General features: G+C 40.6%; 56 protein-coding genes and 1 riboswitch (2 of these 57 cut by a window edge). Of the genes, 33 read left to right on the top strand and 23 right to left on the bottom strand.

All coding sequences use genetic code 11. The annotated features are described in order from the left end of the window. Positions 1-534, bottom strand: partial view of a transglutaminase-like domain-containing protein gene (locus ACTG7L_RS03980; RefSeq protein WP_439327500.1) — the 5' end (the start) only. It extends 570 nt beyond the left edge of the window; only the first 534 of its 1,104 coding nucleotides appear in the window; it begins with the start codon at positions 532-534; the stop codon falls past the left edge of the window. A 192-nt stretch (positions 535-726) separates the two neighbouring features. Between ACTG7L_RS03980 and ACTG7L_RS03975 the strand changes: the two genes are divergently transcribed. After that, on the top strand, positions 727-1,023 hold the full coding sequence (locus ACTG7L_RS03975) for a type II toxin-antitoxin system MqsR family toxin (RefSeq protein WP_439327499.1): 297 nt from the start codon (positions 727-729) through the stop codon (positions 1,021-1,023). Between the two features lie 2 nt (positions 1,024-1,025). Further along, the gene (locus tag ACTG7L_RS03970; RefSeq protein WP_439327498.1) at positions 1,026-1,421 is read left to right on the top strand and encodes a type II TA system antitoxin MqsA family protein; all 396 of its coding nucleotides are present in this window, start codon (positions 1,026-1,028) and stop codon (positions 1,419-1,421) included. A 12-nt stretch (positions 1,422-1,433) separates the two neighbouring features. Here the strand turns inward: ACTG7L_RS03970 and ACTG7L_RS03965 are convergent, their stop codons facing one another. After that, on the bottom strand, positions 1,434-3,248 hold the full coding sequence (locus ACTG7L_RS03965; protein WP_439327497.1) for an AMP-dependent synthetase/ligase: 1,815 nt from the start codon (positions 3,246-3,248) through the stop codon (positions 1,434-1,436). 138 nt (positions 3,249-3,386) lie between these two features. Between ACTG7L_RS03965 and ung the strand changes: the two genes are divergently transcribed. From ung to pfkA, 4 genes are all read left to right on the top strand, one after another. Then, a complete protein-coding gene (ung, locus tag ACTG7L_RS03960; RefSeq protein WP_439241221.1) occupies positions 3,387-4,055 on the top strand; it encodes a uracil-DNA glycosylase in 669 nt (222 codons plus the stop codon). An 8-nt stretch (positions 4,056-4,063) separates the two neighbouring features. Then, positions 4,064-4,840 (top strand): peroxide stress protein YaaA, encoded by a 777-nt coding sequence (yaaA, locus tag ACTG7L_RS03955; protein WP_439327496.1) that lies wholly within the window; start codon positions 4,064-4,066, stop codon positions 4,838-4,840. Positions 4,841-4,844: 4 nt separating this feature from the next. Beyond that, complete coding sequence (locus ACTG7L_RS03950; protein WP_439327495.1) at positions 4,845-5,462, top strand: 6-phosphofructokinase; 618 nt, start codon at positions 4,845-4,847, stop codon at positions 5,460-5,462. Positions 5,463-5,590: 128 nt separating this feature from the next. Further along, positions 5,591-6,556, top strand: coding sequence for a 6-phosphofructokinase (gene pfkA, locus ACTG7L_RS03945; RefSeq protein ID WP_439327494.1), 966 nt, complete (start codon positions 5,591-5,593; stop codon positions 6,554-6,556). Positions 6,557-6,602: 46 nt separating this feature from the next. Here the strand turns inward: pfkA and ACTG7L_RS03940 are convergent, their stop codons facing one another. Genes ACTG7L_RS03940 through queC form a run of 3 tightly spaced genes read right to left on the bottom strand, consistent with a single transcriptional unit; the run spans position 6,603 to position 8,342 of the window. After that, on the bottom strand, positions 6,603-7,235 hold the full coding sequence (locus ACTG7L_RS03940) for a 7-carboxy-7-deazaguanine synthase QueE (RefSeq protein ID WP_439257712.1): 633 nt from the start codon (positions 7,233-7,235) through the stop codon (positions 6,603-6,605). A gap of 5 nt (positions 7,236-7,240) precedes the next feature. Continuing rightward, complete coding sequence (queD, locus tag ACTG7L_RS03935) at positions 7,241-7,660, bottom strand: 6-carboxytetrahydropterin synthase QueD (RefSeq protein WP_439257711.1); 420 nt, start codon at positions 7,658-7,660, stop codon at positions 7,241-7,243. Beyond that, positions 7,653-8,342, bottom strand: coding sequence for a 7-cyano-7-deazaguanine synthase QueC (gene queC / locus ACTG7L_RS03930; protein WP_439327493.1), 690 nt, complete (start codon positions 8,340-8,342; stop codon positions 7,653-7,655). Before queC ends, queD begins: the two co-directional genes overlap by 8 nt. Before the next feature lie 3 nt (positions 8,343-8,345). Next, positions 8,346-8,390, bottom strand: a riboswitch (PreQ1 riboswitch). Between the two features lie 150 nt (positions 8,391-8,540). Between queC and ACTG7L_RS03925 the strand changes: the two genes are divergently transcribed. After that, complete coding sequence (locus tag ACTG7L_RS03925; protein WP_439327492.1) at positions 8,541-9,332, top strand: tetratricopeptide repeat protein; 792 nt, start codon at positions 8,541-8,543, stop codon at positions 9,330-9,332. Positions 9,333-9,424: 92 nt separating this feature from the next. On the opposite strand, the gene gap is transcribed toward ACTG7L_RS03925, so the two are convergent. Beyond that, positions 9,425-10,444: a type I glyceraldehyde-3-phosphate dehydrogenase gene (gap, locus tag ACTG7L_RS03920; protein ID WP_439327491.1), complete on the bottom strand. Its 1,020-nt coding sequence runs from the start codon at positions 10,442-10,444 to the stop codon at positions 9,425-9,427. A 257-nt stretch (positions 10,445-10,701) separates the two neighbouring features. Between gap and gmk the strand changes: the two genes are divergently transcribed. From gmk to ACTG7L_RS03890, 6 genes are all read left to right on the top strand, one after another. Further along, positions 10,702-11,328, top strand: coding sequence for a guanylate kinase (gene gmk, locus ACTG7L_RS03915; protein WP_439327490.1), 627 nt, complete (start codon positions 10,702-10,704; stop codon positions 11,326-11,328). 63 nt (positions 11,329-11,391) lie between these two features. Beyond that, positions 11,392-11,658, top strand: coding sequence for a DNA-directed RNA polymerase subunit omega (gene rpoZ, locus ACTG7L_RS03910; protein ID WP_439241198.1), 267 nt, complete (start codon positions 11,392-11,394; stop codon positions 11,656-11,658). A gap of 68 nt (positions 11,659-11,726) precedes the next feature. Further along, positions 11,727-13,601 (top strand): RelA/SpoT family protein, encoded by a 1,875-nt coding sequence (locus ACTG7L_RS03905; RefSeq protein WP_439327489.1) that lies wholly within the window; start codon positions 11,727-11,729, stop codon positions 13,599-13,601. A gap of 2 nt (positions 13,602-13,603) precedes the next feature. Beyond that, positions 13,604-15,685: an ATP-dependent DNA helicase RecG gene (recG, locus tag ACTG7L_RS03900; RefSeq protein ID WP_439327488.1), complete on the top strand. Its 2,082-nt coding sequence runs from the start codon at positions 13,604-13,606 to the stop codon at positions 15,683-15,685. A 26-nt stretch (positions 15,686-15,711) separates the two neighbouring features. Continuing rightward, on the top strand, positions 15,712-16,491 hold the full coding sequence (gene murI, locus ACTG7L_RS03895; RefSeq protein ID WP_439327487.1) for a glutamate racemase: 780 nt from the start codon (positions 15,712-15,714) through the stop codon (positions 16,489-16,491). Positions 16,492-16,733: 242 nt separating this feature from the next. Continuing rightward, positions 16,734-17,600, top strand: coding sequence for an Rpn family recombination-promoting nuclease/putative transposase (locus ACTG7L_RS03890; RefSeq protein ID WP_439327486.1), 867 nt, complete (start codon positions 16,734-16,736; stop codon positions 17,598-17,600). Between the two features lie 76 nt (positions 17,601-17,676). Here the strand turns inward: ACTG7L_RS03890 and ACTG7L_RS03885 are convergent, their stop codons facing one another. Beyond that, positions 17,677-18,021: a DUF496 family protein gene (locus ACTG7L_RS03885; protein ID WP_439327485.1), complete on the bottom strand. Its 345-nt coding sequence runs from the start codon at positions 18,019-18,021 to the stop codon at positions 17,677-17,679. 200 nt (positions 18,022-18,221) lie between these two features. Between ACTG7L_RS03885 and serC the strand changes: the two genes are divergently transcribed. From serC to recR, 5 genes are all read left to right on the top strand, one after another. After that, the gene (serC, locus tag ACTG7L_RS03880; protein ID WP_439327484.1) at positions 18,222-19,304 is read left to right on the top strand and encodes a 3-phosphoserine/phosphohydroxythreonine transaminase; all 1,083 of its coding nucleotides are present in this window, start codon (positions 18,222-18,224) and stop codon (positions 19,302-19,304) included. A 60-nt stretch (positions 19,305-19,364) separates the two neighbouring features. Continuing rightward, positions 19,365-20,465, top strand: a complete 1,101-nt coding sequence (gene hisC, locus ACTG7L_RS03875) for a histidinol-phosphate transaminase (protein WP_439327483.1) — start codon at positions 19,365-19,367, stop codon at positions 20,463-20,465. A 125-nt stretch (positions 20,466-20,590) separates the two neighbouring features. Further along, positions 20,591-21,907 carry a 3-phosphoshikimate 1-carboxyvinyltransferase gene (gene aroA, locus ACTG7L_RS03870; RefSeq protein WP_439327482.1) on the top strand — a complete coding sequence of 439 codons (1,317 nt, stop codon included), beginning with the start codon at positions 20,591-20,593 and terminating at the stop codon, positions 21,905-21,907. A gap of 98 nt (positions 21,908-22,005) precedes the next feature. Then, positions 22,006-22,335: a YbaB/EbfC family nucleoid-associated protein gene (locus tag ACTG7L_RS03865; RefSeq protein WP_439242215.1), complete on the top strand. Its 330-nt coding sequence runs from the start codon at positions 22,006-22,008 to the stop codon at positions 22,333-22,335. Between the two features lie 80 nt (positions 22,336-22,415). Beyond that, complete coding sequence (gene recR, locus ACTG7L_RS03860; RefSeq protein WP_439327481.1) at positions 22,416-23,015, top strand: recombination mediator RecR; 600 nt, start codon at positions 22,416-22,418, stop codon at positions 23,013-23,015. A gap of 13 nt (positions 23,016-23,028) precedes the next feature. On the opposite strand, the gene ACTG7L_RS03855 is transcribed toward recR, so the two are convergent. The 5 genes from ACTG7L_RS03855 to clpB all read right to left on the bottom strand — a co-directional run bounded on the left by ACTG7L_RS03855 (position 23,029) and on the right by clpB (position 28,463). Continuing rightward, entirely contained in the window at positions 23,029-23,652 is a 624-nt protein-coding gene (locus ACTG7L_RS03855; protein ID WP_439327480.1) for a DUF1919 domain-containing protein, read from the bottom strand. Between the two features lie 109 nt (positions 23,653-23,761). Next, positions 23,762-24,550: a cell envelope integrity protein TolA gene (locus ACTG7L_RS03850; RefSeq protein ID WP_439327479.1), complete on the bottom strand. Its 789-nt coding sequence runs from the start codon at positions 24,548-24,550 to the stop codon at positions 23,762-23,764. A gap of 1 nt (position 24,551) precedes the next feature. Beyond that, complete coding sequence (gene exbD, locus ACTG7L_RS03845) at positions 24,552-24,938, bottom strand: TonB system transport protein ExbD (RefSeq protein WP_439242207.1); 387 nt, start codon at positions 24,936-24,938, stop codon at positions 24,552-24,554. An 18-nt stretch (positions 24,939-24,956) separates the two neighbouring features. Continuing rightward, positions 24,957-25,412, bottom strand: coding sequence for a TonB-system energizer ExbB (exbB, locus tag ACTG7L_RS03840; RefSeq protein WP_439327478.1), 456 nt, complete (start codon positions 25,410-25,412; stop codon positions 24,957-24,959). Positions 25,413-25,892: 480 nt separating this feature from the next. Next, positions 25,893-28,463, bottom strand: coding sequence for an ATP-dependent chaperone ClpB (gene clpB / locus ACTG7L_RS03835; RefSeq protein ID WP_439327477.1), 2,571 nt, complete (start codon positions 28,461-28,463; stop codon positions 25,893-25,895). A 193-nt stretch (positions 28,464-28,656) separates the two neighbouring features. Between clpB and dapF the strand changes: the two genes are divergently transcribed. After that, positions 28,657-29,481: a diaminopimelate epimerase gene (dapF, locus tag ACTG7L_RS03830; protein ID WP_439327476.1), complete on the top strand. Its 825-nt coding sequence runs from the start codon at positions 28,657-28,659 to the stop codon at positions 29,479-29,481. Between the two features lie 80 nt (positions 29,482-29,561). Here the strand turns inward: dapF and ACTG7L_RS03825 are convergent, their stop codons facing one another. The 3 genes from ACTG7L_RS03825 to ACTG7L_RS03815 form a co-directional block, all read right to left on the bottom strand. Then, complete coding sequence (locus ACTG7L_RS03825) at positions 29,562-30,338, bottom strand: ion transporter (RefSeq protein ID WP_439327475.1); 777 nt, start codon at positions 30,336-30,338, stop codon at positions 29,562-29,564. Beyond that, a complete protein-coding gene (locus ACTG7L_RS03820) occupies positions 30,331-31,032 on the bottom strand; it encodes a hypothetical protein (RefSeq protein ID WP_439327474.1) in 702 nt (233 codons plus the stop codon). The genes ACTG7L_RS03825 and ACTG7L_RS03820 overlap by 8 nt, the downstream gene beginning before the upstream one ends. Before the next feature lie 63 nt (positions 31,033-31,095). Then, complete coding sequence (locus ACTG7L_RS03815; RefSeq protein ID WP_439242195.1) at positions 31,096-31,392, bottom strand: 5-fold beta-flower protein; 297 nt, start codon at positions 31,390-31,392, stop codon at positions 31,096-31,098. Positions 31,393-31,602: 210 nt separating this feature from the next. On the opposite strand from ACTG7L_RS03815, the gene ACTG7L_RS03810 reads away from it, so the two are divergent. Genes ACTG7L_RS03810 through ACTG7L_RS03800 form a run of 3 tightly spaced genes read left to right on the top strand, consistent with a single transcriptional unit; the run spans position 31,603 to position 33,904 of the window. Next, a complete protein-coding gene (locus ACTG7L_RS03810; protein WP_439327473.1) occupies positions 31,603-32,295 on the top strand; it encodes a DUF484 family protein in 693 nt (230 codons plus the stop codon). A 1-nt stretch (position 32,296) separates the two neighbouring features. After that, the gene (xerC, locus tag ACTG7L_RS03805) at positions 32,297-33,181 is read left to right on the top strand and encodes a tyrosine recombinase XerC (RefSeq protein ID WP_439327472.1); all 885 of its coding nucleotides are present in this window, start codon (positions 32,297-32,299) and stop codon (positions 33,179-33,181) included. Positions 33,182-33,190: 9 nt separating this feature from the next. Next, positions 33,191-33,904: an HAD-IA family hydrolase gene (locus tag ACTG7L_RS03800; RefSeq protein ID WP_439327471.1), complete on the top strand. Its 714-nt coding sequence runs from the start codon at positions 33,191-33,193 to the stop codon at positions 33,902-33,904. Here ACTG7L_RS03800 and ACTG7L_RS03795 read toward each other — a convergent pair. From ACTG7L_RS03795 to lpcA, 6 genes are all read right to left on the bottom strand, one after another. Beyond that, entirely contained in the window at positions 33,893-34,318 is a 426-nt protein-coding gene (locus ACTG7L_RS03795; RefSeq protein ID WP_439242187.1) for an EamA family transporter, read from the bottom strand. The two genes, ACTG7L_RS03800 and ACTG7L_RS03795, sit on opposite strands and share 12 nt — an antisense overlap. A gap of 381 nt (positions 34,319-34,699) precedes the next feature. Further along, positions 34,700-35,383, bottom strand: coding sequence for an arginine ABC transporter permease ArtM (gene artM, locus ACTG7L_RS03790; protein WP_439327470.1), 684 nt, complete (start codon positions 35,381-35,383; stop codon positions 34,700-34,702). After that, positions 35,383-36,054 (bottom strand): arginine ABC transporter permease ArtQ, encoded by a 672-nt coding sequence (gene artQ, locus ACTG7L_RS03785; RefSeq protein WP_439327469.1) that lies wholly within the window; start codon positions 36,052-36,054, stop codon positions 35,383-35,385. The genes artM and artQ overlap by 1 nt, the downstream gene beginning before the upstream one ends. After that, positions 36,054-36,770 carry a transporter substrate-binding domain-containing protein gene (locus tag ACTG7L_RS03780; protein ID WP_439242182.1) on the bottom strand — a complete coding sequence of 239 codons (717 nt, stop codon included), beginning with the start codon at positions 36,768-36,770 and terminating at the stop codon, positions 36,054-36,056. Before ACTG7L_RS03780 ends, artQ begins: the two co-directional genes overlap by 1 nt. Positions 36,771-36,800: 30 nt before the next feature. Then, positions 36,801-37,529 (bottom strand): arginine ABC transporter ATP-binding protein ArtP, encoded by a 729-nt coding sequence (gene artP / locus ACTG7L_RS03775; RefSeq protein ID WP_439327468.1) that lies wholly within the window; start codon positions 37,527-37,529, stop codon positions 36,801-36,803. Between the two features lie 471 nt (positions 37,530-38,000). Next, complete coding sequence (lpcA, locus tag ACTG7L_RS03770; protein WP_439327467.1) at positions 38,001-38,585, bottom strand: D-sedoheptulose 7-phosphate isomerase; 585 nt, start codon at positions 38,583-38,585, stop codon at positions 38,001-38,003. A gap of 156 nt (positions 38,586-38,741) precedes the next feature. On the opposite strand from lpcA, the gene cdd reads away from it, so the two are divergent. Further along, a complete protein-coding gene (gene cdd / locus ACTG7L_RS03765) occupies positions 38,742-39,221 on the top strand; it encodes a cytidine deaminase (RefSeq protein ID WP_439327466.1) in 480 nt (159 codons plus the stop codon). Positions 39,222-39,268: 47 nt separating this feature from the next. On the opposite strand, the gene mfd is transcribed toward cdd, so the two are convergent. Beyond that, positions 39,269-42,715, bottom strand: a complete 3,447-nt coding sequence (gene mfd, locus ACTG7L_RS03760; protein ID WP_439327465.1) for a transcription-repair coupling factor — start codon at positions 42,713-42,715, stop codon at positions 39,269-39,271. A 194-nt stretch (positions 42,716-42,909) separates the two neighbouring features. Between mfd and ACTG7L_RS03755 the strand changes: the two genes are divergently transcribed. The 3 genes from ACTG7L_RS03755 (at position 42,910) to ACTG7L_RS03745 (ending at position 48,984) form a co-directional block, all read left to right on the top strand. Next, positions 42,910-43,800 (top strand): Rpn family recombination-promoting nuclease/putative transposase, encoded by an 891-nt coding sequence (locus ACTG7L_RS03755; protein WP_439327464.1) that lies wholly within the window; start codon positions 42,910-42,912, stop codon positions 43,798-43,800. A gap of 61 nt (positions 43,801-43,861) precedes the next feature. Next, the gene (locus ACTG7L_RS03750; RefSeq protein WP_439327463.1) at positions 43,862-44,179 is read left to right on the top strand and encodes a PD-(D/E)XK nuclease family transposase; all 318 of its coding nucleotides are present in this window, start codon (positions 43,862-43,864) and stop codon (positions 44,177-44,179) included. A 338-nt stretch (positions 44,180-44,517) separates the two neighbouring features. Next, positions 44,518-48,984 (top strand): exo-alpha-sialidase, encoded by a 4,467-nt coding sequence (locus ACTG7L_RS03745; RefSeq protein ID WP_439327462.1) that lies wholly within the window; start codon positions 44,518-44,520, stop codon positions 48,982-48,984. 59 nt (positions 48,985-49,043) lie between these two features. Here ACTG7L_RS03745 and ACTG7L_RS03740 read toward each other — a convergent pair whose 3' ends face one another. Further along, the gene (locus ACTG7L_RS03740) at positions 49,044-51,062 is read right to left on the bottom strand and encodes a BCCT family transporter (RefSeq protein ID WP_439327461.1); all 2,019 of its coding nucleotides are present in this window, start codon (positions 51,060-51,062) and stop codon (positions 49,044-49,046) included. A gap of 344 nt (positions 51,063-51,406) precedes the next feature. Between ACTG7L_RS03740 and ACTG7L_RS03735 the strand changes: the two genes are divergently transcribed. The 7 genes from ACTG7L_RS03735 to ACTG7L_RS03705 all read left to right on the top strand — a co-directional run. Continuing rightward, on the top strand, positions 51,407-51,565 hold the full coding sequence (locus tag ACTG7L_RS03735) for a DUF1328 domain-containing protein (RefSeq protein WP_439242163.1): 159 nt from the start codon (positions 51,407-51,409) through the stop codon (positions 51,563-51,565). A gap of 140 nt (positions 51,566-51,705) precedes the next feature. Further along, a complete protein-coding gene (gene typA, locus ACTG7L_RS03730; RefSeq protein WP_439257869.1) occupies positions 51,706-53,556 on the top strand; it encodes a translational GTPase TypA in 1,851 nt (616 codons plus the stop codon). A gap of 141 nt (positions 53,557-53,697) precedes the next feature. Next, the gene (locus ACTG7L_RS03725; protein WP_439327460.1) at positions 53,698-53,910 is read left to right on the top strand and encodes a plasmid stabilization protein; all 213 of its coding nucleotides are present in this window, start codon (positions 53,698-53,700) and stop codon (positions 53,908-53,910) included. Positions 53,911-54,074: 164 nt separating this feature from the next. Next, complete coding sequence (locus tag ACTG7L_RS03720) at positions 54,075-55,097, top strand: amino acid ABC transporter substrate-binding protein (RefSeq protein ID WP_439327459.1); 1,023 nt, start codon at positions 54,075-54,077, stop codon at positions 55,095-55,097. 38 nt (positions 55,098-55,135) lie between these two features. After that, positions 55,136-56,314, top strand: a complete 1,179-nt coding sequence (locus tag ACTG7L_RS03715) for an amino acid ABC transporter permease (RefSeq protein ID WP_439327458.1) — start codon at positions 55,136-55,138, stop codon at positions 56,312-56,314. A 7-nt stretch (positions 56,315-56,321) separates the two neighbouring features. Then, positions 56,322-57,449, top strand: coding sequence for an amino acid ABC transporter permease (locus tag ACTG7L_RS03710; RefSeq protein ID WP_439327457.1), 1,128 nt, complete (start codon positions 56,322-56,324; stop codon positions 57,447-57,449). 37 nt (positions 57,450-57,486) lie between these two features. Then, positions 57,487-57,671, top strand: the start of a protein-coding gene (locus tag ACTG7L_RS03705; RefSeq protein WP_439327513.1) for an amino acid ABC transporter ATP-binding protein. The gene runs 541 nt beyond the window's last position; only the first 185 of its 726 coding nucleotides appear in the window; it begins with the start codon at positions 57,487-57,489; its stop codon lies off the right edge, out of view.

Below are 57,671 nucleotides of genomic sequence, written 5' to 3'. Positions count from 1 at the left end.
GATCCAATCATGAATTAATTTTGCTTGTTTCAATGGATTGGTTTCTTTGCCCACAATTTTATCGGCAAATGCTTTCACCACACCATCAATTTTAATATGTTGCGTCGGTTTTAAATATTGTTGCACATCCACCGAATATTCAATTTTTTCAGGGGCTTGATAGTCTTTTAATAAGCCTTGAACCATGGGTTCACGATCTTGCGTCTGCACCAATAATTTAACGGTTAAATCTCGTTTTTCTGCCTTTTCGTCCCAATTCGCATACAGGGTTTTAGCTCCGTATTGGTTATTTTCGGTAATATAGGCTTGCTTGAAATTACCTTTAAACTCAACAGATTGTACGGTTTGATAATCGGAATTAAATGGCAACGGCACCCACAACTTGGTTTCGCCTTTAGAACCTTGCGGTACATTTACCTGATAGGTTTGGGTTATTTCATAGGTATGTGTGGTGGTGTTAGGATTTGGCACGCTTTGTGCTTGAGCAAAGAATGCACTGCTTAAAAGTGCGGTGGTTAAAAGTAATTTTTTCATAGATTTCCTGTTAGATAAACAAACAAAACTTGTCACGTTTAAGTTCAGGGCTGCAAGCAGAATGAACTGGCTGTAAGCATACCTTAAGTAAGGAGAAAACAAAATGGATATTTCATTGAATAAGGAAAATATTTTACTTGTGTAATTTAGCTAATAGATTAAAATATAGCAAATAGATAAATTGAGAATGATATGGAAAAGCGTACGCCACATTGTAAGTTGGATAAAGTGAAATCCTTGATTGCCGAGGGAAAATATACACAAACACAATCGGCTATCATGGGGGCTGCGAGTATGGGAATTGATTATCATACCATGATAGAGATTGTGAATAATTTAACTTCGGCCGATTTTTATAAGAGTATGACCACCTATTCGAATCACCAGATTTGGCAAGATGTTTATCGCCCACATACCGAATATGGTGATGTTTATCTGAAATTAACCGTGATTGATGAAGTACTGATTGTGTCATTTAAGGAGCTATGATAATGAAATGTATCGAATGTGAACATGGCGAATATAGCCAAGATACCCGAGATATGTCTTATGTTTACAAAGGGCAAACAACGGTCATTCCAGCGGTATCGGGCAGGTATTGTAGCCATTGTGATAGCGTATTGGTTGATAATAAAGATGCTCAACGTGTTTCTGAGGCAATGCTTGAATTTAACAAACAAATTAATGCAACATTGGCTGATCCCCTTTATATTCAACGTGTTCGTAAAAAATTAAAATTAGATCAACGGCAAGCGGGGACGATTTTCGGTGGTGGCGTTACAGCCTTTTCTCGCTATGAAACTGGCAAGGCGACCCCACCGGTCGCTTTGGTTAAATTATTTAAAATTTTGGATAAACATCCTGATTTATTGGCAGAAGTGGCATAGTAAAATAGCTCGCTATTCTTTATGTTCTTTCTCCGCTTTTCCCTTATACATGGACTCAATCTGTTCACGATAGCGTTGTAAAATAATTTTACGACGCAGTTTGAGCGTTGGGGTGATTTCTTCCATTTTGGTGGTAAATGCTTGCGGTAATAAGGTGAATTTTTTAATTTGCTCGAAGTGAGCCAGTTCTTTTTGTAGATCGTTAATGCGTTTTTCAAACATCTGAATAATTTCAGAATTTTTGACTAATTCTAAGCGATCTTGATATTTAATATTCAACTGTTTAGCGTAGTCTTCTAAACTTTCAAAGCATGGAACGATTAAGGCGGAAACGTATTTTTTAGCGTCCGCAATGATCGCAATTTGTTCCACAAATTTGTCTTTGCCGATTTTTCCTTCGATCATTTGAGGGGCAATATATTTGCCGTTGGAGGTTTTCATCAGTTCTTTAATACGGTCGGTAATGTATAAATTGCCGTCCGCATCAAATTCACCGGCGTCACCGGTTTTTAAGAAACCGTCTGCGGTAAAGGCTTGGGCGGTTTCTTCGGGCTTTTTGTAATAGCCACGCATGACCATGCCACCACGCACCAAAATTTCGTTATCTTCCCCGATTTTGACTTCCGCATCTGGCATTAAGGTGCCAATAGAATTGGGGTTGAATTTCACATCATCCCAACAGGAAACGGTGGCGGTGGTTTCAGTCATACCATAGCCGAGTTTGACGTTTAAGCCGATACTGTGGAAAAATAAACCAATACTCGGTTCCAATTTGGCACCACCACAAGGCATCATGCGAATGCGTCCGCCGAGAAGTTGGCGGAGTTTGCTGAACACGATTTTATCCGCTAACGCATATTGTTTTTGCAATAAAAAAGACGGTTTGTGGTCTGATCCTTTCGCATGAAAATAACGTTCTCCCACTTTCAAGGCCCAGTTAAATAAGGCTCGGCGATAAAAGGGGGCTTGCTGTACTTTGTCCCAAACTGCGGTGTAAATTTTCTCATAAAAACGTGGCACCGCACACATAATCGTTGGGCGAACTTCGCTTAAGGCTTGGCGAACTTGGTTGGTGTCTTCCAAATAAGCATTGACCGCACCACAATGGAGAATATAGGCGACCCAAGCACGCTCAAAAATATGCGAGAACGGCAAGAAAGACAGCGATACGTCTTGTTCGGTTACGTTGAGTAATTTGTCGTGAGCTTGTAATTGATGGGCTAAGTTCGCATAATCTAACATTACGCCTTTGGGTTCGCCGGTGGTACCAGAAGTGTAAATTAGGGTAAAGAGATCATCAAGAGATTTGTCGGCAAGGCGTTGATCCAATTCAGGTTGGTATTGTTCTGAACCCAGTTGCACAAAATCAGACCAATGATAGGCCTTTTCGCAGTAATGCAAGGCAATATCGGGTGTCATGGCCACAATTTTTTCTAATTGTGGGCATTGATCTAACACGTCAAGAATCTGGTCATATTGTTCTTGTCCACCGACAAACAGGATTTTCATGTCAGCGTTGTTGATAATAAACGCCGCTTGATTAGCGGTGTTGGTGGCATAAATCGGTACAGTAACCGCTCGAATTTGCAAGGACGCAATATCGGTGATGGTCCAGTTTGGCATATTGTGAGCGAAAATGCCGATCTTATCTTGCACCTGTACGCCATTGGCCAATAAAGCGAGACTTAGTTCATCAATGTAAGATTGGAAATCCGCCCAATTCATATCGACCCATTGGTCTTGTTGTTTATAACGCAATGCGGTTTGTTTGGCGAGCGTTTTTGCTTGGTGGCGAATACGGTTGATAAAGTGAAAATCCAAACTCATGATTAAAATCCTGTGATATCGTTTTGTTTAGCGTACAAGTGTTCGCTAATATAACGATTTGTGAGAATAAAATCTAGTGAAAATGTCAGAAAATCGCTATACTTGTGGCGAAATGAGAAGGATTATAGGAAGAAAATCATGAAAACATGGCATGATGTGATTGGTGAAGAGAAACAAGCCCCTTATTTTCAACATATTTTGCAACAAGTTCATCAGGCAAGACAGGCCGGTAAAATCATTTATCCGCCCCAAAGCGAGATTTTTAATGCCTTTAAATTGACTGAATTTGAACAAGTGAAAGTGGTGATTTTAGGGCAAGATCCTTATCATGGGCCGAATCAAGCCCATGGTTTAGCTTTTTCGGTGAAACCACCCGTTGCTCCACCGCCGTCTTTAGTCAATATTTACAAAGAATTGCAACAAGAATATCCCGATTTTCACATGCCAAATCATGGCTCATTGCTAGCATGGGCGACGCAAGGTGTGTTATTATTAAACACCGTGTTAACTGTTGAGCAAGGACTTCCGCATTCTCATGCGAATTTTGGTTGGGAAACCTTTACTGATCGGGTGATTTCTGCCTTAAATCAACATCGTGAGCATGTGGTTTTTCTGTTGTGGGGTAGCCATGCGAAGAAAAAAGGGCAGTTTATTGATCGTCACAAACATTGTGTGTTAACAGCTCCCCATCCGTCGCCGTTATCGGTGTATCGTGGCTTTTTCGGCTGTGGGCATTTTCGTCAAGCCAATGATTATTTACGCCAACATCAGATCGCTGAAATTGATTGGCGTTTAGACAATATTTAAGGAATAACATGCTAGCCATTATCTCGCCAGCGAAAACATTAGATTATGAAAGTGCGGTGGAAAAATTTGAATTTTCTCAACCGCAGTTAACCCAATATAGTGAACAATTAATTCAGCTTTGCCGTCAACTTACGCCTGCTCAAATCGGTTCGTTAATGTCAATTAGTGATAAATTGGCTGGATTAAATGCCGCACGTTTTGCCGAATGGCAAGTGGCACATAATGAACAAAATGCTCGAGCTGCTATTTATGCTTTTAAAGGGGATGTTTATACTGGCTTGGCAGTGGAAAGTTTGAATAAAGACGATATTCAATTTGCTCAACAACATTTACGTATGTTGTCAGGGCTTTATGGCTTGTTGCGGCCGTTAGATTTAATGCAGCCTTACCGCTTAGAAATGGGTACCAAGTTGCAAAATCCACAAGGCAAGGATTTGTATCAATTCTGGGGAAATGTGATTACCGAGGCATTGCAGCAATCTCTGGAGCAACAAGGCGGTAATGTGTTGATTAATTTGGCATCAGATGAATATTTTAAATCAGTGAAAACGGATTTACTTCAAGCAAACATCATTAAACCTGTCTTTTTAGATTTAAAAAATGGCAAATATAAAGTCATTAGTTTCTATGCGAAAAAAGCACGTGGCTTAATGTGTCGCTATATGATTCAAAATCGGTTAACCCAAGCCGAGCAATTAAAGAGCTTTGATTTAGGCGGTTATTGGTTTGATGAAACCACATCCAGTGAGCAAGAATGGGTGTTTAAACGAGATTTAAGTGAGTAAAATAATGAAAAAATTAACCGCACTTTTGGCTTTATTAGGGCTATCGGGTTGTGTAACACAAACACAGCCATTATCCACTGAACCAGAACCACAGATTCAATTAAACGCACCAACAACAATTAAACATAACAACAAAAGCTATGTACTAAAATCTACCCAAGATTTAGGAAATATGGCACATTATGTTTATTTTACCCAAAAAGAAAATGGCAAGAATTGGAAAACAGCCGTAGAATTATTGCACGATCGTAACGAGAAAAATATTTCTTTGCAAGAACGTATTCAGTTAAGAGAAAAAGTCTATAAAGCGAATGAAGTGAAGTATTTTAATCTCAATACGGAAGATGATACGTTATATGCTTTTGTGATCTATGAGCCGAATAGTAGCCAAAATAATTGGCAATTAGAAGTGGCTCGGGCAGCAGATGTACAAGGTTGTGGCTTTGTGCAATATCAATATTCCTTAAAAATTCCGCAATCTCGCAAATTGGCGAATATGGGGATTATAAAATTAGTGGGCTATTTGAAGAAATATGCCATTGATAAAGAAATTGCACGTTTGCATAAATTAGCTTGGGATTGGCGTTGTGAATTGCCAACCGCACAAGCCGTACAAAATTAAACAGAAATTTAACTAGATCAAATTTTATGTGAAAATTGCGAAATTTTACTAGAGCCGAATAGGGGAATAGTGTAATCTTAGCACGCAAAAATTTATCGGATTTTTATATTTAATAAAAGGTAACAGACATGATTAAAAAAATTGCAGTATTAACCAGTGGTGGTGATGCACCAGGTATGAATGCCGCCATTCGTGCGGTGGTGCGTTCAGCATTAGATAAAGGTTTAGAAGTTTACGGTATTTATGATGGGTACCGTGGTTTACATCAAAATAATATTAAACCCTTAACACGTTATAGCGTATCGAATATCATTAACCGAGGCGGTACATTTTTAGGTTCTGCACGTTTCCCAGAATTTAAAGATCCGGCCGTACGTGCCGAGTGTGCGGAAATTTTACGTTCACATGGTATTGACGCCTTAGTGGTCATTGGTGGGGACGGTTCTTATACAGGTGCGAAATTATTAACCGAAGAACATGGTTTCCCTTGTATCGGTTTACCAGGTACTATTGATAACGATATTCCGGGTACCGATTACACCATTGGTTATCAAACCGCATTAGAAACTGCCGTTGTGTGTATTGACCGTTTACGTGATACATCAAGCTCACATAAACGTATTTCGATTGTGGAAATCATGGGGCGTCATTGTAGCGATTTAACTCTTTCAGCCGCCATTGCCGGGGGATGCGAATATGCGATTCCTGCTGAAATCGGTTTTAATAAAGAAGATTTGATTCAAGAAATTGAAAGCAGTTTCGCCGAGGGTAAAAACCACGCATTAATTGTAATTACAGAGTTAGTCACCGATGTACATCAATTAGCTAAAGATATTGAAGCTCGTGTGGGTAATGAAACTCGTGCAACCGTATTGGGTCATATTCAACGTGGTGGCACACCCTCTGCCTTTGACCGTATTTTGGCCTCTCGTATGGGTGTTTATGCGGTAGAACTTTTACTTCAAGGTGAAAAAGGGCGTTGTATTGGTATCAAAAACGAAAAATTGGTTCACCATGATATTATTGATGCCATTGATAATATGCGTCGTCCGTTTAAAGCAGATTTGTTAGACGTAGCGAATAAATTAGTTTAATTTCTCACTAAAATGCCCTGCTATTGTGTGCAGGGCTTTTTTTCGTCTACTCAATCCCAATCAACTTATGTGTCTGAATACTCAACTGCCATTTCGGCTTATTCGGGCGTTGATTGAGTTTGCCTAAAAACGTAATGGTTTCGAGCAAATTCATTTTGCCGTCAATTTCGCAAGGGGATAAATAATAATTATCCGCTTGGATTTTGCTTTCAATTAGCTGACAGAAATCTTGTACATTATCGTCTTTTTCATCGACCACAATGCGTACTTCGTGAGCAAATTCAATGCAGCGGTTTTGGTATTTTTTAGCATACATTGCCTTTGGGCTGGTGGCAATATAGTCAATTTGAGACGGAATTTCTTTTAAGCCATTGGTTTCAATGGCAAGAAAATAGCCGTCTGCTTTGAGGCGGTCTAACAGTAGTGCGATCCCTGCCTGAATCGTGGGTTCGCCACCAGTAATGATAATATTCTTGGCAGAAAATGACCGCACTTTTTGCAAGATTTGGCTTAATGTCCACTGCTCAAATTCATTGTAATTGGTGTCGCACCAAGGGCAAGCCAGATTACATTTGCCAAAACGCACAAAAATACTCGGCATGCCTGTATTTGCCCCTTCCCCTTGTAGGCTTTCAAAAATTTCGACAATGGGAAATTTGGGTTCATTAATTAAATGCACTGCGATTATTCTCGATATTCACAAAAGGAAGTCGGGGTTTCCCATAAGCGAATAGCAGAGATTGGCAATTCTGTTTTCAAACGATTAAACATAAAACGTGCCATTTCTTCGGCGGTGGTGCGTACTGGAATACCGAATGTTTTTGAATTTAACTCATTGAGTAAGTTGGCAATTTTACATTCTCTTTGGCTAGTAGTGTCATAAATAAAGGCATGATCCATGGGATCTAAAATAGCACGTTTGACCACAGTTTTCACATCCGTAAAATCGATTACCATGCCTTTTTTCGCTCCGTCAGCGACTAAATCACCGCTCACTTCTACCTGTAATTTATAAGTATGTCCATGCAAATTTTGGCACTTACCGTCATGACCGTCCAAAATATGTGCCATATCAAAGCTGAATTCTTTTGAAACTTTAAACATTTTTCACCGCACTTTGTTGTTTTAACATTAAATATTCGTTTAGCCCTTTATTGCGTAACAAGCAACTTGGACATTCTCCGCAACCACCGTCAACACCTAAATAACATGTGTGGCTATGTTGTTGCACATAATCTAACGCCCCCAATTCATCGGCTAATTGCCAAGTTTGGGCTTTGGTTAAATACATCAACGGCGTGATGACACGGAAATTATAATCCATGGCTAGGTTCAACGTGACATTCATGGATTTAATAAACACATCACGACAATCAGGGTAGCCACTAAAATCGGTTTCACATACGCCAGTGATAATATCAGTAATTCCTTGCCCTTTGGCGTAAATTGCCGCATAGAGTAAAAATAACGCATTGCGACCGTCCACTAGGGTATTGGGTACGCCGTTCTCGCCGGTTTTGATTTCTGTATTGCTCATCATAGCATTAGCAGAGAAAATCTGCGTACTTTCCATATCAATTAGGGTTTGTTTTATGCCGAGATCTTGGCAAATCCATTGCGCTTTATCTAATTCAATAGCGTGACGTTGTCCATATTTAAACGTGATAGTTTCCACGTTATTTTTGCCATATTGTTGAATCGCTTGAAGTAAGCAGGTGGTGGAATCCTGTCCACCTGAAAAGATCACCACCGCCTTGCGGTCGTGATTCGGATTGAAAAGTTGCATTGTGTTTCCTTAGTTTTTTAGCGTGGGAGGGTTGCGAACCACGTTGTTTATCATATAAAAGTGCGGTGCATTTTAGCAGAGTTTTTGGTGGTTGTCCTGATTTTATTGTGGTTGAACAATAGCTCTTATAATAGGACGAATTGTGTAAAATAAAAATAATGGTAGAATGACGAAGATTTTTATTTATAGGGAGATTCAATGATGGTTAAAAAATTACTTTTAGCAACCTTAATAGGTTTGTCATTTTCTACGACTTATGCCAATGAAATTGATGATTTAACGGTAAAGGCAGAACAAGGCGATGAACGTTCGCAATTTGATTTGGCAATGAAATATTATGAAGGCAATGGTACAGCACAAGATTATCCGAAAGCCTTTGAATTATTTAAAAAATTGGCTGAGCGTGGTTATGCAAGTGTGCAATATAATTTGGCTTTAATGTATAGAAATGGACAAGGTACGAAACAAGATGACAAGCAGGCTTTGTATTGGTATCAAAAAGCTGCAGAGCAAGATCATGCGGGTGCGCAGCACAATCTTGCGTTAATGTATAAGAAGGGGCAAGGCACAAAACAAGATTATAAAAAAGCGTTATCTTGGTTTCAAAAAGCCGCTGAGAAAGGTGATCCTGATGCCCAAACTCAGATTGGGGGTTTATATTACAATGGGCAGGGTGTAAAACAAGATTATAAACAGGCATTCCATTGGTATCAAAAAGCAGCAGAGCAAGGATTGGCTTCTGGGCAGTTTAACCTTGCTTTAATGTATGAGAAAGGGCGAGGGGTGAAGCAGGATTATAAGAAAGCAGCCGATTGGTATCAAAAAGCGGCTACGCAAGGGGTGGCTGAGGCACAGTATAATTTGGGATTTTTATATTATAGTGGGCAAGGTGTAAAACAAGATAAACGACTAGCGAAAAAGTGGTTTGGTCAGTCTTGCGATAGCGGTTTACAAGATGGTTGTGATAGTTATCGTAAATTGACTGAGTAAGGGTATTAAATAGCCAGTTAGTTTTTCATTTAACTAGGCAAAAACCCAATCACTTCCGTGATTGGGTTTCTTTTTCAAATGCTAATTAAAAATTAACCTTTGTAATTATAAACGTGAGCTACTAAGTCTAATACTTTGTTTGAGTAGCCAGTTTCGTTGTCATACCAAGACACTAATTTCACGAAAGTATCCGTTAAAGCGATACCTGCGTCTGCATCGAATACTGAAGTTTCAACGGCACCGTTGAAGTCAGTAGAAACGACGGCATCTTCAGTGTAGCCTAACACGCCTTTTAATTCGCCGTTGAATGTTTTACCTTCCGCAGCATCTTTGATGGCTTTTTTGATTTCTTCGTAGCTTGCTGCTTTTTCAAGATTTACAGTTAAGTCAACCACAGAAACGTTAGTAGTAGGAACACGGAACGCCATACCTGTTAATTTGCCGTTTAATGCTGGTAATACTTTACCAACCGCTTTAGCAGCACCAGTTGAAGATGGGATGATGTTTTGAGATGCACCACGACCACCACGCCAGTCTTTAGCAGATGGACCATCAACGGTTTTTTGCGTTGCTGTAGTGGCGTGAACTGTGGTCATTAAACCGTCTTTGATACCGAAAGTTTCGTGGATAACACGGGCTAATGGTGCTAAGCAGTTTGTTGTACAAGATGCGTTAGACACAATTGGTTCGCCTTTATAAGAGTTGAAGTTTACACCTTTTACGAACATTGGAGTGGCGTCTTTAGATGGACCAGTTAAAACCACTTTTTTTGCACCAGCGGTGATGTGTTTCTCAGCGGTTTCTTTAGTTAAGAATAAACCTGTTGCTTCAACGGCGATATCCACACCGATTGCACCCCAGTTTAAGTTAGCTGGATCACGTTCAGCAGTCACACGGATTTCTTTACCGTTTACCACTAATTTGCCATCACGCACTTCAACAGTACCGTCAAAACGACCGTGAGTTGAATCGTATTTTAACATGTAAGCCATGTAATCAACGTCGATTAAGTCGTTGATACCTACCACTTCAATGTCTGAACGTTTTTGTGCAGCACGGAATACGATACGACCGATACGGCCAAAGCCGTTAATACCAATTTTAATTGCCATAAGATTTTCACCTATTATTTAAAGTTAAACAAAATTTGTACAGTTCATGACTTTGGTTAAGTCAACTACCTGACAGTCGGCGATTATAGCACGATTTTTTTAAATAACGAAATAATCGGCATGCCGTTGTGCGAAACTTTTGTGATCTCGATCAAATTTTTGAATTAAATTATTATTAAAATTTTCACCGCACTTTATAATGCTTTTTATCGGCCTTAAGGGCATAATAGGGAAAAATATCATCATAAGGGGGAAATATGGCACAAGGTAATTTATATATTTTATCGGCACCCAGTGGCGCAGGGAAATCATCATTGATTTCGGCTTTGTTAGACAAGGAACAAGGGAAAAACAGAATGGTGTCAGTGTCGCACACCACCCGTCAGCCACGCCCCGGGGAAGTGGACGGTGTCCATTATCATTTTGTTTCGGTGGCGGAATTTGAATCCCTGATTGAACAAGGGGCGTTTTTGGAATATGCCAAGGTGTTCGGTGGCAATTATTATGGCACGTCGTTACCGGCCATTGAAAAAAATCTGGCGCAAGGTATAGATGTCTTTTTGGATATTGATTGGCAAGGCGCCAGACAGATCCGAGAAAAAGTGCGGTCAGTAAAAAGTATTTTTATTTTGCCACCGTCATTGCCAGAATTAGAACGCCGTTTAATTGGGCGAGGACAGGACAGTGCTGAGGTGATTGCCGATCGGATGGCAAAGGCCAAAGCGGAAATTTCCCATTATGATGAATATGATTATGTGATTATCAATGACAATTTTGAGCAAGCATTAGTGGACTTGCAAAGCATTTTGCGAGCCGAAAAACTGACTTTAGGCTATCAAAAACAGGAAAATCAAGGCTTAATTCATGAATTACTAGCAAAATAGCCTGCAGTTTAGTATTATATTTCCCTTTATAGCAAAAAATGTGAATTATTATTGGAGTAAAATATGGCGCGTGTAACCGTACAAGACGCAGTGGAAAAAATTGGTAATCGTTTTGACTTGATTTTAACGGCCTCTCGTCGTGCAAGACAATTACAGTTAAATCAATCAGAACCTCTGGTGCCTGAGGAAAATGATAAACCGACGGTAATCGCTTTAAGAGAGATTGAAAAAGGGTTGATTAATGATGAAATTATGAATCAGCAAGAACGTCATGATGCCTTTGCTTATGCGGAAAAAGAAACCCAAGCAACGGCCTTTGTGACGGAATAAGTGCGGTTCATTTTCTGGCATTTTAGGTTCGCTGTTTGACATCTAAAGTAAGTATAAGGTAAGTAAATATGCTTTTTTTTGAACCGTTAGAAAAGATTATTCAGGAATATTTACCCGCTGAACAAATTGAGTTGATTAAACGTGCTTTCTTGATGGCTAAAGACGGTCATGAGGGGCAATTTCGTTCAAGTGGTGAGCCTTATATTACCCATCCCGTGGCGGTGGCCTGTATTATCGCAGACATGCACTTGGATCATGAGGCCGTGATGGCCGCCTTGTTGCATGATGTGATTGAAGATACGCCTTATACGGAAGAACAGTTGACCGCAGCCTTTGGTAAATCGGTGGCGGAAATTGTGGACGGCGTGTCGAAATTGGACAAACTGAAATTCCGTACTCGCCAAGAAGCCCATGCGGAAAGTTTCCGCAAGATGATTTTAGCCATGACGAAAGATATTCGTGTGGTGTTAATCAAGCTCGCTGACCGCACCCATAATATGCGTACCTTAGGGGCGTTACGTCCTGACAAGCGTCGCCGTATCGCGAAAGAAACCCTTGAAATTTACAGTCCTTTGGCTCATCGTTTAGGCATTGAACATGTTAAAAATGAACTAGAAGATCTGTGCTTTCAGGCCATGCACCCGCAACGTTATGCGGTGTTACAAAAAGTTATTCAGTTGGCCCGTAGTCGTCAGCAAGAATTGATTCAACCGATTTTAGATGGATTACAAACTCGTCTAAAAAATGTTCCGATTACCGCTCGAGTATTTGGGCGTGAAAAACCGCTGTTTTATATTTATCAAAATATGAAACAACGTGATCAAGAATTTCGTTCTATTTTAGATATTTATGATTTCCGCATTATCGTCAACAGCGTTGATGAATGTTACCGCACTTTAGGCGTGGTACATGCCTTGTATAAACCTCGTGCTGGCCAGTTTAAAGATTATATTGCGGTGCCAAAAGCCAATGGTTATCAGGCTTTGCATACCTCGACGATTGGACCGAAAGGTGTGTTGGTGGAAATTCAGATCCGCACCGAAGAAATGGATAATATGGCGGAAATGGGGATTACCGCTCATTGGGCTTATAAAGTAGACGGCAAGAACGACAGCACCACCGCACAAATTAAGGCGCAACGTTGGCTCCAAAGTTTGATTGAATTACAGCAAAGTGCGGGCAATTCGTTTGAATTTATTGAAAGCGTGAAGTCCGATTTATTCTCGCACGAAATTTATGTGTTCACGCCGAAAGGACGGATTATTGAATTGCCACAAGGGGCAACCGCCGTGGATTTTGCTTATGCGGTACATACAGATGTGGGCAATAAATGTATCGGTGCCCAAGTGGATCGGGAAGATTATCCGCTTTATCAACCGTTATCTTCTGGACAAACGGTGGATATTGTGACGGACGACAATGCTAGACCGCAAGAAAACTGGTTAAATTCCGTGGTAACGGGGAGAGCCAGAGCAAAAATTCGACAAGAATTAAAAAATTGGGCAGAAAATACCGCAGTTTCTGCACCGTCGGTCAAGGCCCGTATTTTGGCGAATTGTTGCCATCCAATTTGGGGCGATCCTATTTGTGCCTATGAAGATGAACACAATCGTTTGGTGGTTCATCATAAAAACTGCGCAACCTTAACTTGTCATCAAGGGCATTTTGCGTTGTTAGATTGGACAGATCATATTGCAGATCAACATTTTGAAGTGGAATTACGCATTGAGATGCGAGAACAACAGGCTTTGGGTTTAATCATGATGGCCTTATCTACCTTGCAAAGTCAGGTGCATAGTGTCTGGACAGAAGAAGATGGCGATAGCTCGTTTGCCGTTTTAGTGATTACGACACAAAATACCAAACATTTGGCCAAAATGGTGCGTAAAATTCAGCACCTTGCTGGCGTAGTGCGTGTTGAACGCAATATTAATGCTGTGTAATCATGAGCCTACAACTTCTTGATGCCGTTCCTTTAACCACTTTATCGGGTGTGGGTGCGGCAGTTTCCGCCAAGTTAAGCCGTTTAGGTATTAATAATTTACAAGACCTATTATTTCATTTACCCACTCGTTATGAAGATCGTACTTGCATTACACCGATTGCAGATCTTCGTCCTGAACAATACGCCACCATTGAGGCCGTAGTACAAACTTGCGACGTCCAATTCGGTCGTCGCCCGATCTTAACGGTGAGCCTGTCAGATGGTACGGCGAAAATCATGTTGCGTTTCTTTAACTTTAATGCGGGCATGAAAAACAGCTTTCAAATTGGCGTGCGAGTGAAAGCCTTTGGTGAAGTGAAACGAGGTCGGTTTATGGCGGAAATTCATCACCCTGAGTACCAAATCATTCGGGATAATCAGCCGTTGCAATTAGATGAAACGCTCACACCGATTTATGCTACCACGGAGGGGCTAAAACAAACGTCCTTGCGCAAGCTCACCGATCAAGCCCTTGAATTATTAGATAAGATCCAAATTGCGGAAATTTTACCCAATGAATTTAACCCAAATCCCTTTAGCCTAAAAGACGCCATTCGCTTTTTACACCGCCCACCGCCTGATATTTCCCTAGACATGCTCGAAAAAGGGCAACACCCCGCTCAAGTGCGGTTAATTTTTGAAGAATTATTGGCGCATAATTTAGCCATGCAAAAAGTCCGTTTGGGGACGCAGCAACATTATGCGTTGCCGTTGCACTATCAAACGGATTTAAAACAACGTTTTCTAGCAAAATTGCCGTTTCAACCCACCAATGCGCAACAGCGAGTCACGGCAGATATTGAACAAGATTTAGCCTTAGATCATCCAATGATGCGACTCGTGCAAGGCGATGTGGGATCGGGCAAAACCTTAGTGGCAGCCCTTGCTGCTTTGTTGGCGATTGATAATGACAAACAGGTCGCCTTAATGGCACCCACTGAAATTTTAGCCGAACAACACGCCCAAAATTTCCGCCGTTGGTTTGAGCCGTTGGGGATTGAAGTGGGTTGGTTGGCTGGCAAAGTGAAAGGCAAAGCTCGTACCGCCGAATTAGAAAAAATCCAAACAGGGGCGGTACAAATGGTCGTCGGTACGCACGCCTTATTTCAACAAGAAGTAGAATTTGCCAATTTAGCCTTGGTGATTATTGATGAACAACACCGTTTCGGCGTGCATCAACGTTTAATGTTGCGAGAAAAAGGCGAAAAAGCGGGCTTTTATCCGCACCAATTAATTATGACGGCGACCCCAATTCCGAGAACGCTGGCAATGACCGTGTATGCGGATTTGGATACGTCGATTATTGATGAACTTCCCCCAGGGCGAACGCCGATTACCACCGTAGTAATGTCCGAAGAACGCCGAGCTGAAATCGTGGCACGGGTGCATAATGCCTGTACGCAAGAAAAACGCCAAGCCTATTGGGTGTGTACACTGATCGATGAAAGCGAAGTATTGGAAGCCCAAGCCGCCGAAGCCATTGCAGAAGACTTGCGTAATGCCTTGCCACAGTTACGCATTGGCTTAGTTCACGGACGGCTAAAACCTGCCGAAAAACAACAGATTATGCAGTCATTTAAAGAGGCCAAACTGGATTTGTTGGTGGCAACCACAGTGATAGAAGTGGGGGTAGATGTGCCCAATGCGAGCCTAATGATTATTGAAAATGCCGAACGGTTGGGTTTATCGCAGTTACACCAATTACGTGGACGGGTTGGGCGCGGTAGTACGGCGTCTTTTTGCGTGCTAATGTATAAACCGCCGTTGGGCAAAATTTCGCAAAAACGCTTGCAAGTGTTGCGAGATAGTCAAGACGGTTTTGTGATTTCCGAGCGAGATTTGGAAATTCGGGGGCCGGGGGAAGTGCTAGGTACCAAACAAACGGGCGTGGCGGAATTTAAAGTCGCCAATTTAATGCGAGATCGCAAAATGATCCCAACCGTGCAACATTATGCGAAACAACTGATTGTAAAATACCCCGATGTGGCAGATGCGTTGATTAAACGTTGGTTAAATAATAAAGAAATATATAGTAACGCTTAAAGTGCGGTATTTTTTGAGAAGATTTTATGACAACGATACTTTTATATGATTCAGGAATGGGCGGTTTAACTATCTATGATGCCGTTCGCCATCATTTCCCTAACGCACGCTATTTGTATTGCTTGGACAACGCCTTTTTTCCCTATTCGGAAAAATCCACGCCCTTATTAATTGAGCGAGCAGAAAAAATTGTGGGGACATTAGCCGAGCAATTCGCCATTGATATGGTGGTGGTGGCATGCAACACCGCTAGCACCGTGGTATTGCCCGCCTTGCGAGCCAAATTTGCCTTTCCTGTGGTGGGAACGGTACCCGCCATTAAACCCGCAGCCAAATTATCGCAAACTAAAGTCATCGGTTTATTGGCGACTAAAGGCACGGTAGAACGGGATTATGTGACAGATCTTATTGAAAAATACGCCCCCGATTGCACCGTGGAAAAAATCGGCTCCACCGCTTTAGTGGAAATGGCAGAGCAAAAACAGCAAACAGGTAAATTGGATTTAGCTCATTTAGCCAATGAAATTAAACCTTGGCAACACATCGACGCACTGGACACCGTGATTTTAGGCTGCACCCATTTCCCCCTAGTAAAAGACGAATTACACCAATTATTACCGCAAGTGAAATATTTTGTGGATCCCGCAGAAGGCATTGCCAATCGAGTCGCCAGTTTATTGGCGGACGTGAGCGATGCAACCGCAGAAAATATCGCTTTTTGTACCCAACGCCCCGATGATTTTCAGCAGAAAGAAAAAGTGTTAAAGGATTGGGGATTTGTGGGGCTGCAATTGTTGGCGGTGTAAAAACACGCCGTGGGGCGATGGAATGACAATCTGCTATTATTTAACGGCTTTATTTTTGAGCAAAACTCCAGTAATCAAAGGCACTCAATGACGGTTGGGTGCTTTTTTATGCAAAATACATAAGGTTTCTCTCTTTAAAATACGTATTTTTGTGATCTTGATTCCAAAATGAAATATCAAATCTTGTGATTTTTAGACCGCAGTGAATAATGCTCCTACTTATTTCAAAAGGGAGTAACACAATGCAACAATTTTCACGCTATATTGATCTGACTACCGATTACGGCTTTAAACGTGTTTTTGGTACGGATGTGAACAAAGATATATTGATTGATTTTCTTAATGATTTATTTCAAGGTAGAAAAATCATTAAAGATTTGGTTTACAACAAAAATGAACAGGTGGGCGATACGTCCAAATTAGGTACAGTGATTTTTGACTTGATTTGTACCGCAGATGACGATAGTCAATTTATCATTGAAGTCCAACGCAGTCGTCAAGAAAATTTCAAAGAACGTACTATTTATTACGGCAGTAAACTTATCAGCGACCAAGCACTTAAAGGTAAACGAGAACAATGGGCGTATGCCATTAACGAAGTGTATGTGATTGCAATTATGGACGGTTTTCACTTTTCCGATACGCAAGATTACTTGCACGATATTTGCCTTTGCAACCGAAAGACAGGGGAAATCTTTTATGATAAACTGGGTTTCATCTATATTGAATTGCTCAATTTTAGCAAAACAGAAAATGCACTAGAAAGCGATTTGGATAAATGGTTATTTGTGTTAAAAAATATGTCAAGATTAGACAAATTGCCCGTTTATTTGAAAAAGCCGATTTTTCAAAAACTGTTCCAAATTGCCGAATACAGCAACCTAAGTAAAGGGGAAAAGGAAATGTATGATGTTAGCTTAAAACGCAAATGGGACGAATACGCCGTAAAACAGTATTGGAAAAAAGAAGGCTTACAGGAAGGAATTCAAGAAGGCAAGCTAGAAAATATGAAGTCGGTAACAAGGAATATGCTTTCCCTTGGTTTGGATGTAGAACTTATTTCTAAAGCGGTTGGTTTATCGGTTGAAGAAATCAAAAAATTGCAGTGATAGGCGTGGAATTGGGGGAGAGGAGCCTATCCCCCATTTTGTTATAGGCTCTTTAAAGGTATATGTTAAAGCAAAATTATTTGTTGTTTTTGCCTAATAAAGCCGCATGAGCTTTATTTTGCTCTTTCATTTTTGCTTTGATTTCACGGCGTTGTTTGGAAAGATCGGCGTTTTTGATCATATAATCATCCACACGGCCTTCATAGTCATCATGCATATTTTCGATAATCGCACGCACATCCGCAATACTCATATCGTCACGAATATACTCGTTCAAATTATCCAATAACAACAAACGTTTTTTATTGTCACGAATTTTGCGGTCATTATCGCCAATTTCACGTAATAACTTATTACGTTGACGATATAAACGCACATATTCTAAAACGTCTTGGAAGGATTGTTTATTCACATTTTCCATAATTTTGTACTCACTATTAAAAAAGATAGCTTAATTTATCCTTTTTTGTCAGTTTCGTCAAAGTGTTAATGCAGAATTTATGGTTAAGATCAATTTTTTCAGGGGATTTCGTGAAAAATTCGTTGCCTATCGGCGGTTGTGGTGGTAAAACATAACAATTATTTTAATAGAAAATGCAACATTAAACACAGGAAGTCGCCATGACACAAATCTTTAATTTTAGTGCCGGTCCCGCAATGATCCCGACCGCCGTATTAGAACAAGCCCAAGCCGAATTATTAAACTGGCAAGCACAGGGGACGTCCGTGATGGAAGTGAGCCATCGTGGCAAGTATTTTATGGAAATGATTACGCAATGTGAGAAAGATTTACGTGAATTATTTCGGATTCCAGATAATTATAAAGTCTTGTTTTTACAAGGCGGTGCAAGGGGGCAATTTGCGGCGGTACCAATGAATTTAGCCAATCACAAAGGCAAAGCCCTTTATTTGGTGGATGGACATTGGTCATCTGTGGCAGCCAAAGAGGCAGCGAATTTTACTCATGTTGATGAAATAAATATCTTAAATTCTGACCGCACTTTGCGAGTAGAACGCTTGGATTTTACTGATATTGCCGAACAATATGATTATGTGCATTACTGCACCAATGAAACCATTAGTGGCGTGGAAATTTTTGATGTGCCAAATGTGGGCAATGCGGTCTTGGTGGCGGATATGTCCTCTGATATTCTTTCTCGTCATATTGATATTAGCAAATTTGGTGTGATTTATGCGGGTGCTCAAAAGAATATGGGGCCGTCGGGGATTACTTTGGTGATTGTGCGTGAAGATTTAATTGGTCATGCTCGCAAGGAAACACCGTCTATTTGGAATTATGCGGTACAAGCCAAGTCCGATTCTATGATTAATACACCCCCAACCTTTGCTTGGTATCTTTGTAGCTTGGTGTTTAAACATTTGTTAGCCACAGGCGGTTTGGAGGCGGCTGAACAACGCAATCGTGCCAAAGCAGAATTGTTATATCATTATTTGAACAATAACAGCTTTTATCGTAATTATGTGGCGGAAGAAAACCGTTCTATTATGAATGTCACTTTTACCACGGATAATGACGAACTGAATGCCAAATTTGTTGCCGAGGCCACTCAAGCCAGCTTACAAGCCTTAAAAGGGCATAAAGTCTTGGGCGGTATGCGTGCGTCTATTTACAATGCCATGCCGATTGAGGGTGTACAAGCCTTAATTGCGTTTATGCAGAAATTTGCACAAGAAAATGCTTAATATTTAATCTATTTGGGCGAGCGTTCGCCCCATTTTTAACCTAAACTGCGGTCAATTTTTATGAAATTTTTACCTTTAGCCAATCAAGGGGTGCAATCCCTGTCTCCTTATCAAGCAGGCAAACCCATTGAAGAATTAGAACGAGAATTGGGCATTGCCAATATTATTAAACTGGCGTCCAATGAAAATCCTTTTGGTTTTCCAGCAAGTGCCAAACAAGCGATTATTAACCAACTTGATGAACTCACTCGTTATCCCGACAGTAATGGCTTTGCGTTAAAGCATTGTATTGCGGAAAAATTTGCGGTGCAGCCAGAGCAAATTACCTTGGCTAACGGCTCCAATGATTTTATTGAATTAGTGGCTCACACCTTTGCTACGGAACAAGATGAAATTATTTATTCGCAATATGCGTTTATTGTTTATCCGTTGGTTACTAAAGCCATTAATGCCGTGGCTCGTGAAATTCCAGCAAAAAACTGGGGGCATGATTTAGACGGCTTTTTAGCAGCGATCAATGACAAAACCAAATTAATTTATATTGCTAATCCGAATAACCCTACAGGGAATTTTTTAACTGAAACTGAAATTGACGATTTTTTACGTCAAGTACCTGAACGCATTATTGTGGTGTTAGATGAGGCTTATACTGAATTTACTGCAGAACATGAACGAGTGGATTCTTTTGGATTGTTGAAAAAATACCCGAATTTAGTGATTTCTCGCACGCTATCAAAAGCCTATGGTTTAGCAGGATTGCGTATCGGTTATGCGGTGTCTAATCCAGAAATTGCCGATCTTTTTAATCGTGTACGTCAGCCGTTTAATGTCAACAGTTTGGCACAAGCGGCAGCCATTGCGGTGTTAAAAGATGATGTTTTTGTGCAACAGGTGGCGGAAAATAACCGTTTAGAAATGCAACGTTACGAAACCTTTTGTCAACAGCATGGTTTGGATTATATTCCGTCTAAAGGCAATTTTATTACCATTGATTTTAAACAACCAGCGGCACCAATTTATCAAGCCTTATTGCATGAGGGCGTGATTGTTCGCCCAATCGCAGGTTATGGTATGCCAAATTATTTGCGAGTGAGCATTGGTTTGCCGGAAGAAAATCAACGGTTTTTCACCGCAGTTGAGAAAGTATTAACGCTAAACTAAATAAATTCCCTCTCCCTCTGGGAGAGGGCTAGGGTGAGGGTAAACAACCCTCACCTCCCGAAAATTTCTACGCAATTTTCTTCGTCCTCTCCCAAAGGGAGAGGCTGTATTTTATAGGTATAAAAATGGAAAAAATCACCCTAAACCCAATCTCTCATATTGAAGGCACCATCAATTTACCCGGTTCCAAAAGCCTATCTAACCGTGCTTTATTATTGGCTGCTTTAGCCAACGGCACGACCAAAGTCACGAATTTATTAGACAGTGATGACGTTCGCCATATGTTAAACGCCTTAAAACAGCTTGGTGTAAATTATCAGCTTTCTGAAGATAAATCCGTTTGTGAAGTGCAAGGTTTAGGCGGTGCATTTCAATGGCAAAGTGGGCTAGCCTTATTTTTAGGCAATGCAGGCACGGCAATGCGACCGCTTGCGGCGGCACTTTGTTTAGCCAGTCCAAATGCGACATCAAGTGAGATTGTGCTCACTGGCGAACCACGCATGAAAGAACGCCCGATTAAGCATTTAGTAGAGGCATTATTGCAAGCGGGGGCAGATATTCAATATTTAGAACAAGATGGCTATCCACCCATTGCTATTCGTAATACGGGTCTAAAAGGCGGAAAGGTCAAAATTGATGGCTCGGTTTCTTCGCAATTTTTAACCGCACTGTTAATGGCTGCACCGCTCGCCACGGATGACATGGAAATTGAAATTATCGGCGAGCTAGTGTCTAAACCTTATATTGATATTACCTTAAATATGATGCAGATTTTCGGTGTCAACGTGGAAAATCAACAATATCAACGTTTTATTGTGAAAGGCAATCAGCAATATCAATCGCCACGCCATTTTTTAGTGGAGGGGGATGCGTCATCTGCGTCTTATTTTTTAGCTGCGGGGGCGATCAAAGGCAAGGTAAAAGTCACTGGTGTAGGGAAAAACAGCATTCAAGGTGACCGTTTATTTGCGGATGTATTGGAGAAAATTGGGGCAAAAATCACTTGGGGCGAGGATTTTATTCAAGCGGAACAAGGCGATTTAGTGGGCATTGATATGGATATGAACCATATTCCTGATGCCGCCATGACCATTGCGACCACCGCACTGTTTGCCAAAGGGGAAACCTGTATTCGCAATATTTACAACTGGCGAGTGAAAGAAACTGACCGTTTAACCGCAATGGCAACAGAACTGAGAAAGGTTGGGGCAACCGTAGAAGAGGGGGATGATTTTATTCGCATTCAGCCGTTAGCTTTGGATCAATTTAAACATGCTGAAATTGAAACCTATAACGATCACCGCATGGCCATGTGTTTTGCCTTGATTGCCTTGTCGAATACGGAAGTGACTATTTTAGATCCAAAATGCACGGCGAAAACATTCCCGACCTTTTTTGATGAATTTTTAGCCATGGCAACAGTGAACTCGCCGTCAGGTTAGTATAAGTAAAATGTGGTTTACTTTTGCGGTTCGCTTGTAGAAAGTCGGTTGATACGCTAAAATACGCTCACTTTTTACCAATAAATAAGGAATAACAGATGTTAGGAAAAGGCGGCCTTGGTGGCTTGATGAAACAAGCACAGCAAATGCAAGAACGCATGCAAAAAATGCAAGAAGAAGTGGCTCAACTGGAAGTGACTGGTGAATCAGGAGCTGGGCTAGTTAAAATTACCGTCAATGGTGCACATAATTGCCGCCGTATTGAAATCGATCCAAGTTTAATGGAAGATGACAAAGAAATGCTAGAAGATTTAATTGCTGCAGCGTTCAATGATGCGGTTCGTCGTGCAGAAGAATTGCAAAAAGAGAAAATGGCAGGATTAACCGCAGGTATGAACTTACCTGCTGGCTTTAAAATGCCGTTCTAACCCTCACCCAACCTCTCCCAGAGGGAGAGGCGTTTTTATCGCACTTTTTTAAAAGTGCGGTGTATTTCTAAGGAATTTCTATGCAAAGTAGTCCGCTACTGGAAAATTTAGTGGAACATTTACGTTGTTTGCCAGGTGTGGGGCCAAAGTCTGCTCAACGTATGGCTTATCATTTATTGCAACGTGATCGCAGTGGTGGCATGAATCTTGCTCGAGCGTTAACGGATGCCATGTCAAAAATTGGGCATTGTGCTCATTGTCGTACTTTTACAGAAGAAGAAATTTGCAATATTTGCGACAACCCACGTCGTCAAAATTCAGGTTTGCTTTGTGTCGTGGAAATGCCAGCTGATATTCAAGCCATTGAACAAACAGGGCAATTTTCAGGGCGTTATTTTGTGTTAATGGGGCATTTATCTCCCTTGGATGGTATTGGCCCACGAGAAATTGGGTTAGATTTATTACAACAACGTTTGCAGTCTGAACAATTTAATGAAGTGATTTTAGCCACCAACCCCACCATTGAGGGAGATGCGACGGCCAATTATATTGCGGAAATTTGCCAACAACAGGGTATTAAAGCGAGTCGTATTGCACATGGTATTCCAGTGGGTGGTGAGTTGGAAATGGTCGATGGCACCACATTAACTCACTCCTTTTTAGGCCGGCGAGAATTGTAGTAAAAGTGCATGGTTATGCACTTTCTTGTTGATTAAACCAAGTCACGTAATCAAACTGATCATAATATTTTTTGCCATTCCATCCCACATAATCAAACAGATCGCCGACTTGTTCTTGTTGCTCAAAGCCTTTGATATAAAAGGCAGATTTCAATTCTGGATAAGGTTTGTGGGTAAATACCACTTTGTTAGCAAAGGGGAGTGCGTCAAATTGTTGCAAATGCTGATAAGTGCAACCATCACGATCGGTCATGATAATAAAAAGATTATTCCAATTTATCCGTTTAGTTCGTTCTTGCCATTTTTGTTTAGCTTGTTGTTCGGAATGATAATGTACAAAGTAGATCCGAAGATCGGCTAATTGTCCGACAGGATAATTTTTATCACTTTTTACAATGGTTAATTCCTGATTGTTATAGTATTCAATATTGCTTAAATAACGAATGAAATCATCAGGTTCCAGATAAAGATTAACGAACGGCGAATTAAAGGGCTGATGAAGATCATGCAAAATTAAGGCACCGTTGCAATTACTCGAGATAACCGAAAAATTGCTATTTTTTAACCGCACTTGATTTGACAGATTAATACCAAGGCGGAAAGGTTTATTGATGATATTTTGTATTTTCTTGAACATGGTGAAATACCCATAAAATAATTGATTTAATCGGGGTTATGTTATCATATTTAACCCAACAAAAAAGCTGAATTCAACCTATCTGAATTCAGCCTTTTAAGATAATAGACTATTGAATTTTAAATTGTACTGGCACGCTAACCGAACTTCCCATGCCTGCAGGACGAGGGCCAATGGATCTGGCACTTTGTACTGCTTGCAAGGCAGAATTATCTAAATCTTCCGAGCCTGATGATTTTGATACTCTGGCACCACTAATGGAACCGTCTGCAGCCAGATTAAACACAATCACCACCACGCCTTGCTTTCTCATCATTTTCGCACGTTGAGAATATTTTTTATGGCGTTCAATTTCACGTCTTAAAGCACTTTGATAGGCGCTAATTTCTGACGTATTGTTACCACTTCCCGCTAAATTGGGGTTATTGGTTGTTGCTTTATTGGAAGTTGACGTCGCTTGTGAGTTTACCGCCGCATTTCCCTCCCTGACAGCGTCTGCTTTTACGGCATTAGGATCAGGTTTAGCAATCACTTTATTTACGGGTTCTTTGGGTTTTTCTTTCGGCTTTTCCTTAGGTTTCTCTTTCGGTTTTTCCTTTGGCTTTTCTTTTTTCTTCTCTGGTTCTTTCGGCTTTTCTGGTTTTGGTTTCAAGGTCGGATCCGCAACCACCTCCACTTTTTCCGGTTCGGGTTCTTTTTGCGGTTCCACTTCGGGTTCCGGCACGGGTTCCTCAACCGTCGTGGCCATCATCATTTGCATGGAGATACTGGTATCTAACACGCCAGCCACTTGATTGTTGGCCGTATCTTGATTCACCACAAGAGAGAGTACCGCCGCCACTAATCCACCGTGAACACAAAATGAACCGACAAAACCCAGTAATGAATCTTTTTTCATCTTACTTGCCTTTGTCTTTCATGGTCACAATGGCGACATTGGTAATTTGATTTTTGGCCATTAAATCGGTAATCGACACAAAATCTTGGAATACCGCATTGGCATCTACTTTTAACGTCACTTTCTGGGTTTTATCCCAACTGGCCACTTCTTGTTCTAAGGCCTCTTGTGTAATGGGTTTATCGTTAAAAAAGATTTCACCCTGTTCTGTGACGGTTAATAATTTGGCCAAATCATCAGACTTAAAAGCCACGGTTTGTGAGGCTTTAGGCACGTTAACCTGAATTTTCCCTTGTGAAATAAAAGACGCAGTAATCAAGACAATCGCCAGTAAAACCAGCATAATATCAATGAACGGAATAATGTTAATTTCATCAAATTTTTTCATTTAACCATGGCTCCGTCATTATTGTTCAATATGTTTTGAGCTATTTAATGCTTTCCATTTTAAACGGCTGACTTCCACTTTGCGTCCTAACGCACTGTAAAATACCATGGACGGAATCGCCACTAAAATACCGATAGCAGTGGCTTTTAAGGCTAAAGAAAGATGTAACATAATGGCGGCTGCATCAATATCCCCAGCGGAATTACCGAGGTCATAGAAAGTTAATAAAATACCAATTACGGTCCCTAATAAACCAATATAAGGTGCGTTGGCCCCAATGGTAGAAATGATGGTTAAATGACGATGAAGATCGATATCTAAAGCATGAATATTACTGTAACTGCTGACTTTGATTTTGCTCAGGAAAATATAACGTTCAATCACAAACCAAACCATAACAAAGCTCATTAAGCAGAGTAATCCGATGATAATAAAATCACTGTAACTTTTTAAAAAATCAAATAATGCTGGCATAGCCACTTTCCTTGTCTAAATAATAAAAAACTAATTGATAATTAATTTCAATTGAATGGCGAATTGTAGCAAATTCATCCAATGAGATAAAGAATATTTTTTATTTTCAAGAAAATAACAAGAATTTAGGAGGAGAAAATAACAAACCCCTAGACATATAGACAGGGGGTTGTGTATAATTCCTTTCGTGCTATGGGGCAAGCAAAGTGCTACGCCAATAGCACTTTGCCTAGTCGCCTTAGCAATATAGCACTAAGGAGGTGATTTATGTGAAAGTATCAGAAATTATTGCTCTGATAATACTAGCAATTCTGCTAGTAGGGGCAATCAGTTTAAGAACATTAGCGGTGTTTGATTTACTGATTGCAATTTTCAATAATATAGCCTAAACGGCTAGGAAGTGGGCAGGCTCGCTACCTGCTCACGACCTTTTTTAATTATAAGCCTTTCATTTTAAATTTCAAGTCCATGATTGTCCTTTTACTGAACAGTCACCACTTGACCATTCACATAATCCACCGTAATCACTTGATCTGGTAACAATTTACCCGACAAGATTTGTTGTGCCAATGGATTTTCGATTTCTTGTTGAATCGCTCGTTTCAATGGTCTGGCCCCGTAAATTGGATCGTAACCCACTTCACCAATGAAATTTAACAAGGCATCGCTAAATTGCAATTGATAGCCATGATAAGCCATACGTTTAGTTAAGCGTGCTAATTGAATTTGAGCAATGGCTTTAATGTTTTCTCTGGCAAGAGGGTGGAACACCACGGTTTCATCAATACGGTTGATAAATTCAGGGCGGAAGTGTGAACCCACCACGGACATCACAATTTCTTTCATACCATCATAACCCAAGTTTTTATTTTCTTGAATTAAATCGGAGCCCAAGTTCGAAGTCATAATCACTACCGTATTACGAAAATCCACCGTACGACCTTGTCCATCGGTTAACCGTCCATCATCCAACACTTGCAATAAAATGTTAAACACATCGTGGTGTGCTTTTTCCACTTCGTCTAATAAAATGACGGAATACGGACGGCGGCGAACGGCTTCGGTTAAATAACCACCCTCTTCATAGCCCACGTAGCCTGGAGGTGCGCCAACCAAGCGAGATACGCTATGTTTTTCCATAAATTCGGACATATCGATCCGCACCATCGCATCTTCATCATCAAATAAGAAGTTCGCCAAGGTCTTGCAAAGCTCGGTTTTACCCACCCCAGTTGGACCTAGGAACAAGAATGAGCCAATCGGACGATTTGGATCAGAAAGCCCAGCCCGACTACGGCGAATGGCATTGGCAACGGCTTCCACGGCTTCACCTTGCCCGATCACCCGTTTATGCAATTCATCTTCCATTCGCAACAATTTTTCTTTTTCTCCCTCCATCATGCGAGAAACAGGAATCCCTGTGGCACGAGAAAGCACTTCAGCAATTTCTTCGTCTGTTACACGATTACGCAACAAAGTCATTTCTTTACCATCAGCTTTATCCACTTCCGCTAACTGTTTTTCAAGATTTGGAATAATGCCATATTGCAATTCGGACATCTTATTCAAATCGCCAACACGGCGAGCTTGCTCCATTTGGGTACGAGCATTTTCTAACTCTGCTTTAATATGTTGTGTGCCAGAAAGGGCGGCTTTTTCGCTTTTCCATACGTCTTCCAGCTCCGCATATTCCCGTTCTTTTTCCGCTAGCTCCGTTTCCAAGGTTGCCAAGCGTTTACGGCTGGCATCGTCTTCTTCTTTTTTCAACGCCTGTTGTTCCAATTTTAATTGGATAATACGGCGATCGAGTCTATCCAATGGTTGCGGTTTAGAATCAATTTCCATGCGAATGGAACTGGCTGCTTCATCAATTAAATCAATGGCTTTGTCAGGCAACTGACGATCCGAGATATAACGATGGGAAAGCGTTGCCGCCGCCACAATGGCTGGGTCGGTGATTTGCACATGGTGATGCAACTCATAACGCTCTTTCAAACCACGCAAAATCGCAATGGTATCTTCAACAGTCGGCTCGTCCACAAACACTTTTTGGAAACGGCGTTCCAAAGCAGCATCTTTTTCAATATATTGACGATATTCGTCCAACGTAGTCGCCCCCACGCAATGCAATTCACCCCGAGCCAAGGACGGTTTCAACAAATTTCCTGCATCCATTGCTCCATCGGTTTTACCGGCCCCAACCATCGTGTGAATTTCATCAATAAATAAAATCACCCGACCTTCTTCTTGAGCCAACTCTTTCAACACCGCTTTTAACCGCTCTTCAAATTCACCGCGGTATTTCGCCCCAGCGATTAACGCCCCCATATCAAGGGAAAGCACTCGTTTATTTTTCAAGCCTTCAGGCACTTCGCCGTTGACAATGCGTTGTGCCAAGCCTTCTACAATGGCGGTTTTCCCTACGCCCGGTTCACCAATTAACACAGGGTTGTTTTTGGTACGGCGTTGCAACACCTGAATGGCACGGCGAATTTCTTCATCACGCCCAATCACAGGATCGAGCTTGCCTGACTCTGCCCGTTCGGTTAAATCAATGGTGTATTTTTGCAATGCCTGACGGCTTTCTTCTGCATTTTGATCGTCCACTTTCTGACCCCCACGAATTTGTTTAATCGCTTGTTGTAAACTCTCTTTTTTTACACCGCACTTGCGTAAAATCTGGCTCAAGCTACCGTTATCTTCTAACGCTGCTAACAAGAAAATTTCAGATGAAATAAATTTGTCTTGTTGCTGTTGAGCGATTTTGTCGCAAAGATTTAAGATATTCACCAACTGCCGAGAAATCTGCACATCACCACCATTACCCGATACTCGTGGTAACTTATTGAGTTCATTATTTAATTCATTGCGTAATAAACTCAAATTCACCCCAGATGCGGTTAAAATCGGAGCAATTGAACCGTCTTGTTGATTTAATAGTGCGGTCAATAAATGCACAGGTTCAATAAACTGATTATCTTTACCCAAAGCCAAAGATTGTGCTTCGGCAAGGGCTTGTTGGAATTTAGTGGTAAATTTTTCAATATTCATAGCATTTCCTTAAAATTAGGTTGTTGTTACTGTCAAGATCAATATGCTCCCAATTTTGGCAATTTCAAGGATTATGTTAAATTAAATTGTGATTTTTATCGCCTTTCTGCTAAAAACAAATACCGAGATTTACTCAACGCCCATTGCCCATTATAATGCCTAACAATAGCAACGAATTTTAAGGACGAAAACAATGCAGTTTTCCAAAATGCACGGCTTGGGCAATGATTTTGTGGTGGTGGATGCGGTTACGCAAAATGCCTATTTTCCCGAAGAATTGATTAAAAAACTTGCCGATCGCCATAGGGGGATTGGCTTTGATCAACTGTTAATCGTGGAACCGCCTTACGATCCCGAATTGGATTTTCATTATCGCATTTTCAACGCCGATGGGAGCGAAGTGTCGCAATGTGGCAATGGAGCGAGATGTTTTGCTCGTTTTGTCACGCTCAAAGGCTTAACCAATAAAAAAGACATTGCGGTCAGCACGGCAAAAGGCAAAATGATTTTATCGGTGTTGGACGATGACAACGTGCGAGTCAATATGGGTGAACCCATTTGGCAACCGTCAAAAATTCCGTTTATTGCCAATAAATTTGAGAAAAACTATATTTTACGCACCGATATTCAAACCGTGTTTGCCGGAGCCGTATCTATGGGCAATCCGCACTGTGTGGTGCAAGTGGATGATGTGCAAACCGCCAACGTTGAACAACTCGGTCCCTTGCTCGAGAATCACGAACGTTTTCCCGAACGAGTCAATGTGGGCTTTATGCAAGTGGTCAATCGTCAGCATATTAAATTGCGAGTGTATGAACGTGGTGCAGGTGAAACACAGGCTTGTGGCAGTGGCGCTTGTGCCGCTGCGGCGGTTGGCATTATGCAAGGCTTGCTAGATAACAATGTGCAAGTGGATTTACCCGGAGGCAGTTTGCAAATTGAATGGCAAGGGGAGGGACAGCCACTGTATATGACAGGATCTGCAACCCATATTTATGATGGCGTGATTAAACTTTAGGGGAATTTTTCTGAATTTTGCCAAGTAAAAAATGCGTGATGAAATTAACCCCATCACGCATTTTATTGTTTGTTCTCTACTTATTTTTGCTTAAGTAACAATGCTTTAATTTCAGCAAGTTGTTTTTCTAAATTGTGAATCTGATGATGTAATTGTTCTTCACTGTTGTCAGATTTAATTTCATTCAGGGAATCAACGATAATACCAATCACCAAATTTAAAACCACATAGGTGGCAATAATAATAAAACTAATAAATACCGCCCAAGCATTAGGGTCTTTTTCCATAATCGGGCGTACAATCCCCATTGACCAACTTTCAAAAGTCATAATTTGGAATAGGGTATAGCAAGTTTCACTAAATGAACCAAACCATTCTGGAAAATCAGCACCGTATAAATTGGTAATTAAAACCGCATAGACATAGTAAACAATGCCTAATAAAACGGCGACGCCGAGCATGGGTTTAATGCTATTAATCAATGCCGTAGAAATACGTTGCATTTTGGGTACGACGGAAATAATCCGTAACACTCTCAATAAACGGAAAATACGGAATACGGAAAGAATGCTAGATTCAGCAAATAACGAGGCGGATACAATCAGAAAATCAAAGAGATTCCAGCCATTTTTGAAAAATTTGAGTTTGCTAACATAGAGTTTGAGAATAAGCTCAATGGTAAATATGCCCAAACAAATTTCATTGCTCCAATAGATTAAATCGGAAAATATGGCACTGAATTTAGGATTGGTATCTAGGCCTAAAACAATGGCATTGACGATAATAATCAACAAAATAAATTGATTAAATACCTTTCCATAGACGAAAGAAGCAATTTTTTCATTCACCTTATTCATGATGATGTTCCTTATTGTTGGGGTTTAATTTATCTTTAAATGAATGGTAAAATCCATACATATCAACAATTTTAGCCGTGCTATAAGTCAAAGGTGTTTGTGTGCCTGCAAAATCCTTGACCTTTAATTTTGTTTTCAAGGCTTGAATTTCTTCTTGATGATCAAGGGAAAATTGATAGATAATTTCTAAAGAATGTTGATTAAATGCACCAAAACTACAATTTTTGTCTGAATAAGTTTTGGCAAGTTTTTTGAACGTTTGACTGAAATAAAAGTCGTAAGCAGGCGCAATAGCAAATACGCCTAATAAGATTTTGGTGACTAACACAATATCACGTTCATTATTTTCAATAATCCGTTTTTTCACCTCTTTATATAGTTGCAAAATACGCTCAAAATTCTCGGGTTTAATTTCTGTATCCCAAAGTGCGTTATCTTGTTTAAGAATAAAGTCCACCAACTCTTTTAAATAAAGTGGATTTTTTTGCAATAAAAAACTGGCTCGCAACATGCCCCAACTGGATAAATAGCCCCATAAAATATAGCAGCCTAATTTTACATCATGACGTGATGTGGTATTGCTTGGGTGAAAATGGGCATAACAAAAATCAAAAGAATAGTAACGATGTGTCATTAATGTACTTTCATCAACTAACGCATTGATGGTGCTTAAAAAATCGTCTTGCTTGGGCATTTTAATATATCCTTAAAAAACACGCCAATGTGCTAAAAGGTGCAACACATTGACGTGTTAGGGTTAGAAAATTTTTTTAATTAGAAAATGATAAACGGCGGCAATCATTGCATCTTTTTCTCGCTCAATGCCTTTAATGGTAAAATCTGAAACTTTGCCAATATTAGAATAGCGTGAATTTTGTACATATTGACCATCAACTCGCCCTAGTCGTGAAAAACGAGCATCTTCAATATAGTTACCATTAATTCGCCCTAGTCGAGAAAAGCGAGAATCTTCAACATAATCCCCATTAATTCGTCCTAAACGTGTATGACGAGAGTCGAAAATATAACCATCTTTAAAATATTCACCTGCCATTTTTAACTCCTATTATGTGAAAATGTAAATTTAAGTAATTTGTTCTATTGAACAAACAATATTCTACAATCGTTTTTTTTTTGCACAATTGGATTTTTTTAAAAATTAAAATTAGGTTATTTGATGTGGATATTGGGATTGTCAATAATGGTTGAATGATGTATCTTTATTGCTATCGCATTTTGGGCTGAAATCTTAAGGAATAATGTTGTGGACGAAAATGAATTGGAACAACAAGTGGTCAAATTTCTGCAAAACACACCGCACTTTTTTGCCCAGCATTTGGATTTATTAGACAATCTGGTTATTCCCCATGCCCAAAAAGGGTCGCTGTCCTTAGTGGAAATGCAATTAGAACGCCAGCGTGAACAGATTAAAACTTTGCAAGCGGAGTTGGCGATCTTTCAAAATTTAGCCCATCAAGAACAGGATATTTTCTTTGCTTTAATGCCGTTACAGAAAAAATTAGCCAGTGCGGAAACCCTTGAACAAGGGGTGGAGGTGTTAAATCAATGGGCGAAAAAATTTGATTTACAACAGGTTAAGTTATTGTTATTTCGGGATAAATGGCAAGGGGAGCAGATCGGCGAAAATTACTGGTTGGATCGTAAAGGCTTTGAATGGATCCGCCTTGAACGCTTTGGGTTACGCCGTTTTTATTTGGGCGAATTAAGCAATCGGGAAAAATCCTTGCTGTTTTTCCTAGACGAATTGCCAGTGGGATCGGTGGCGTGCTGTTTATTGGGCGTGAAACCGAATCAACATCAAGCCAACGGCATTTTGCTGTTTTCGGCACGAGATACACAACATTTTTACAATGGGCAAGACACCGCCTTTTTGTCCCATTTGGTCAATATCGTGGAACTGCATTTGCACCGTTGGCTGTTCGCTTGTGAGAAATAATATGCAAACTTGGCTACAAAAATACTATGATTTTTTGCGGATTGAACGCCAACTTAGCCCACATACTTTGGAAAATTACCAACGGCAATTAACTGCCGTGTTGACGTTGCTCAATGAACAAGGCATTCAAACATGGCAACAGGTCACTCCAAGTGTGGTGAGATTTGTGTTAGCCAGTAGCAAAAAAGCAGGCTTACACGAAAAAAGCCTTGCACTTCGGTTGTCGGCTTTGCGTCAATTCTTAAGCTATTTGGTGGTGCAAGAACAACTGAAAGTCAATCCTGCGGTCGGCATTTCTGCCCCGAAACAGGGTAAGCATTTGCCGAAAAATATTGATAATGAGCAAGTGGCTAAACTGTTGAATAATCACAGTAAAGAACCCATTGATGTACGAGATCGGGCAATGTTGGAATTGATGTACAGTTCTGGGTTACGTTTATCGGAATTGCAAGGTTTAGATTTAAGCAGTTTGAATTTACGCACTCGAGAAGTGCGAGTGTTGGGGAAAGGCAACAAAGAACGGATTTTGCCCTTTGGTCGCCATGCGTCAACCGCCATTCAAGATTGGCTCAAAGTGCGGTTATTATTTAACCCGAAAGACGATGCCTTGTTTGTGAGTTCGCTCGGCAATCGCATGTCGCACCGCTCCATTCAAAAACGGATGGAAATTTGGGGAATTCGGCAAGGACTAAACGCACATTTAAATCCGCACAAACTACGCCATTCTTTTGCCACTCACATGTTGGAGGCTAGCTCCGATCTGCGTGCGGTGCAAGAATTATTAGGGCATAGCAATTTAGCCACCACGCAAATTTACACCCATTTGGATTTTAAACATTTAGCTGATGTGTATGATCAAGCACATCCTCGAGCCAAAAGAAAATAGGAAAATAGCATGATTTTTTACCGCACTTTGACCCCATTTAAAGTGATCAGTTTTGATCTTGACGATACGCTTTATGATAATGTGCCAGTGATTTATCAGGCTGAACAAAAATGTATTGAATTTCTGCGAAATGCCAGCCAAATTGCAGAATTTAGCAATGAAATGTGGTTTGACTGTAAAAAACAGATTTTTCAACAAGATCCCATTTTTTGTGAAAATGTGACCCAATGGCGAATTAAAACGATCCATAGGTTACTGCAAAAATACGGTAAAAGTGCGGTGGAAATTGAGAAAATTTCGCAAGATTGTATTGCACATTTTCTCCATTGGCGACATCAAATTGATGTACCCCAACAAAACCTTGATGTCCTCAATCAACTGAAACAACAGGTTCCCTTGGCTGTTATTACTAACGGCAATGTGGTGCCTGAACGCATTGGGTTAAATCAATTTGAGTTGGTTTTAACCGCCGGCGTACAAGGACGAGCCAAACCCGACGCCGATTTATTTCAGCAAACGGCCCAACATTTTGGGATAAAGCCGAGCGAGATTTTGCATGTGGGTGATAATTTGGATACAGACGTAAAAGGGGCAATTCAAGCAGGCTGTCAGGCGGTGTGGTTGAATTTATCGGGCAAAGGGATTACTCAATTTAGTGATGCAACGTTATTGCCAACGGTGGAAATAACGGATTTAGCCGAGCTGCTTTTATTACAAAGCTAAGACTAATACCCCAGATAAAATCAAAATCGATCCCATTAAAAGTTTCAGGCTAAAGGGTTCACCAAGCACCACAATGCCTAAAATAATCGCAATTACCACGCTGAGTTTATCAATAGGTGCCACCCAAGAGGCGGGGGCAAGTTGTAAGGCTCGATAATAACAAAGCCATGAAAGCCCAGTGGCAATACCCGATAGAATAAGAAAGGTGAACGGACGAGCCGCAATATGTTGGGGCAGTTGCCATTCGTTTCGCATGGTGATAATGCCAGCTACCACAAAGAAAATGACGATAGTACGGATGAACGTCGCCAAATTGCTATTCATGCCCTCTACACCGAGTTTACCGAAAATAGCCGTTAATCCTGCGAAAAAAGCAGAACCGATAGCGAACCAAAGCCAATTTGTTTGAAACATTTTTTACCCTCACCCTAGCCCTCTCCCAAAGGGAGAGGGGATTGTTACAAGGGCAGATACATAGTCCTCCCCTGCAAGTCCCCGTCTTTGCCGCCTGAAAAGGATTTAATTTGTAGGAAAAGTTGTACTGTTTGAGCGTAGCGAGTTTACAACTTTTCCGTTAAGCAAATTGAATCCTTTTCAGGAAACAAGGCAAAATCAGGGCGTGCTTTCTTTTTGCTTACTTTTGCTTTGCACGAGCACAAAATCCAAAGGATTTTGAACGTTGGCTATGCCAACGGCCCGAAGGGCGAGCGTAGCGAGTAAAGAAAAAGTAAGTCGCCATCGGCGAAATCCGATCTTAATAACCCCAAAAATCATGACAAAAACAACAAAAAATATTTACGCTTTTGTCACTTCCAACCGCTCAAACCGCAACACTCGTCTTTCCAAACGGCGTAAAAAATAAGTCGCAATCCCCGTAATCACAAGATAAATCAACCCTGCCAACCCATAAATCGTAATCGCATCATATTCCGTACCATACAACTGTTTCGCATAGCCCATAATATCCATAATCGTAATCGTGGATGCCAGTGATGTCCCTTTAAAGACTAAAATAATCTCATTAGTATAAGACGGTAAGGCTCGTTTTAAACCATAAGGTACCAAAATTTTCAGCGTTTGCCAACGGCTTAACCCCAAGGCAGAACAGCTTTCCCATTGGCCTTTGGAAATCGCTTTCACCGCACCATGAAACAGTTGAGTTGAATAGGCGGCACTGTTTAATGCCAAGGTTAACATGGCACAAAACCAAGCGTCAGATAAACACAACCATAACGGACTATCCACAATCCATTGAAATTGCCCCGGTCCCGAATAAATCAGAAAGAATTGTACCAATAACGGCGTGCCAGTGAATAAAACTAGATAAAAATTCACCGCACTTTTTACCCATTTATTCCCCAAGGAAAGTAAAAAGGTCAGCACCACGGCCAATAAAAAAGCAATCGTCAACGACACGGCGGTTAATAACAAACTGGTTGGGATCCCTTGTGCGATCACCGATAAATAATCTTGCCACATTATCTCACCCCACGCTCAAATTGGGTAAAACGCACTTCAAGTTTGCGAATAAACACTTGGCTAATCAGAGTAATCGCTAAATAAATTAACCCAGCGAGTGCATACCACGTAAACGGCTGATGGGTGCGAGTATTAATTAATTCTGCCTGACGCATTAAATCACTGACACCAATTAACGACACCAAGGCGGTATCTTTTAACAACACTAGCCATTGGTTGCTTAATCCGGGCAAAGCATGTCGCCAAACTTGCGGTAACACCAAGCGAATAAAGGTATAAGGCCGACTTAACCCCAGTGCAGCCCCACTTTCCCATTGCCCCACTGGAATCGCCTGAATAGCCCCACGCAAGGATTGCGAGGCATAAGCGGCAAAAATCAGAGAAAGGGCTAACACACCGCAACTAAAGGCACTAAATTCTACATATTCACCGGTGATTTTCTCGACTAATTCCGTTGAACCGAAATAAATCAGCAAGACCACAATAATTTCGGGTAGCCCACGCAACAAACTAACGAATACAGCGGTGGGTTTTCGCACACAACTGGCTTTATTCATTTCAAGTGAGGTGAAAATCAGCGAAAAAAATAACCCCACAATCAGTGAACACACCGCCAACCCTAAGGTCATTAGGGTGGCGGCGTACATTAAGGGCAAGTAATCGAAAAACATTATTTCGCCGTCATCCATTTATCATAGATTTTTTGATATTCGCCACTGGCTTTCACGGCAGCGAGACCTTTGTTGAGTTGATCGACTAAGTCTTTATTTTTCAAATTCACCGCAATCCCTAAGCCATTACCGAAGTAGCTTGAATTTTCCACTTTTTCACCAGAAAAGGCCAAGCCCTCGTTGTTGTTAATCATATCTAACAACACAGGCATATCGCCGAAGATCGCATCAATACGACCATTTTTAATGTCTAATACCGCTTCTTGCAAAGAGGCATAAGGTTTCGGGGTATATTGGGTTTCTTTCACAATATAGCTTTGGAAAGTTGAACCATTTTGTACGCCCACGGTTTTAATGCTATTAAAATCCACGCCTTTTTTGGCAATAAAGGTCGCCGCACTGGCAAAGTAAGCATCACTGAATAACACTTGTTTAGCACGAGCTTCCGTAATATCAATAGCCGAAATCGCTGCATCAAAACGTTTTTGTTTTAATCCTTGAATTAAAGCATCAAAGGCTTGATTTTGGAAAGTACAGTTGGCTTGAATTTCTTTACAAATGGCATTAGCTACATCCACATCCAAGCCAATAATTTCACCTTTTTCATTGGTCATTTCAAAAGGAGGATAGCTCGCCTCCATGGCGAAACTAATATCTTGTGCTTGAGCAGCAAATGCGGTGCTAGCGAAAAGTGCAGTTAAAAGTAATTTTTTCATCATGTTATGTCCTTGTGATTAATATAAAAGTTAGTGAGAGAGATACTGTTTAAACTGTTTTGTTTGTGGATGTTCAAAGCAACTGGCGTCGCCCATTTCCACAATATGCCCTTGTTCCATATACACCACTTTAGTGGCAACTTTACGAGCCATGGACACTTCGTGGGTGACGATCACTTGGGTAATCCCTGTTTCCTGTAATTCCTGAATAATCGACACGATTTGAGCCGTGATTTCAGGATCCAGTGCTGCCGTAGGTTCGTCAAATAACAACACTTGCGGTTTCATCATCAACGCACGAGCAATGGCCACACGTTGTTGCTGACCGCCTGAAAGCTGTAATGGAAAGCGATCCGCATGTTCTGCTAAACGTAAACGTGTTAATAGTTCAAGTGCTTGGCTTTTTGCCGTTTCCTTGTCTAACCCCAAGATCTTCATGGGGGCTTCGATTAAATTTTCTAATACCGTAAAGTGTGGCCATAAATTATATTGCTGGAACACCATGCCGACATTTTTACGTAACTGTAAAATCTGTTTTGGATCGCTTTTTTGGGATAAATCAAATTGATTATTGGCAATTTTTAATAGCCCTGACGTTGGGACTTCTAATAAATTCAAGGTACGAATTAACGTACTTTTACCCGCCCCACTGGGGCCGAGTAATACCACGGTATCGCCATCTTCTGCACTGAGGTTTATGTCGAACAGTGCTTGGCTTGAGCCGTAGAAAAAATTGAGATTTTGAACACTAATGGTCATTGGTGGATATTCTCTTTATTGGTTGAGTGAAAATATATTACTTATTTTTGCATAAGTATGCAATATGAAATGTTGAATTTGAATAAAAATTTATTGTTTGGGGGGGAAGTGCGGTGGTTTTATTGATAATTTAAGGTTTATTGAGATCGGGTTTCGCTCGATGGGCGACTTACTTTTTCTTTACTCGCTACGCTCAGACAGGCAAAATTTAGCTAAAAATACCAAAACACTCAGGCGGTTTAGACGGGGCCCCATTTGGAGCGCAGGGGCGGGTGCGTTTGTCTGAAAATATAATTTATTTTCACCCTCACCCCAACCCTCTCCCAGAGGGAGAGGGGGCAGATTGAGAAAAAAACAAATTTATAATAACAAAACTATCCCATATCCCAGAGGGAGCGGAGGGGAAAACAAATCTATAATAATAACAAAAAAGTCCCCTCTCCCTTTGGGAGAGGGCTAGGGTGAGGGTTTTTACGAATTTTTCGCCATTTCAAATTCAATTAACATCATCAAAATATGAATTACTTTAATATGAATTTCTTGAATCCGATCCGCATAACGGAAATGTGGAACACGGATTTCCACGTCGGCTAATCCTGCCATTTTTCCGCCATCTTTGCCTGTCATGGCAATGACTTTCATACCTTTGGCTTTAGCGGCTTCAATGGCATTTAAGATATTTTTAGAATTGCCCGAAGTCGATAAGCCAAATAATACATCACCTTTTTGTCCTACGGCCTCGACATAACGGGAGAACACATATTCATAGCCAAAGTCATTACTCACACAGCTTAAATGGCTCACATCAGAAATCGCAATGGCAGGGTAGCCCGGACGGTTTTCACGATAACGGCCAGTTAATTCTTCAGCAAAGTGCATAGCATCACAATGGGATCCGCCATTTCCGCAAGAAAGGACTTTACCGCCTTGTTTGAAACTGTTAGAAATGAGTAGTGCGGCTTGTTGAATCAATTTAATATTGTTTTCATCGGCAACAAATTTATTTAATACATCTTGTGCCTCAACCAGTTCGGCTTTAATTTGATCTAAATACATGGTTTTCCCCTTTTATTGAATTAGGCTAATTTTGGTGGTTAAAATTGTATAGCAAAAAGGCCGTAAGGGTCTATTCTTTTTAAGAAAAATATAATAATCATTTCTATATGCTGTTGAAAGGGTTAGAATAACGCTCACACAAGAGGAGAAAAATAAATGCAAAAACAACTGAATATCCACTATGAAAATTTTAAATCATGCCATGAGTTAAATGATATTGAGAAAATCCTATTTGAGGTTGCCAGCTCTGCGAGAAAGAAAGCCTATGCGCCTTATTCCCATTTTTTAGTAGGTTGTGCCATGTTATTGGAAAATGGCGAAATTATTTCAGGCAATAATCAAGAAAATGCAGCCTATCCCTCTGGATTATGTGCGGAAAGAACCACTATTTATTGGGCATCAGCGAATTATCCCGATCAAAAGATTTTAAAAATATTTGTGGTGGGGGCACCAGAAGATGAAATGAAAAATAGCCCGGTTCCGCCTTGTGGAGCCTGTCGGCAAAGTATTTTGGAATATGAAACCAAACAAGCCCAAAATATCGAAATCTATTTTGCATCTATTTCTGGCGAGATTTTTAAAACGTATTCGATCAAAGATTTATTACCGTTTAATTTTGATATGTCTTTTTTGTAATACTCATTATATTAAACTTATCTTTTTATGGTGGGGGAATCCCCACCTTATACCAAACTCCCCAACAAATTCCCCACAAATTCCAACCGCACTTTTGTCTGTTCTAAATTGCAGGTGAATCTAAATTTCGTTGGGCCGTCAAATTTAAATACCGCTGGTTGTTGTTTGATTAAGGCCAAGAATTTCATTGGATCAATATCTGCCGTTGGGTTAAATTCCACAAAACCGCCGTGAGCGGTAGCATCTATTCTGATGGCTTTTAATCGTTTTGCCATTAAACGCAATTCGGCAATTTGCAATAGATTTTTTGTTGGTTCGGGCAATAACCCAAAACGATCGATCAATTCCACTTTCAATTCGTCCAATGCCGCTTTATTTTCTGCCCCTGCAATGCGTTTATAGAATGACAACCGCATATTCACATCGCCTAAATAATCATCAGGTAACAGGGCAGGCACACGCAAATCAATGTCCACTTGCTGTTGGGTGAGTTCGTCCAAACTTGGTTCACGCCCTTCTTTCATCGCTTTTACCGCACTTTCCAGCAATTCCATATACAGACTAAAACCAATGCTTTCAATTTGTCCGCTTTGTTCTTGCCCAAGTAATTCGCCTGCACCACGAATTTCTAAATCGTGGGTCGCCAAAATAAAGCCAGCCCCGAGATTATCCAAACTTTCAAGGGCTTCAAGGCGTTTTACTGCATCTTTGCTAATCAATTTTGGTGGCGGTGTGAGCAAATAAGCGTAGGCTTGATGATGGGAACGTCCCACCCGTCCACGCAGTTGGTGCAGTTGAGCCAAACCGAAATTATCCGCCCGTTCAATAATAATGGTATTCGCCGTTGGCACGTCAATGCCCGTTTCAATAATGGTGGAGCAGACCAACACATTAAAGCGTTGATGATAAAAATCTGACATCACCCGTTCAAGATCCCGTTCCCGCATTTGTCCGTGACCGATCGTCACCCTTGCTTCAGGGACAAGTGCGGTGATTTTTTCTGCACATTTTTCAATGCTTGCCACATCATTATGCAAATAATACACCTGACCACCACGCAGGATTTCACGCAAAATCGCTTCCCGAATGGTGAGATCGTCCGCTTGTCGCACAAAGGTTTTAATGGTTAAACGGCGGGCTGGTGGCGTAGAAATAATCGACAGATCCCGAATGCCGTTCATCGCCATATTGAGCGTCCGTGGAATCGGTGTCGCAGTCAGGGTCAGAATGTCAATATTGGCACGCAGCTGTTTGATTTTCTCTTTTTGGCGTACGCCGAAACGGTGTTCTTCATCAATAATCAGCAAACCGAGATCGCTAAATTTCACATCCGATTGAATCAGTTTATGCGTACCGATCAGAATATCCACCTTGCCATCGGCGAGATTGTCCAAAATTTGCTGTTGCTGTTTGGCGGTTTTAAAGCGTGACACCATTTCCACATTGACAGGCAAATTGGCAAAGCGATCTTTGAAATTGTCAAAATGTTGTTGAGCCAAAAGCGTCGTCGGCACTAACACGGCGACTTGTTTGTGGTTCATCACCGCCAAAAATGCGGCACGCATTGCCACTTCGGTTTTGCCAAAACCCACATCGCCACACACCAGCCGATCCATCGCTTTCGGTTGACACATATCGGAAATCACCGCATTAATTGCCATTTCTTGATCAAGGGTTTCTTCAAATGGAAACGTTGCCGCAAAGGCTTGATAGTCTTGTTTATCATATTGAAACGCAAAGCCTTTTTTTACTTCACGTTCGGCATACACATCAAGCAGTTCCGCCGCCACATCACGAATTTTTTCGGCGGCTTTAGTGCGAGCTTTTGCCCAAGCATCACTGCCTAATTTATGTAGTGGAGCGGTTTCATCACCGCCGCCTACATAACGGCTAATCAAATGCAAGCTCGCCACGGGGACATAAAGTTTGGCATCGTTGGTATAAGTCAACAGCAAATATTCCGCTTTCACACCAGCGTTTTCAAGGGTGACTAAACCGCCGTAACGCCCCACACCGTGATCTAAATGTACCACTGCTTGTCCGATTTTTAGTTCTGCAAGGTTGCGAATGAGTGTATCGGGATTGACGCTTTTGCGTTTGTCACGGTGGCGTTGTTGGACACGAGAGCCGAGTAGTTCGTTTTCAGAAATTATCGCAATTTTGACCGCACTTTTTTCTGATGTTTCTAGGATAAATCCCTGATCTAACGGGCTGATTTGTAAACTAAATTGTTGCCCTAAAACATCGTTAAAATCATTAATCTGTTTCGGCTTAATTTTCAACGGTGCTAATACATCTAATAATGTTTCTCGCCGTCCTTCGCTTTCTACCGAAAATAAAATTTTGCCGTCAAATTGTTCGATAAATTGGCGTAATGCCTGTAATGGCTCTTTTTGTTGGGCTTGAATTTGCAACTCAGGCAACGGATTTACGCTTAAATTGGTTTGCCGAACGGATTTTTTCAAGGTTTCGGTTTTTAATGAAATGCGTGGATATTGCTTCAAACGGCGGTTAATTTCATCAATTTTGAGCCAAAGTTGATCGGGAGGTAACAGCGGTCGCATTGGATCCACTTTGCGACTTTCAAAACGGCTTTCTGCATCTTGATAAAACCGCTCGCCTTGGGTTTGATAGCCGTCAAGATCCACAAATAGGGTGTTTGGCGGCAAATAATCAAACAGGGTCGCCATTTGCTCAAAAAACAGCGGTTGCCAGTATTCAATGCCCGACACCAGTGTGCCTTTGCTCACTTGCTGATAAATATGCTCGGGATCACGGCGGATTTCGCCAAAGGTTTCCCGAAATTGGCTGCGGAAAAATTCAATGCCACGGCTATCGGTAGGAAATTCGTGAGCAGGCAACAGATTAATTTTGTCAATTTCAGTCAGCGTACGTTGGCTGTCCACATCAAAGGTGCGAATACTGTCAATTTCATCATCAAAAAAATCCAACCGAAATGGCTCGCTGCTCCCCATTGGGAACAAATCCAACAGCGAACCCCGTACGGCAAATTCGCCCACTTCCAATACCTGCTCCACCGCTCGATAGCCTGCATTTTCAAGGTTCAACCGCATTTTTTCAATATTTAGTCGATCACCTTTTTTAATCAACAGCACATTTTGGCTTAAAAAAGACGGCGGACAAAGGCGTTGCATTAATGTAGTAATCGGCAAAATCAGCACGCCCGATTTGGCTTGTTGAAGATAAAACAGGCTACTTAGCCGTGCGGAAATAATGTCTTGATGGGGCGAAAACGCATCATAAGGCAAGGTTTCCCAATCGGGAAACAGTTGCACGGAAGATAGGCTTTGGCGTAAACCTTTTTCTAAACGCACCGCGGTTTTGCTATCTGGCGTGATGATAACGGTTAGCTCTTGATATTGTTGGGCAATTTGGCTTAAGGCAAAACTATCAGCACCCACAAGGACGTTGCCGAGCAGTTTGTGATCTTGCGGTTGAGTGGAAATGTCTAATTGGAAAAAGGCGTTGTTCATTATGATATTGCGTTAAGAAGATGGAAATAGTGCTTATCTTAATGGAAAAAAGGGGGGATTTGCAATGGTTTCATTGTCGGGCATACTCCAACTACGATTTTTGTGATCTGTATTCCAAAAATGAACAAGGCTATTTGCAGTGTTGTTGCCGTTGTTCTACGCTGTCTTTAATTCAATCACATTAAGGACACAGAATGAAACCCTCACGTTATATCGATCTCACCACAGATTACGGCTTTAAACGCATTTTTGGTACTGAACCGAACAAAGATTTACTGATTTCATTTTTGAACGAATTATTTAAAAGCAAAAAAGTCATCAAGGATCTGACTTATAACAAAAATGAACAAGTTGGCGACACACTTTCACAAGGTGCGGTGATTTTTGACCTGATTTGTACCACCGATGACGACAGCCAATTTATCATCGAAGTACAACGCAGTGCACAAGAAAATTTTAAAGCACGCACGTTATATTACGGCAGCAAACTTATCAGCGACCAAGCTCCCAAAGGTGATCGAAGTGGATGGCGTTATGCCATCAGTGAAGTTTATGTGGTCGTCATTATGGATCGATTTCGCTTTTCAAATACAGCCGATTATTTGCACGATATTTGCTTATGCAACCGAAAGACAGGGGAGTTATTTTATGATAGACTGGGCTTTATCTACATAGAATTGCTGAACTTCCACAAAAAAGAAGAACAGCTAGAAACCGATTTAGAACGATGGTTGTTTGTACTCAAAAATATGGCAAAATTGGACAAACTTTCATCTTATCTAAGAAAACCGATTTTTGAAAAATTGTTTAATATTGCTGAATACGCCAACTTTAGCAAGGAGGAAAAGAATATGTATGATGTCAGCCTAAAACGCAAATGGGACGAAGAAGCAGTAATGGATTATGCGGTGAAGCAGGGGATAGAGCAAGGGATGCAGCAGGGATTAGAGCAGGGGGTAGAGAAAGGAAAATCAGAGCTTCTAAAGGAACATATCCGTAAAATGTTCTCTTTAGGGTTTGATGCACGTATCATCTCAGAAATTACAGAATTATCGACGGAGGATATTAAAAAATTGCTGAATTGATGCCTACGGATTGCTTATTAGGGTTTTACGATTGAAGTAAAGCCCTTTTTTAGAACGGTGGTTGTTTGTACTTAAAAATATGACAAAATTGGACAAACTTTCACCTTATCTAAGAAAACCGATTTTTGAAAAATTGTTTAACATTGCTGAATATGCCAACTTTAGCAAGGAGGAAAAGAATATGTATGACGTTAGCCTAAAACGCAAATGGGACGAAGAAGCAGTAATGGATTATGCGGTGAAGCAGGGGGTACGGCAAGGTGAATTGAAAAATGCTAAAGAAAATGCAGTTAAAATGCTCTCTCGTGGTTTTGATGTACAGACTATTTCGGAGATTACGGATTTATCGGCGGAAGAGATTAAAAACTTGTTGAATTGATACCTTGTTACCCTGCACTATCGTACAGGGTTAAGAATCGTAACGATGCTCCGTATCTTTTTTTCTTTCTCCAAAATTTAGCCACGGAGTGGCGTGATTTGTTTAGCCCCGTACGAAAGTGCGGGGCAATTTTCTGGTTTTCCTCTATCATTTTTCTAAAATCCCTCTCGTTTTCCCTTAATTTTTACTTTTTTTTCAAAAATTTTGTGACGTAGTTCTCATTTTTGAAATTTCCCGCTTTACTGGAGTTTTTTTTTTTTTGTATGATAGGTTTTGAATAAATAATTCAAAATTTGCTCTATTCTATCATTTCATTTACACCTTGTAAGGGGACAATTATGAAGAAGTTACTTAAAAAAACAGCGTTATCTTTGTTAATTTCAGCGGCGGTTAGCAGTTCAACTTTTGCAGTGGATTCAGTTTTCAATTATAGCGGTGATATGCCGTTTTCAAATGCAGTAGACGTGACTGATCAATTTAAGACTAATAGTATTTTTTCAAAAGATAGTGGGTCATTGACTTTCCGTTATAGTAATACGAAAGGAAATGGTGTTTATAGTATTTTAGGTGTATCTGATTCAAGCAAGCCAAATACTTATATTGCATTTTATACATCAAGAACCACTAAAAATGGTCAACAATATGACCAATATGGTATTGAAATTCGTGATGCAAGTGGTAAAAATTTAATTCCAAATGCAGACTTATTGACGCCAACGATGGAGGCGAGCAATGACCTACGTACGATTACTTACACTGTTGATAAAGCTACCAATCAAATTAAAATTTATGTGGATGGGGCATTGCAAAAAACTTATACCGGTAATACGAAATTTTTCAGTGATATTCCGACTTTAAATACGGCTTATGTGGGTAAAACTGCAAGAGCGGGTAGAAATAATTATGAAGTGACAGGTGACGTGTCTTATGCAGGAGCTACTGATAACGTGCTATCAGAAGATGTGATCGCAAAATTACATGAACAGTTGAAAGCTGAAGATGAAACATATAAAACAAAATGGACGGCTGAGCGTACCTATTTATCAGAAAAATCCTCAGGATTAGGTGCTTATAAAACGGAAAAAGAAGCTATTTTTAAAGGCACACAAGTTCCAGAAGGGGAAGGCGATGACGCCTACGGTTATCGTATTCCAGCTCTTTTAACAACCCAAAAAGGCACGGTAATTGCAGCAGCGGATAAACGTTATGCACACTGGTATGACTGGGGAAACATTGATACGATTATTCACCGTAGTTTAGATGGCGGTAAAACGTGGCAATCTGCAGAAACCGTAATTGATTTAGCAAGCCAACCTTATACAGTAGGCAATAATCCTGCTAATTCTGCTTTTTTAATTGACCCATTATTAGTTCAAGATCAAAATTCAGGCCGTATTTTTATGTTGGTGGATATGTTCCCTGAATCAAGTGGTTTCGGTAATATTAGTAATCAGGAAGGGGAAGGCAGTGGTTACATCACGATTGATGGTAAGTCTTATCAAAAATTAACCGATAGTGCTGGGAAAATCTATACTATTCGTGAAAATGGGGCGGTTTATAATGAATCCAATGAAAAAACGACCTATCATGTAGTGATAAATGGTGATGCTGATAAACATTTTAAAGATTTAGGTGATCTTTATGATGGTGAAAACCTTTTAGGTAATATTTATTTGTTATCTAGCTATGAAGGGAATCATAGTGCGCCGTTGAAAGCTCAAAAAACAGTTTCTTTATGGCTTACACATAGTGATGATGAAGGTAAAACGTGGTCCAATCCGGTCAACGTATCTCAACAAGTGAAAAAAGATTGGATGCGTTTCTTAGGGACTGGTCCAGGAACAGGGATTCAATTAAAAAATGGCAATTTAGTTATGCCAGTGTATTATACAAATACGCTGAATAAACAATCTGCTGCGTTGATTATTAGTGAAGATGGTGGTGTAACTTGGAAATTAGGGGAGTCACCAAATGATTACTTGTATAGTGATGAGGGTGGTTCAGAATATATTTCAGACAATTCTCAAGAATTAACAGAATCTCAAGTGATTGAATTAAATAATGGTCAATTAAAATTATTTTCTCGTAATCGTAGCGGTCACGTAAAAATTTCGACCAGTACAGATGGGGGTTATCATTGGACATCAGTTGACTCTGATAAAACCTTGGTTGATCCATATTCTCAATTATCTGTGATTAAATATTCTAAATTAATTGATGGTAAAGAATATATAGTATTTGCAAATCCACATGCGACGACTCGTTCAAATGGTAAGGCTTGGTTGGGTGAAGTACAAGAGGATGGTTCCATTGAATGGAAATATAGTACAGGTTTTGAAGCAGCAGATGATGCACAAGGGCAGTATGCTTACAACAGTTTAACTGAGTTACCAGATGGTTCGATAGGTATTTTGTATGAAAGTAAATCAGGTTGGGATATTCAATATGTGCGGTTTAATTTAGAAGAGTTATTCTGGCAAGGTAATTTTATCTATCGTGATGTCAGAGATAATACACATCAAGAAGTGACCCTAAACAGCCCACATGAAGAAACTTTCTACAAAATCGGCGATGGCGAAATGATTAAAGTCGGCAAAGGTAAAAACCTTGCCAACCTAGAAGTGCGTGAAGGAATTGCCACATTAAATCAAAGTGCGGATGAAAAGGGTGACAAACAAGCCTATGCAAAAGTTGACGTTAAAGCCAATGCCACTGTGCGTTTAGCCGATTCTGAACAGGTCAATTTCAGCAATTTAACCTTAGAGAAAGATGCCAATCTTGACCTTAATGGCGTAAATATTATGGTTAAAAATGGCGAGAATGAAGAAACCACCGGCTTACGCAGTGCGGAAGTGGTGGGGAATATTATCAACACTAAAGCCGATAGCGAAGCCACTTTTACTTATGCGGTGAATGGTAGCCACAATTTCAGCGGTTATGTAGGAAATGCTGGTGGTGATCTTAATTTAGTTTATGCCCCTGAAACTGCCGAAAGTAAATTGACCTTGTCAGGAACTGCGTTATTAAATGATGTGACCGTAAACAAGGGGACATTGTTGTTTGCTGGCAATGTGCAACATGCTGATAGCAATGCGATTTCTGTTGCTAGTGATACGCAATTTATCCATACTGGAGCATTAAATATCGGCATCAATAACAATAACAGTGATATGTCCAAATGGGATCATGGATCTGTGATTGTAGAGGGGGATTATCGCTCTGCCACACAAACCCCTGTGAATATTGTTCTGTCAGGTGATGTCACCAATGGCGTCTCCGATAAAAATCATGATGGACATTATGATGTAGACGAGGGGGTATCCTTGGTACAAGTGCATGGTGATGTCGATCGTATTGATGCTTTTGCTTTAGGCTCGATGGCAGAAAAAGTGCAATCAGCCTATCAATTTGAATTAGTCAGTTTTGAGAAAGGACGTGCAGGCAATTACTATGATTATCAATTACATCGTAAATTAATCAGAGAAGACGGCAAAGCGGTTAGTAACGTGGTTTATGCCCCATTGCCTGATGCACCAGAGGTTATGCCAACGGAAGATTTGATTGCTTGGGATGTCGTGCCTGAAAATTATAGACTGTCTGATGGCACTGTGCCTAGCGGTTTGAGTGGTAATGAAAATACGTTGCCTGAGTTAGTCTTGACAGAAAATGGTAAAGGCGTAACCGCCCCAGAATTACCAAGCGATTTAATTGTGACAGCAAATGGTGAGGGTGTGACAACAGCCTTACCTGATGATTTAATTGTTTGGCAAGTGCTTGCAGAGGGTCTTGCGTTACCTGATGGAACAGTACAAGATGGTTTAAGTGGAAATGAAAATACACTCTCTGAAGCACCAGACAGTGTTGTCGCAGCCGCCGCTGCAGCAGCAACCCAAGAGTCAGCTACTCGTTATCAAGTGGTTTCTCAAGTGCCATCTTACTTAGTCGCTAACTCTGCTGCTATGTATCAAGGTACCACCGTGCGTGATATGTTTACTGATAATCTTTGGGCGAAACAGAAAAAAGGGTTCTATGTTGAACAACGTCATACTCGTTCAGACTATAAAACGGATTTAGGTTTTGCGGATTATGGTTATAACTACGAATCCATTCAAAATACCACGTTATTTGGTAGCTATATGCCAGTATCTGATAGCACTGAATTACATGCAGGCGTGGCATTTAGTCAACAAAAAGTGACACCAAAAGCGGCGGATGGTTATAGTTCAACCAAATATAAATCTACCTCTTTGATGTTAGCAATGCACAATGAATGGAATAATGTGTTATTGAATACGCACCTTGGTATTCACTGGCATGATGGTAAAGTATCCGCCACAGAACGAAATATTGCCACCATTAAAGGCGAGCAATATCAAATTGGAACAGAATTGGGCTATAAATTTAAATTAGGTCAATTCTCTGTTACCCCAGTGGCAGGGTTAAGTTATCAACATTTTGATATGAGTATTGATGACAAATCCTCTGCACAGCTTAAAGTGCATACCGAACCGTTTAAAGTGTTCAGCCAACATGTGGGTTCTTACTTCGGTTGGGAAAATGACCACGTTGATTTGAATGTGGGTGCGGTGTATGAACATCACAATGAAAACAAAGAACAAGTACGAGTAAATGGTGATGGATTTACTACTGGTAGCTTGGATAATGCGGTTGTTGTGAAAGCCAATGCCGATTTCAAACTTACCCCACAATTTAGACTTGGTCTTCAAGTGAACCACCGTCATTCTGTGTCTGATTCAAAAGTGAAACAAACCAATGTCGGGGCGAAATTAGAATATCAATTCTAGTTAACGCAATAGTCAACAGGGCGGATAATGATTTATCCGCCTTGTCGTACATATGGCGATTACTCCGCCATATTTTCCACATCTGCTGTCATTAAGTCATGGGTGTCATCCATGGCAAGATTCATAAAGCGTTCGTATTGTTTTAATACGTCAGCAATCAATTCTTCTTTGGTCATGTATTGCACATCATAACCTTGACGACCGTCAATGAAGTAAGTAATTGGCTCGTAAATTTTGTTTTCGTCCATATTTGGTACGTTGGCATCATCAACCACTAAATCTGATAGCTCACGAGATTGGCATTCAATACCGTATAAGAAATTACGTAAGTTTTCTTTAATCACTTCAAATTCGATTTTCGGATTTTTGCCGTCAATAAAGTTCATTTTGGCAGTTAAACCATGGCTTTCAAATTCAGTTACCAATTCGCTAAAGGCTGGGCGAGCGACTTTATTTAGGAAACGTCGGATGTCTTTACGATCCGTTGGATTAACGATTTTTTCTAAGCGTTCTTTCCAGTTTTTACCGCTCCAATTAGCACTGCCAGAGGAGAATTCTTTGTTAAAATATTGGGCATCAATCATTAAACCTTTCCAAAGACCGATACATAAGATCAACATAATCAGCATAAACGGCAAGGCAATAATTAACGTCATGGTTTGCAAGGAATCAAGCCCACCAGAATAGAGCAGAGAGAGACCTAATACTGCCAACATAATGCCCCAAAATACACTTTGCCATTTCGGTGCTTTAGGTTCACCTTGCGAGGCAATATTGTTAAGCACGAGAATGCCTGAATCCGCCGAGGTGACAAAGAAAATGGAGATAATAATCAAGGCAATCAACGAAGAAAATGTGGTAAATGGTAAGTGTTGGAAGAAACCAAATAATAGTTGCTCCGTATTGCCACTGATTGCCGCCAATTCACCACCAGTTTGTTGGTCAACCCAAATAGCGGAACCGCCGAATGTGGTCATCCATAAAATGTTAAATAATGACGGCACAAAGAGTACGCCGAGAATAAATTCACGAATGGTACGGCCTTTGGAAATGCGAGCAATAAATAGGCCGACAAAAGGTGCCCAAGATGCCCACCATGCCCAATACAGCACAGTCCAGCCACTTAACCACCCTTGTTTATCCTGCTCATAGGCAAAAGTACGGAAACTGATTTCTAATAATGAACTGAAATAATAACCTAGGTTTTCGGTTAAACCTGAAAATAATTCGAGTGTTGGGCCAAAAATGATGACAAATACCAATAAAATTCCTGCCAATACAAGGTTGGTTTCACTGAGAATTTTAACCCCTTTACCGACGCCAGAGACGGCAGAAATGACGGCTAATGTCATGGCAATAATCACCAATAAAGCCAGAGTGCCAAAGCTATTGCTATCAAATACGCCTAGGGCATTAAACCCAGCATTGACTTGCATTGCACCATAACCCAATGTGGTCGTTAAACCGAAAATGGTGCTGCATAATGCAACCGTATCAATGACATGTCCCCAGAATCCAGATAAGCGGTTTTTTAGCAAGGGATAGAAACCGGAACGCACGGTTAATGGTAATTTATAACGGAATCCAAAGTAGGCGAGTGCCAAGGCAATGACGGCATAAATTGCCCAAGCATGAATGCCCCAATGGTAGAACGTATTCATCATGGCCTCTTTGATCAATTCCGATTGATTTAAGCCTTGATGCACTGGATTAAGATAATGTAAAACAGGTTCAGCGACACCAAAATACATTAATCCAATCCCCATTCCTGCGGCAAATAACATGGCTATCCATGACACAAAAGGATATTCAGGTTCGTCACTATCCGATCCTAAGCGAATGTCACCTAATCGGCTAACGCATAAAAAGATTAAAAAGAGAAAGAAGATTGAGCCGGCTAGGATATAGAACCAACTAAAATTGGCAAACACCACTTGTTTAACGGCATTTAAGCTAATCCGAGCTTGTTCAGGGAAAAATCCACAGAAAATCACAACGGCTAGCACTAATATAGTGGTCGGAATAAAAATCGGGGCTTTTAAGGTGCTATTAGCACGCATTTGTTGTAACACATTCAAAAATAAGTTCTCCAAAAAATTTAACGAAAAATACCGCACTTTTTAGGCAATAAAGCAAAAAGTAGATGATATATGAAATAAAAATTAATTTACGACACCCTACAAGACAGGGGATTTAGTTAGATAGTTAAGTTGGTGAGAGTCCTTGCCAATCGTGGGCATAGATACCCAAAACTCGCTTATTATAATAAAAAATTTATAAAAATTCAAGTTTAAGCATTTTTTGATATAAAAATTCTCTTTATGTTAAATTTATGTTGAGGTAAAAGTGCTTTCTGAGTTCAAATAACAGGAAAGTCATGATATGGAAAGTATTTAATTAAAAACATAATAGGAGAATATTTATGCTACATTATTCAATTGTATTTTTTATTATTGCCATCATTGCTGGTGTGTTAGGTTTCGGTGGCATTGCCGGAAGTGCGGTGGGAATCGCTAAAGTATTATTTGGTGCCTTTATTATTCTATCCATTGTCTCGTTCATTTTTGGGCGTAAACGTTAAGCTAAATGGGTCTGCATGATTTAGTTGGATTATTTAATAGCTCATTGTGCAAAAAAGTTGTATAATTTGCGACCTTTCACCGTGCTGAGAAAAAGTGCGGTGAGAAAATTCAAAATTTTAAAACAATAGAAGACAATTTAATGGCAGATTTAGATATTAATAAATTGCGTAATATCGCAATTATTGCACACGTTGACCACGGTAAAACAACCTTGGTTGACAAACTTTTACAACAATCCGGCACTTTAGCAAGCTCCCGCAGTGGCGATGGTGATGAGCGTGTGATGGACAGTAACGATCTTGAAAAAGAACGTGGCATTACCATTTTAGCCAAAAATACCGCAATTAATTGGAATGATTACCGTATTAACATCGTAGATACCCCAGGACACGCCGACTTCGGTGGTGAAGTGGAACGAGTGCTTTCTATGGTGGACTCTGTATTATTAGTGGTGGACGCTTTTGATGGTCCGATGCCACAAACCCGTTTTGTGACCCAAAAAGCCTTTGCTCACGGGTTAAAACCGATTGTGGTGATTAACAAAGTTGACCGTCCAGGGGCTAGACCTGACTGGGTAGTGGATCAAGTCTTTGATTTATTTGTAAACTTGGGTGCGACAGATGAACAATTAGATTTCCCTATTATTTACGCATCCGCCTTAATGGGCGTGGCAGGCTTAGAACACGAAGAATTGGCTCCAGATATGACGCCATTATTTGAGGCTATTGTGGAACATGTTTCACCGCCAGCCGTGCATCTTGATGAACCGTTCCAAATGCAAATTTCCCAATTAGACTATAACAGTTATGTGGGCGTTATCGGTATTGGGCGTATTAAACGTGGTTCGGTGAAACCAAACCAAGCGGTGACCGTAATTAATAGCGAGGGTCGTACTCGACAAGGTCGTATTGGTCAAGTATTAGGCCATTTAGGCTTGCAACGTTATGAAGAAGATGAAGCTTTTGCCGGCGACATCGTGGCGATTACTGGCTTAGGTGAACTGAATATTTCAGACACGATTTGTGACATTAATGCCGTGGAGGCTTTGCCAGCATTAAGTGTTGACGAGCCAACCGTGACCATGTTCTTCTGTGTTAACACTTCTCCGTTCTGTGGTAAAGAGGGTAAATATGTGACTTCTCGCCAAATTTTAGAACGCTTAAATAAAGAGTTAGTACATAACGTGGCATTACGTGTGGAAGAAACCCCAAACCCAGATGAATTCCGTGTTTCTGGTCGTGGCGAATTGCATTTATCGGTGTTAATCGAAAATATGCGTCGTGAGGGCTATGAATTAGCCGTATCTCGTCCGAAAGTAATTTATCGTACTATTGACGGCAAAAAACAAGAGCCATTTGAGCAAGTCACCATTGATATTGAAGAACAACATCAAGGTTCTGTGATGGAAGCCTTGGGTATTCGTAAAGGCGAAGTGAAAGACATGCAACCAGATGGCAAAGGCCGTACACGTTTAGAATACGTGATCCCAAGCCGTGGCTTAATTGGTTTCCGTAACGAATTTATGACCATGACATCAGGTACAGGCTTGCTTTATTCCACATTTAGCCATTATGACGATATTAAACCAGGTGAAATCGGGCAACGTAAAAACGGCGTATTGATTTCTAACGCTACAGGGAAAGCCTTGGGTTATGCCTTATTTGGCTTACAAGAGCGTGGTAAATTGATGATCGATCACGGTGTGGAAGTGTATGAAGGTCAAATTATCGGGATTCATAGCCGTTCTAACGATTTAACCGTGAACTGTTTGCAAGGTAAAAAACTCACCAATATGCGTGCGTCAGGTAAAGATGATGCGATTGTCTTAACCACGCCAGTGAAATTCACCCTTGAACAAGCCATTGAATTCTTGGATGATGATGAATTAGTGGAAGTTACGCCAACATCAATCCGTATTCGTAAGAAATTATTGACGGAAAATGATCGCAAACGGGCAAATCGTACGACGGTGAGTACGAGTATTCATTAATTCAAAAATAATGTAAATATCGACCGCACTTTTGTGATATGACAGAAGTGCGGTTTTTTTCTGGTGTTTTTTGTATTGACATAATTTTCTAATAGCACCATAATAAACACTAAATTAAACACGATTAAAAAGGTGATAATCATGCCAAGTACTATTCTAACCAATACCATTGCCAGTATTACAGAGCTAAAAATTAACCCAATGGCCACTGTTGCCGCGGGTGAAGGAGATGCAGTGGCCATTCTAAACCGTAACGAACTTGCTTTTTATTGTGTACCTCCTGCTTTGTTTGAACGCTTTATAACACTAGCTAAAATAATGCGTGAGCGTGAAAATGATGAAGTTATCCAGTAGATTTGTATTCCTAGTATTAAAAATAACAAAAAAGTGCGGTATTTTTTACGCCATTTTCCCCTTATAACCAAATCTTCTTTGATATGCTGTAATTTTATTTGCTTACATACTCTTTTTTTATTAAAGTTGACCCAATTTAATTTTTAGCCCTTTTGGAGAATTTTATGAAAAAATTAACCTTATTAGCTGCTACCGTGGCGACCGTATTAAGTAGCAATGCTTTTGCCGCTGACACTTCAACTTTAGATACCGTAAAACAACGTGGTCATGTGATTTGTGGTACCACCACCGGCTTTGCGGGTTTTTCTGCACCTGATGATAAAGGCGAATGGAAAGGATTAGATGTGGATTTGTGTAAATCCGTGGCGGCTGCGGTATTTGGTGATGCGACTAAATTTAAAACCGTGCCACTAAATTCTCAACAACGTTTCACTGCACTTCAAACGGGTGAAATTGATGTATTAACCCGTAACACCACGATTACTCAACAACGTGATACAGCACAGGGTTTACAATCTCCAGGGGTAAATTTCTATGACGGACAAGGGTTCTTGGTGAAAAAAGATCTTGGTGTGAAAAGTGCCAAAGAATTAGATGGCGCAACTATCTGTTTACAAACCGGTACATCAAACGAAAATACCTTAGCAGACTGGGCGAGAGCAAACAACATTAAATATACGCCAGTCGTGTTTGACCAATTTAATGAAGTCGTCAATGCCTTTGCCTCTGGTCGTTGTGATGTGTATTCTACGGATGCGTCAGGTTTAGCCTCAATTCGTATTTCACGTTTATCTAACCCAGATGATTATGTGGTGTTACCTGATTTAATTTCTAAAGAGCCATTGGCACCGTTTGTACGTCAAGGTGACGCACAATGGTTTAACATTGTGAAATGGACATTACAAGCCCAATTTAATGCAGAAGAATTAGGCTTAACTAGTGCCAATGTGGATGCGCAATTAAAGAGCGAAAATCCAAATATTCAACGTTTGTTAGGCGTGACTGAGGGAACCGGTAAAAATCTTGGTCTAGACGACAAATGGGCCTACAATATTATTAAGCAAGTGGGCAATTATGGCGAAAGTTTTGACCGCAATGTGGGTAAAGACAGCCCGTTACAAATTCCACGTGGATTAAATAATTTGTGGACGAATGGCGGTTTACATTACGGTTTACCGATTCGTTAATTTCTCCGATATTAACTAAAAAATAGAGGGGCGTTAGTATGACGCCCCGTTATTATATAATGAAAAAAATCTCATTTTCTTTGAACGACGCCAATACCAGAGCTTGGTTATATCAAGCGCTGATCTTGGCGGTCGTGGTTTATTTTGTCTGGTATTTAGTCGATAATACTCTGCATAATTTATCCGCTCGCAATATTCAAACCGGTTTCGCTTTTTTAGATAAAGAGGCGGGCTTTGCCATTGGTGAATCCTTAATTGACTATAATCTGACGGATACTTATTGGCAAGCCATCAAGGTCGGAATTTTTAATACCTTACTGGTCTCTTTTGTTGGGATTGTATTGGCTACATTTCTCGGCACGGTTATTGGCGTAGCTCGGCTTTCTGCCAACTGGTTAGTCAATAAATTGGCGGCGATTTATGTAGAAGTGATGCGTAATATCCCATTATTGATTCACTTATTTTTTTGGTATTCCTTACTCACTGAAAATTTACCCGGTCCTCGTCAAGCCTTAAACCCGATAGACGGGGTATTTCTATCAAATCGTGGTATAAAAATCCCTGCGTTAATAGGGGATTCGGTGTCTTGGATGCTCGTTGGCCTATTATTTGCGCTCATTGCCTCGGTTATTTTCTCCTTTTGGGCGAAACATAAACAAAATAAAACCGGAAAAACTACCGCAGTTTTTTCTATTAGCTTGGCTTTTTTTGTGATTTTCCCTGTATTGGCAGCATTGTTATCAGGTTGGCAACTGGACGTCGTCAAACCCGAACTTAAAGGATTTAATTTTGTTAATGGTTGGCATTTTAGTCCAGAACTGGCGGCTTTATTATTAGGCTTAGTGTTATACACTGCCGCTTTTATTGCCGAAATCGTGCGTTCGGGTATTCAAAGTGTGAATAAAGGCCAATGGGAGGCTGGGGAATCTTTAGGATTATCTCGGCTTAAAACCTTGCGCTTAATTATTATGCCACAAGCGGTACGGGTAATGATTCCTGCTATGAGTAATACCTTTATGAACTTCACTAAAAATAGTTCATTAGCCGTAGCCATTGGTTATCCAGATATTGTATCTATTGTCAACACGATGTTAACCCAAACGGGCCAAGCCATTGAGGCAGTGATGATCATTATGTTGGCGTATTTTACCATCAGTATCAGCATTGCAGTATTTATGGCGTGGTATAACAAACGTATGGCATTGGTTGAGAGGTAGGGAAACGATGAATTTAAGCGAAAAAAACACCGCACTTTCTGCACCGCAATCACTTTCTGAGCCTTTGCCAGCTCGTCCGCCACAACAAACTGGCGTGGGATTGTGGATAAAACAGAATTTATTTGCCACACCCGCACATGGTTTGGCCACGATTTTAGTGTTGTGGTTCTTGCTCTTTTCTATTCCTGCCGTGGTGGAATGGGGATTATTACAAGCGAATTTCACCGCAGACAGCGGGCAAGCCTGTCATGCCTCAACAGGGGCTTGTTGGTCTTTTGTGCAGCATAAATACCGCATGATTTTATTGGGCATTTATCCTTTTGATGAACAATGGCGGCCGTTTATTGTGTGCATTTTGTTGATTGGCTTGATTGTTTTGAGTGCCATTCCACGTTTTTGGCGAAAATCCTTAGTACCGATTTGGTTGATTGTCTTGGCCATTTGTGGCGTGCTTATGCACGGCGGTTTGTTTGGTTTAACTGAAGTAGAAACCGCACGTTGGGGTGGCTTGCCTATCACGTTGATTTTGGCGATTTTCGGGATTTTATTTGCCACGCCATTAGGCATTTTGCTGGCTTTAGGTCGCCGTTCAGACATGCCAATTATTCGTTCATTATCCATTACGTATATTGAATTGGTGCGTGGCGTGCCGTTTGTCAGCTTGTTATTTATGGCCTCGGTGATGGTGCCGTTGTTCTTTGCGGATGGTTTTTCATTGGATAAATTACTTCGTGCGCAACTTGCCGTGATTGTGTATGTGTCCGCTTATATTGCCGAAGTAGTGCGTGGTGGATTGCAATCCATACCGAAAGGACAATTTGAGGGCGCCGCCTCGTTAGGGTTGAGTTATTGGCAAAGTATGCGACTTATTATCTTGCCACAAGCCTTAAAAGTGGTGATTCCGCCGTTAGTGAGTATTTTTATCTCGATCTTTAAAGATACCTCGTTGGTGGTGATTATCGGCATTTATGATTTAACCCTCTCGGCCAAAGTCGCTTTAGCGGATCCGCAGTGGCAAGGTTTTAGCGTAGAGGCTTACGTCTTTATTGGGTTTATTTATTTTATTTTTTGTTATGCGATGTCTCGCTACTCCCGTTATATTGAGCAACGGTTAGAGTTGGCCAGACAGCGTTAATTAAAGCGATATAAGGAGCGAATTTGTGTCTAAAGTCATGGTGCAATTAAGCAATGTGAATAAATGGTATGGTGATTTCCATGTCCTGAAGAATATCAATCTCAGCGTGAATGAGGGCGAGAAAATCGTGATTGCAGGGCCATCAGGATCGGGTAAATCAACCATGATTCGTTGCATTAACGGCTTAGAACATCATCAAAGCGGGGAATTGACCGTGAATGG

Origin of the sequence: Lonepinella sp. BR2357, from assembly GCF_051851525.1 — a bacterium.
Lineage (GTDB): Bacteria > Pseudomonadota > Gammaproteobacteria > Enterobacterales > Pasteurellaceae > Lonepinella.
Note: the sequence above shows the minus strand (reverse complement) of the source record. Positions and strands in the feature narration are given on the sequence as shown.

Excerpts from the sequence above, each read along its gene's own strand:
- ACTG7L_RS03975 (WP_439327499.1), top strand. The coding sequence starts at position 727 with ATGGAAAAGCGTACGCCACATTGTAAGTTGGATAAAGTGAAATCCTTG.
- ACTG7L_RS03970 (WP_439327498.1), top strand. The coding sequence starts at position 1,026 with ATGAAATGTATCGAATGTGAACATGGCGAATATAGCCAAGATACCCGA.
- ACTG7L_RS03965 (WP_439327497.1), bottom strand. The coding sequence starts at position 3,248 with ATGAGTTTGGATTTTCACTTTATCAACCGTATTCGCCACCAAGCAAAA.
- ung (WP_439241221.1), top strand. The coding sequence starts at position 3,387 with ATGAAAACATGGCATGATGTGATTGGTGAAGAGAAACAAGCCCCTTAT.
- yaaA (WP_439327496.1), top strand. The coding sequence starts at position 4,064 with ATGCTAGCCATTATCTCGCCAGCGAAAACATTAGATTATGAAAGTGCG.
- ACTG7L_RS03950 (WP_439327495.1), top strand. The coding sequence starts at position 4,845 with ATGAAAAAATTAACCGCACTTTTGGCTTTATTAGGGCTATCGGGTTGT.
- pfkA (WP_439327494.1), top strand. The coding sequence starts at position 5,591 with ATGATTAAAAAAATTGCAGTATTAACCAGTGGTGGTGATGCACCAGGT.
- queD (WP_439257711.1), bottom strand. The coding sequence starts at position 7,660 with ATGTTTAAAGTTTCAAAAGAATTCAGCTTTGATATGGCACATATTTTG.
- queC (WP_439327493.1), bottom strand. The coding sequence starts at position 8,342 with ATGCAACTTTTCAATCCGAATCACGACCGCAAGGCGGTGGTGATCTTT.
- ACTG7L_RS03925 (WP_439327492.1), top strand. The coding sequence starts at position 8,541 with ATGATGGTTAAAAAATTACTTTTAGCAACCTTAATAGGTTTGTCATTT.
- gap (WP_439327491.1), bottom strand. The coding sequence starts at position 10,444 with ATGGCAATTAAAATTGGTATTAACGGCTTTGGCCGTATCGGTCGTATC.
- gmk (WP_439327490.1), top strand. The coding sequence starts at position 10,702 with ATGGCACAAGGTAATTTATATATTTTATCGGCACCCAGTGGCGCAGGG.
- rpoZ (WP_439241198.1), top strand. The coding sequence starts at position 11,392 with ATGGCGCGTGTAACCGTACAAGACGCAGTGGAAAAAATTGGTAATCGT.
- ACTG7L_RS03905 (WP_439327489.1), top strand. The coding sequence starts at position 11,727 with ATGCTTTTTTTTGAACCGTTAGAAAAGATTATTCAGGAATATTTACCC.
- recG (WP_439327488.1), top strand. The coding sequence starts at position 13,604 with ATGAGCCTACAACTTCTTGATGCCGTTCCTTTAACCACTTTATCGGGT.
- murI (WP_439327487.1), top strand. The coding sequence starts at position 15,712 with ATGACAACGATACTTTTATATGATTCAGGAATGGGCGGTTTAACTATC.
- ACTG7L_RS03890 (WP_439327486.1), top strand. The coding sequence starts at position 16,734 with ATGCAACAATTTTCACGCTATATTGATCTGACTACCGATTACGGCTTT.
- ACTG7L_RS03885 (WP_439327485.1), bottom strand. The coding sequence starts at position 18,021 with ATGGAAAATGTGAATAAACAATCCTTCCAAGACGTTTTAGAATATGTG.
- serC (WP_439327484.1), top strand. The coding sequence starts at position 18,222 with ATGACACAAATCTTTAATTTTAGTGCCGGTCCCGCAATGATCCCGACC.
- hisC (WP_439327483.1), top strand. The coding sequence starts at position 19,365 with ATGAAATTTTTACCTTTAGCCAATCAAGGGGTGCAATCCCTGTCTCCT.
- aroA (WP_439327482.1), top strand. The coding sequence starts at position 20,591 with ATGGAAAAAATCACCCTAAACCCAATCTCTCATATTGAAGGCACCATC.
- ACTG7L_RS03865 (WP_439242215.1), top strand. The coding sequence starts at position 22,006 with ATGTTAGGAAAAGGCGGCCTTGGTGGCTTGATGAAACAAGCACAGCAA.
- recR (WP_439327481.1), top strand. The coding sequence starts at position 22,416 with ATGCAAAGTAGTCCGCTACTGGAAAATTTAGTGGAACATTTACGTTGT.
- ACTG7L_RS03855 (WP_439327480.1), bottom strand. The coding sequence starts at position 23,652 with ATGTTCAAGAAAATACAAAATATCATCAATAAACCTTTCCGCCTTGGT.
- ACTG7L_RS03850 (WP_439327479.1), bottom strand. The coding sequence starts at position 24,550 with ATGAAAAAAGATTCATTACTGGGTTTTGTCGGTTCATTTTGTGTTCAC.
- exbD (WP_439242207.1), bottom strand. The coding sequence starts at position 24,938 with ATGAAAAAATTTGATGAAATTAACATTATTCCGTTCATTGATATTATG.
- exbB (WP_439327478.1), bottom strand. The coding sequence starts at position 25,412 with ATGCCAGCATTATTTGATTTTTTAAAAAGTTACAGTGATTTTATTATC.
- clpB (WP_439327477.1), bottom strand. The coding sequence starts at position 28,463 with ATGAATATTGAAAAATTTACCACTAAATTCCAACAAGCCCTTGCCGAA.
- dapF (WP_439327476.1), top strand. The coding sequence starts at position 28,657 with ATGCAGTTTTCCAAAATGCACGGCTTGGGCAATGATTTTGTGGTGGTG.
- ACTG7L_RS03825 (WP_439327475.1), bottom strand. The coding sequence starts at position 30,338 with ATGAATAAGGTGAATGAAAAAATTGCTTCTTTCGTCTATGGAAAGGTA.
- ACTG7L_RS03820 (WP_439327474.1), bottom strand. The coding sequence starts at position 31,032 with ATGCCCAAGCAAGACGATTTTTTAAGCACCATCAATGCGTTAGTTGAT.
- ACTG7L_RS03815 (WP_439242195.1), bottom strand. The coding sequence starts at position 31,392 with ATGGCAGGTGAATATTTTAAAGATGGTTATATTTTCGACTCTCGTCAT.
- xerC (WP_439327472.1), top strand. The coding sequence starts at position 32,297 with ATGCAAACTTGGCTACAAAAATACTATGATTTTTTGCGGATTGAACGC.
- ACTG7L_RS03800 (WP_439327471.1), top strand. The coding sequence starts at position 33,191 with ATGATTTTTTACCGCACTTTGACCCCATTTAAAGTGATCAGTTTTGAT.
- ACTG7L_RS03795 (WP_439242187.1), bottom strand. The coding sequence starts at position 34,318 with ATGTTTCAAACAAATTGGCTTTGGTTCGCTATCGGTTCTGCTTTTTTC.
- artM (WP_439327470.1), bottom strand. The coding sequence starts at position 35,383 with ATGTGGCAAGATTATTTATCGGTGATCGCACAAGGGATCCCAACCAGT.
- artQ (WP_439327469.1), bottom strand. The coding sequence starts at position 36,054 with ATGTTTTTCGATTACTTGCCCTTAATGTACGCCGCCACCCTAATGACC.
- ACTG7L_RS03780 (WP_439242182.1), bottom strand. The coding sequence starts at position 36,770 with ATGAAAAAATTACTTTTAACTGCACTTTTCGCTAGCACCGCATTTGCT.
- artP (WP_439327468.1), bottom strand. The coding sequence starts at position 37,529 with ATGACCATTAGTGTTCAAAATCTCAATTTTTTCTACGGCTCAAGCCAA.
- lpcA (WP_439327467.1), bottom strand. The coding sequence starts at position 38,585 with ATGTATTTAGATCAAATTAAAGCCGAACTGGTTGAGGCACAAGATGTA.
- cdd (WP_439327466.1), top strand. The coding sequence starts at position 38,742 with ATGCAAAAACAACTGAATATCCACTATGAAAATTTTAAATCATGCCAT.
- mfd (WP_439327465.1), bottom strand. The coding sequence starts at position 42,715 with ATGAACAACGCCTTTTTCCAATTAGACATTTCCACTCAACCGCAAGAT.
- ACTG7L_RS03755 (WP_439327464.1), top strand. The coding sequence starts at position 42,910 with ATGAAACCCTCACGTTATATCGATCTCACCACAGATTACGGCTTTAAA.
- ACTG7L_RS03745 (WP_439327462.1), top strand. The coding sequence starts at position 44,518 with ATGAAGAAGTTACTTAAAAAAACAGCGTTATCTTTGTTAATTTCAGCG.
- ACTG7L_RS03735 (WP_439242163.1), top strand. The coding sequence starts at position 51,407 with ATGCTACATTATTCAATTGTATTTTTTATTATTGCCATCATTGCTGGT.
- typA (WP_439257869.1), top strand. The coding sequence starts at position 51,706 with ATGGCAGATTTAGATATTAATAAATTGCGTAATATCGCAATTATTGCA.
- ACTG7L_RS03725 (WP_439327460.1), top strand. The coding sequence starts at position 53,698 with ATGCCAAGTACTATTCTAACCAATACCATTGCCAGTATTACAGAGCTA.
- ACTG7L_RS03720 (WP_439327459.1), top strand. The coding sequence starts at position 54,075 with ATGAAAAAATTAACCTTATTAGCTGCTACCGTGGCGACCGTATTAAGT.
- ACTG7L_RS03715 (WP_439327458.1), top strand. The coding sequence starts at position 55,136 with ATGACGCCCCGTTATTATATAATGAAAAAAATCTCATTTTCTTTGAAC.
- ACTG7L_RS03710 (WP_439327457.1), top strand. The coding sequence starts at position 56,322 with ATGAATTTAAGCGAAAAAAACACCGCACTTTCTGCACCGCAATCACTT.